At 62.8% G+C, this 46,953-nt stretch carries 47 protein-coding genes and 3 pseudogenes; 26 read left to right on the forward strand and 24 right to left on the reverse strand.

The window, feature by feature from the left end:
- Positions 1 to 196: 196 nt before the first annotated feature.
- The 5 genes and pseudogenes from GJ668_RS13350 to GJ668_RS13370 all read right to left on the reverse strand — a co-directional run bounded on the left by GJ668_RS13350 (position 197) and on the right by GJ668_RS13370 (position 3,090).
- Positions 197 to 424: a DUF2283 domain-containing protein gene (locus GJ668_RS13350; RefSeq protein ID WP_155450647.1), complete on the reverse strand. Its 228-nt coding sequence runs from the start codon at positions 422 to 424 to the stop codon at positions 197 to 199.
- Positions 408 to 647 (reverse strand): hypothetical protein, encoded by a 240-nt coding sequence (locus GJ668_RS13355; protein WP_155450648.1) that lies wholly within the window; start codon positions 645 to 647, stop codon positions 408 to 410. Before GJ668_RS13355 ends, GJ668_RS13350 begins: the two co-directional genes overlap by 17 nt.
- A 97-nt stretch (positions 648 to 744) precedes the next feature.
- Positions 745 to 1,026, reverse strand: a pseudogene (locus GJ668_RS13360) (type I restriction enzyme endonuclease domain-containing protein); the annotation flags it as partial.
- Between the two features lie 133 nt (positions 1,027 to 1,159).
- Positions 1,160 to 2,434, reverse strand: coding sequence for a serine--tRNA ligase (serS, locus tag GJ668_RS13365; protein ID WP_155450649.1), 1,275 nt, complete (start codon positions 2,432 to 2,434; stop codon positions 1,160 to 1,162).
- Positions 2,435 to 2,481: 47 nt separating this feature from the next.
- Positions 2,482 to 3,090 carry a class I SAM-dependent methyltransferase gene (locus tag GJ668_RS13370; protein ID WP_155450650.1) on the reverse strand — a complete coding sequence of 203 codons (609 nt, stop codon included), beginning with the start codon at positions 3,088 to 3,090 and terminating at the stop codon, positions 2,482 to 2,484.
- Between the two features lie 218 nt (positions 3,091 to 3,308).
- On the opposite strand from GJ668_RS13370, the gene GJ668_RS13375 reads away from it, so the two are divergent.
- Both GJ668_RS13375 and GJ668_RS13380 read left to right on the forward strand, forming a co-directional pair.
- Positions 3,309 to 4,733, forward strand: a complete 1,425-nt coding sequence (locus tag GJ668_RS13375) for a vWA domain-containing protein (RefSeq protein WP_281350238.1) — start codon at positions 3,309 to 3,311, stop codon at positions 4,731 to 4,733.
- Between the two features lie 12 nt (positions 4,734 to 4,745).
- Positions 4,746 to 5,651 carry a hypothetical protein gene (locus tag GJ668_RS13380; protein WP_155450652.1) on the forward strand — a complete coding sequence of 302 codons (906 nt, stop codon included), beginning with the start codon at positions 4,746 to 4,748 and terminating at the stop codon, positions 5,649 to 5,651.
- A 21-nt stretch (positions 5,652 to 5,672) separates the two neighbouring features.
- On the opposite strand, the gene GJ668_RS13385 is transcribed toward GJ668_RS13380, so the two are convergent.
- The 4 genes from GJ668_RS13385 to GJ668_RS13400 form a co-directional block, all read right to left on the reverse strand.
- Positions 5,673 to 6,902: a glucose-1-phosphate adenylyltransferase family protein gene (locus tag GJ668_RS13385; protein WP_155450653.1), complete on the reverse strand. Its 1,230-nt coding sequence runs from the start codon at positions 6,900 to 6,902 to the stop codon at positions 5,673 to 5,675.
- 90 nt (positions 6,903 to 6,992) lie between these two features.
- Positions 6,993 to 8,366, reverse strand: coding sequence for a bifunctional D-glycero-beta-D-manno-heptose-7-phosphate kinase/D-glycero-beta-D-manno-heptose 1-phosphate adenylyltransferase HldE (hldE, locus tag GJ668_RS13390; protein ID WP_246194863.1), 1,374 nt, complete (start codon positions 8,364 to 8,366; stop codon positions 6,993 to 6,995).
- Positions 8,367 to 8,476: 110 nt separating this feature from the next.
- Entirely contained in the window at positions 8,477 to 9,259 is a 783-nt protein-coding gene (locus GJ668_RS13395; RefSeq protein ID WP_155450654.1) for a polysaccharide deacetylase family protein, read from the reverse strand.
- A 17-nt stretch (positions 9,260 to 9,276) separates the two neighbouring features.
- On the reverse strand, positions 9,277 to 9,744 hold the full coding sequence (locus GJ668_RS13400; RefSeq protein WP_186343101.1) for a hypothetical protein: 468 nt from the start codon (positions 9,742 to 9,744) through the stop codon (positions 9,277 to 9,279).
- A gap of 199 nt (positions 9,745 to 9,943) precedes the next feature.
- Between GJ668_RS13400 and mnmA the strand changes: the two genes are divergently transcribed.
- From mnmA to GJ668_RS13415, 3 genes are all read left to right on the forward strand, one after another.
- Positions 9,944 to 11,068 carry a tRNA 2-thiouridine(34) synthase MnmA gene (mnmA, locus tag GJ668_RS13405; protein WP_155450655.1) on the forward strand — a complete coding sequence of 375 codons (1,125 nt, stop codon included), beginning with the start codon at positions 9,944 to 9,946 and terminating at the stop codon, positions 11,066 to 11,068.
- A gap of 120 nt (positions 11,069 to 11,188) precedes the next feature.
- Positions 11,189 to 12,175: a GTP 3',8-cyclase MoaA gene (gene moaA, locus GJ668_RS13410; RefSeq protein WP_155450656.1), complete on the forward strand. Its 987-nt coding sequence runs from the start codon at positions 11,189 to 11,191 to the stop codon at positions 12,173 to 12,175.
- Between the two features lie 69 nt (positions 12,176 to 12,244).
- Positions 12,245 to 12,760, forward strand: coding sequence for a disulfide bond formation protein B (locus GJ668_RS13415; protein ID WP_155450657.1), 516 nt, complete (start codon positions 12,245 to 12,247; stop codon positions 12,758 to 12,760).
- Positions 12,761 to 12,807: 47 nt separating this feature from the next.
- Here GJ668_RS13415 and GJ668_RS13420 read toward each other — a convergent pair whose 3' ends face one another.
- The 4 genes from GJ668_RS13420 to GJ668_RS13435 form a co-directional block, all read right to left on the reverse strand.
- Positions 12,808 to 13,365 (reverse strand): Uma2 family endonuclease, encoded by a 558-nt coding sequence (locus GJ668_RS13420; RefSeq protein WP_155450658.1) that lies wholly within the window; start codon positions 13,363 to 13,365, stop codon positions 12,808 to 12,810.
- Positions 13,366 to 13,435: 70 nt separating this feature from the next.
- Positions 13,436 to 13,870: a DUF29 domain-containing protein gene (locus GJ668_RS13425; protein ID WP_155450659.1), complete on the reverse strand. Its 435-nt coding sequence runs from the start codon at positions 13,868 to 13,870 to the stop codon at positions 13,436 to 13,438.
- A 175-nt stretch (positions 13,871 to 14,045) separates the two neighbouring features.
- Entirely contained in the window at positions 14,046 to 14,291 is a 246-nt protein-coding gene (locus GJ668_RS13430; RefSeq protein ID WP_155450660.1) for a toxin-antitoxin system HicB family antitoxin, read from the reverse strand.
- Entirely contained in the window at positions 14,288 to 14,713 is a 426-nt protein-coding gene (locus GJ668_RS13435) for a putative toxin-antitoxin system toxin component, PIN family (RefSeq protein ID WP_155450661.1), read from the reverse strand. The genes GJ668_RS13430 and GJ668_RS13435 overlap by 4 nt, the downstream gene beginning before the upstream one ends.
- 146 nt (positions 14,714 to 14,859) lie before the next feature.
- On the opposite strand from GJ668_RS13435, the pseudogene GJ668_RS13440 reads away from it, so the two are divergent.
- Positions 14,860 to 15,003 (forward strand): annotated as a pseudogene (locus GJ668_RS13440) (type II toxin-antitoxin system RelE/ParE family toxin); the annotation flags it as partial.
- A 12-nt stretch (positions 15,004 to 15,015) separates the two neighbouring features.
- Positions 15,016 to 15,309, forward strand: coding sequence for a HigA family addiction module antitoxin (locus GJ668_RS13445; protein ID WP_155450662.1), 294 nt, complete (start codon positions 15,016 to 15,018; stop codon positions 15,307 to 15,309).
- A gap of 585 nt (positions 15,310 to 15,894) precedes the next feature.
- Here the strand turns inward: GJ668_RS13445 and GJ668_RS20960 are convergent.
- The gene (locus GJ668_RS20960; RefSeq protein ID WP_281350239.1) at positions 15,895 to 16,350 is read right to left on the reverse strand and encodes a pilin; all 456 of its coding nucleotides are present in this window, start codon (positions 16,348 to 16,350) and stop codon (positions 15,895 to 15,897) included.
- A gap of 42 nt (positions 16,351 to 16,392) precedes the next feature.
- Positions 16,393 to 16,824: a pilin gene (locus GJ668_RS13455; protein WP_155450663.1), complete on the reverse strand. Its 432-nt coding sequence runs from the start codon at positions 16,822 to 16,824 to the stop codon at positions 16,393 to 16,395.
- A gap of 346 nt (positions 16,825 to 17,170) precedes the next feature.
- Between GJ668_RS13455 and GJ668_RS13460 the strand changes: the two genes are divergently transcribed.
- The 6 genes from GJ668_RS13460 to GJ668_RS13485 all read left to right on the forward strand — a co-directional run bounded on the left by GJ668_RS13460 (position 17,171) and on the right by GJ668_RS13485 (position 20,070).
- Positions 17,171 to 17,743 (forward strand): SEL1-like repeat protein, encoded by a 573-nt coding sequence (locus GJ668_RS13460; protein ID WP_155450664.1) that lies wholly within the window; start codon positions 17,171 to 17,173, stop codon positions 17,741 to 17,743.
- A 180-nt stretch (positions 17,744 to 17,923) separates the two neighbouring features.
- Positions 17,924 to 18,169 (forward strand): DUF4160 domain-containing protein, encoded by a 246-nt coding sequence (locus tag GJ668_RS13465; RefSeq protein WP_155450665.1) that lies wholly within the window; start codon positions 17,924 to 17,926, stop codon positions 18,167 to 18,169.
- A 378-nt stretch (positions 18,170 to 18,547) separates the two neighbouring features.
- Positions 18,548 to 19,048: a DUF2442 domain-containing protein gene (locus GJ668_RS13470; RefSeq protein ID WP_155450666.1), complete on the forward strand. Its 501-nt coding sequence runs from the start codon at positions 18,548 to 18,550 to the stop codon at positions 19,046 to 19,048.
- Between the two features lie 132 nt (positions 19,049 to 19,180).
- Positions 19,181 to 19,525, forward strand: a complete 345-nt coding sequence (locus GJ668_RS13475; RefSeq protein ID WP_155450667.1) for an HVO_A0114 family putative DNA-binding protein — start codon at positions 19,181 to 19,183, stop codon at positions 19,523 to 19,525.
- Positions 19,526 to 19,542: 17 nt separating this feature from the next.
- Positions 19,543 to 19,698, forward strand: coding sequence for a hypothetical protein (locus GJ668_RS13480; RefSeq protein WP_155450668.1), 156 nt, complete (start codon positions 19,543 to 19,545; stop codon positions 19,696 to 19,698).
- 51 nt (positions 19,699 to 19,749) lie between these two features.
- Positions 19,750 to 20,070, forward strand: coding sequence for a helix-turn-helix domain-containing protein (locus tag GJ668_RS13485; RefSeq protein WP_155450669.1), 321 nt, complete (start codon positions 19,750 to 19,752; stop codon positions 20,068 to 20,070).
- Between the two features lie 170 nt (positions 20,071 to 20,240).
- Here the strand turns inward: GJ668_RS13485 and GJ668_RS13490 are convergent, their stop codons facing one another.
- The 5 genes from GJ668_RS13490 to hrcA form a co-directional block, all read right to left on the reverse strand.
- Positions 20,241 to 21,200 carry a PDC sensor domain-containing protein gene (locus tag GJ668_RS13490; RefSeq protein WP_155450670.1) on the reverse strand — a complete coding sequence of 320 codons (960 nt, stop codon included), beginning with the start codon at positions 21,198 to 21,200 and terminating at the stop codon, positions 20,241 to 20,243.
- A gap of 29 nt (positions 21,201 to 21,229) precedes the next feature.
- Positions 21,230 to 22,378: a molecular chaperone DnaJ gene (gene dnaJ, locus GJ668_RS13495; protein ID WP_155450671.1), complete on the reverse strand. Its 1,149-nt coding sequence runs from the start codon at positions 22,376 to 22,378 to the stop codon at positions 21,230 to 21,232.
- A gap of 63 nt (positions 22,379 to 22,441) precedes the next feature.
- A complete protein-coding gene (gene dnaK, locus GJ668_RS13500) occupies positions 22,442 to 24,376 on the reverse strand; it encodes a molecular chaperone DnaK (RefSeq protein ID WP_155450672.1) in 1,935 nt (644 codons plus the stop codon).
- A gap of 103 nt (positions 24,377 to 24,479) precedes the next feature.
- Positions 24,480 to 25,133, reverse strand: a complete 654-nt coding sequence (gene grpE / locus GJ668_RS13505) for a nucleotide exchange factor GrpE (RefSeq protein ID WP_155450673.1) — start codon at positions 25,131 to 25,133, stop codon at positions 24,480 to 24,482.
- Between the two features lie 87 nt (positions 25,134 to 25,220).
- Positions 25,221 to 26,297: a heat-inducible transcriptional repressor HrcA gene (hrcA, locus tag GJ668_RS13510; RefSeq protein ID WP_186343102.1), complete on the reverse strand. Its 1,077-nt coding sequence runs from the start codon at positions 26,295 to 26,297 to the stop codon at positions 25,221 to 25,223.
- Between the two features lie 226 nt (positions 26,298 to 26,523).
- Here hrcA and GJ668_RS13515 point away from each other — a divergent pair, with 226 nt between their 5' ends.
- From GJ668_RS13515 to GJ668_RS13525, 3 genes are all read left to right on the forward strand, one after another.
- The gene (locus GJ668_RS13515; RefSeq protein ID WP_155450674.1) at positions 26,524 to 27,423 is read left to right on the forward strand and encodes an NAD(+) kinase; all 900 of its coding nucleotides are present in this window, start codon (positions 26,524 to 26,526) and stop codon (positions 27,421 to 27,423) included.
- A complete protein-coding gene (gene recN / locus GJ668_RS13520; protein WP_155450675.1) occupies positions 27,417 to 29,084 on the forward strand; it encodes a DNA repair protein RecN in 1,668 nt (555 codons plus the stop codon). The genes GJ668_RS13515 and recN overlap by 7 nt, the downstream gene beginning before the upstream one ends.
- A 304-nt stretch (positions 29,085 to 29,388) precedes the next feature.
- A complete protein-coding gene (locus GJ668_RS13525; protein ID WP_155450676.1) occupies positions 29,389 to 29,724 on the forward strand; it encodes a hypothetical protein in 336 nt (111 codons plus the stop codon).
- A 57-nt stretch (positions 29,725 to 29,781) separates the two neighbouring features.
- Here the strand turns inward: GJ668_RS13525 and GJ668_RS13530 are convergent, their stop codons facing one another.
- Together GJ668_RS13530 and leuA are read right to left on the reverse strand one after the other, a co-directional pair.
- Entirely contained in the window at positions 29,782 to 31,005 is a 1,224-nt protein-coding gene (locus GJ668_RS13530; protein WP_155450677.1) for an HD-GYP domain-containing protein, read from the reverse strand.
- A gap of 155 nt (positions 31,006 to 31,160) precedes the next feature.
- Positions 31,161 to 32,804 carry a 2-isopropylmalate synthase gene (leuA, locus tag GJ668_RS13535; protein WP_155450678.1) on the reverse strand — a complete coding sequence of 548 codons (1,644 nt, stop codon included), beginning with the start codon at positions 32,802 to 32,804 and terminating at the stop codon, positions 31,161 to 31,163.
- A gap of 195 nt (positions 32,805 to 32,999) precedes the next feature.
- Here leuA and GJ668_RS13540 point away from each other — a divergent pair, with 195 nt between their 5' ends.
- From GJ668_RS13540 to GJ668_RS13565, 6 genes are all read left to right on the forward strand, one after another.
- Positions 33,000 to 33,464, forward strand: a complete 465-nt coding sequence (locus GJ668_RS13540) for an Lrp/AsnC family transcriptional regulator (protein ID WP_155450679.1) — start codon at positions 33,000 to 33,002, stop codon at positions 33,462 to 33,464.
- Positions 33,465 to 33,596: 132 nt separating this feature from the next.
- Positions 33,597 to 34,052, forward strand: a complete 456-nt coding sequence (locus GJ668_RS13545) for a hypothetical protein (protein WP_246194861.1) — start codon at positions 33,597 to 33,599, stop codon at positions 34,050 to 34,052.
- 174 nt (positions 34,053 to 34,226) lie between these two features.
- Positions 34,227 to 34,877 (forward strand): paraquat-inducible protein A, encoded by a 651-nt coding sequence (locus GJ668_RS13550; RefSeq protein ID WP_155450680.1) that lies wholly within the window; start codon positions 34,227 to 34,229, stop codon positions 34,875 to 34,877.
- Positions 34,877 to 35,506, forward strand: a complete 630-nt coding sequence (locus GJ668_RS13555; protein WP_155450681.1) for a paraquat-inducible protein A — start codon at positions 34,877 to 34,879, stop codon at positions 35,504 to 35,506. Before GJ668_RS13550 ends, GJ668_RS13555 begins: the two co-directional genes overlap by 1 nt.
- Before the next feature lies 1 nt (position 35,507).
- Positions 35,508 to 37,181 (forward strand): PqiB family protein, encoded by a 1,674-nt coding sequence (locus GJ668_RS13560; protein ID WP_155450682.1) that lies wholly within the window; start codon positions 35,508 to 35,510, stop codon positions 37,179 to 37,181.
- Positions 37,181 to 37,780, forward strand: a complete 600-nt coding sequence (locus GJ668_RS13565) for a PqiC family protein (protein WP_155450683.1) — start codon at positions 37,181 to 37,183, stop codon at positions 37,778 to 37,780. Before GJ668_RS13560 ends, GJ668_RS13565 begins: the two co-directional genes overlap by 1 nt.
- A 193-nt stretch (positions 37,781 to 37,973) precedes the next feature.
- On the opposite strand, the gene GJ668_RS13570 is transcribed toward GJ668_RS13565, so the two are convergent.
- Both GJ668_RS13570 and gltS read right to left on the reverse strand, forming a co-directional pair.
- Positions 37,974 to 39,479, reverse strand: a complete 1,506-nt coding sequence (locus GJ668_RS13570) for a TAXI family TRAP transporter solute-binding subunit (protein WP_155450684.1) — start codon at positions 39,477 to 39,479, stop codon at positions 37,974 to 37,976.
- 2 nt (positions 39,480 to 39,481) lie between these two features.
- Positions 39,482 to 40,690, reverse strand: a complete 1,209-nt coding sequence (gltS, locus tag GJ668_RS13575; protein WP_155450685.1) for a sodium/glutamate symporter — start codon at positions 40,688 to 40,690, stop codon at positions 39,482 to 39,484.
- A gap of 117 nt (positions 40,691 to 40,807) precedes the next feature.
- Here gltS and GJ668_RS20615 point away from each other — a divergent pair.
- The 4 genes and pseudogenes from GJ668_RS20615 to GJ668_RS13590 all read left to right on the forward strand — a co-directional run.
- Positions 40,808 to 40,951 (forward strand): annotated as a pseudogene (locus tag GJ668_RS20615) (IS1380 family transposase); the annotation flags it as partial.
- Between the two features lie 159 nt (positions 40,952 to 41,110).
- Positions 41,111 to 42,445 carry a carbohydrate porin gene (locus GJ668_RS13580; RefSeq protein ID WP_155450686.1) on the forward strand — a complete coding sequence of 445 codons (1,335 nt, stop codon included), beginning with the start codon at positions 41,111 to 41,113 and terminating at the stop codon, positions 42,443 to 42,445.
- A gap of 155 nt (positions 42,446 to 42,600) precedes the next feature.
- Positions 42,601 to 45,144, forward strand: coding sequence for a phosphoenolpyruvate--protein phosphotransferase (gene ptsP / locus GJ668_RS13585; protein WP_155450687.1), 2,544 nt, complete (start codon positions 42,601 to 42,603; stop codon positions 45,142 to 45,144).
- A 16-nt stretch (positions 45,145 to 45,160) separates the two neighbouring features.
- A partial coding sequence (locus GJ668_RS13590; protein ID WP_155450688.1) for a PTS transporter subunit EIIC occupies positions 45,161 to 46,953 on the forward strand: 1,793 nt, incomplete at its 3' end.

The raw sequence follows: 46,953 nt of genomic DNA on the forward strand, positions 1-46,953 counted from the left end.
TTCGCTGTGCCATCGACAGAAAATCAATGACTTAAGGCGCCAATGCCCAGCCAATCTCTCATCATGTGTGTATAGGCGAAATGCAGATTAAGTCGTTGTTTTTATATGAATTTTCGATTTACTTTAAATCCGGGAGAGCCAATTTACGCCGTGAATCTCGGGCGAATTCAACCTATTATGCCCTGTTTTTACTCAGTTAGGCGACTTTCTTCGTCAATAAGTCGCGATCTAATTCAAGCGTGTAAGACAAGATGGTGTTTATGTTGATTTTTTGCGATGCTTTTAATATTTCAATACCTGCAAGCTTCCCTCCGGCAGTTGTATCGATATTTACGCCCTCTGCAATTTCAATCACTCCATCCGGCTCATCGTCGCCAAGCTTTAAGTACAGAGCATCAACGGATTCGTCATAGTGAATCTTCATTTGATTTGCCTTTCTTTAGCGGATAATTCGTAATCACGGTGATCGTGCCGTCCTCAACAGCCACGAGAATTTTTATCGGATATCTGAATCCGGGCACGCTCTTGACGATTTCATGTTCACCGTCAGAAAAATCAGAATCCGATAAGATCTCACGCACACTGTCTTCGGGAATTTTATAGAGATTTGCTCTTCTCCTGGCATGTCGTGAGAACTTGATGTTCATATGCTTTTCAGGTTGAGTCATTTTGTGCTTAATGACAAAAATCGCCGGCGACTATGGAGTACAGCGGAATCACCGTTCCATGCAGGGGCTTGTCTTGTCAGCCCATGCTTTCATTTCGGTATTTTTTGAAGTTCTGCGCCTGATCAAAAATCTCTTTATATACGTTGTCATGCGTAATCGGGGGATATCCGTTCTCCGCCAGCAGTAGGATCAAATGCACTTTCAGCTCCGCCTTGATGTCTTCGCGATTATCCCAATCCGTATACTTTGTTTTGTCATCCACAACCTCCTTCACGGCTTTCGATAGAGGGATCAACTTCTCGTCGGGATACTCGAATTCGTACTTCTTCGCGATCGCTTTCAGGATGTCATAGAAAGCTTTTTCCTCCGCAGCACATAATCACACGGGACGCAACAGTTTTCTTTGCCATAACATCCTTTGCAGGCCGCTCGCGTTTTAAGGAGCGGCACGGTTCGCGTATTTCAGCGGCGGTTCTGTTCAACAATCCAGGCTAAGACAGCCGCTCAATACCACCCATGTAAGGCCGCAACACCTCGGGAATGACCACACTCCCATCAGCCTGCTGATAGTTCTCCAGCACCGCGACCAGGGTCCGTCCGACAGCCAGCCCCGAGCCGTTGAGCGTATGCACCAGCTCTGGCTTGCCGGTCTCGGGATTACGCCAGCGGGCCTGGAGCCGACGCGCCTGGAAATCCCCGAAATGGCTGCACGAAGAAATCTCTCGATAAGCGCCCTGCCCCGGCAGCCAGACTTCCAGATCATAGGTCTTGCGCGCCGAGAACCCGAGATCGCCCGTGCACAGGGTCACGACCCGATAGGCCAGCCCCAACCGTTGCAGGATCGACTCCGCATGCCCGGTCAGCGCCTCCAGCGCCGACGCCCCATCCTCGGGCCGCACGATCTGCACCAGCTCGACCTTCTCGAACTGATGCTGACGGATCATGCCGCGTGTGTCCTTGCCGTAGGAACCGGCCTCACTGCGGAAGCACGGCGTATGCGCGACCCATTTGCGCGGCAGACTGTCGGCCTCCAGGATCCGGTCGCGCGCCAGATTGGTCACGGGGACTTCGGCGGTCGGGATCAGATACAGATCACGCTCGCCCGGCACCCTGAACAGATCGGCCTCGAACTTGGGCAACTGACCCGTGCCACGCAGACTGTCGGCATTGACCAGATAGGGCACATAGGTCTCGGTATAGCCGTGCTCGCCGGTGTGCACGTCGAGCATGAACTGGATCAGCGCCCGATGCAGCCGCGCCATAGGGCCGGAGAGCGTGACGAACCGCGACCCCGTCACCTTGGCCGCCAGATCGAAGTCCATCCAGCCGTGGCGCGCCCCGAGGTCGACATGATCCTTGGGTTCGAAGTCGAACGTCGGCGGCGTCCCCCAGCGGCGTTCCTCGCGGTTGTCGGACTCGTCGCGCCCGTCCGGAACCTCGGCGGCCGGCAGATTGGGCAGACTCAGACTGATCTCGGTCAGCTCGTCCTGGATCGCGCTCAACCGCGACTCGGCCGCCTTGAGCCGGTCGCCCAGATCGGCGACCTCGGCCAGCAGCGGCGCGATGTCCTCGCCGGCGGCCTTGGCGCGCCCGATCGACTTGGAACGGGTGTTGCGCGTGTTCTGGAATTCCTGGACCTGGATCTGGAGGGCTTTGCGCTCGGACTCCAGGGATTCGATCCGCGCGGTGTCGAGCACCAGACCGCGCCGGGCCAGTTGCTCGGCGACCTGGTCGAGTTCGGTGCGCAACAAACGTGGGTCTAGCATCGATGATTCCTTCGGCGTAATGAAATTAAAGACGGATGTAGAGGCTATCAGGGCGCGCGCACGCCGAACGGAACCTTCCAGAACGCGGCGCTGAAATCGCCGGACAGATAGCCTTCCTGGATGGAATGGTCGACCTCCAGCTCCTGCGCCAGACGCTTGATCTCGCGCGGCTGATAGAGGTTATAGATCGGCGAGGTGTCCCAGCCCTTGAGCAGGTTGAAGACGAAGCCGTGACGGCTCGCCTCCAGACAGCGCTCGATGAAGCGTCGCGTCTCCTCGCGGGTGAAGGTGTTCATGGCTCCGCTACAGAGATAGACATCGGCCTCGGGCAGTACGCTGTCTTCGTCGAGGATGTCGAGGACATGGATCTCGCAGCCGGTGCGCCGGCGCGCGGTCTCGACCATGGGTTCCATGACATCGAGCCCGATATAACGTCTTGGGCCGTCGCCGGTGCGCTCCAGATAAGCATAGAGATCGCCGAAGCCGCAGCCGGCATCGGCCAGGGTCAGCCGGGACAGATCCTCCGGCAGAAAGGAGCGCAAGACGCGAAAGCGCACTTCCTGGTTCTCGGTCGAATTCCACTGGACACCCTCGGCCGTCTCGCCGTGGGTCTCGAAGGCGCTGCGATAGAAGATCTCGGTGTCGACTCGGGGCATAGCGGTCAAGCGTATCCTGGGCTGGCGTTGGGTAAATAAAACGATGCGCATGGTACTCCTTGTCGCGCGGCGCGTCAGGCACCTGGAGGCGCTTCGGCTGGATCTCGCCGGGTTGAGGTGCGATCAGTTATACTTCATACGTCACAGCTCATCGGATCTGAACCCGCTCGACACCGCCTATGCCAAGCGTATCCGGCACAGTACAAGGGGAGCTATTCATGCGATCTAAACGGGCCTCGATCGGGTCAATACTCAGCTTATTCGCGGTTATCGTCATCACCTGCGGATCCTCACCCGCGACGGCGGCCGTCGATGTCGCGCTGGCGCTGGATCGTTCGCTGAGTATGAACAGCAATGACCCCGGCCGCGATAGCCTCAAGGGCGCCGAACTCTTCACTGAGCTGCTCCAGTCCGGCGATCGGCTGTCGCTGCTGACGTTCGGGCAGGATGCCCAGATCCTGATGCCGTTGAAAGCACTCAATGCTCAGTCCACGCGCGAGCAGGTGCTCGAACTTGTACGTCGGGTCACGATGGATGGCACGCGCACCGATTTCAGCGCCGCGCTGCGCGGGGCCTACAAATTTCTTGCCTCAAGCGGACGCGACCCGGATGCCAAGCGCATCCTGGTGCTCTTCACCGATGGCCAGCTCAACCTGGGTTCGGAAGCAGCCACCGAGCAGGCACGGGCCGAGATCATCAACCAGTTGATTCCGCGCTTTCAGGCCGCCGGGATCCAGATTCATGGCGTGGCCTTCTCGCCCGAGGGCGATATCGACTTTCTGCGTCTGCTCACCGACTCAACCGGCGGACAGGCGTTTCGCGCCGAACGTCCCGAAGACATCTATCCAGCCTTCGTCAAACTCTTCGAACAGGCCGATCAGCCGCTGACCGCGCCCGTAGTCGAGGGGCGCGTCGAGGTCGACGCCAATGTGCGCGAACTCAAGCTCCTGGTGCAGCGCGACGCCAACGGTGCACCCACGCGCCTGACCGATCCGAGCCAGCGCGAGCTGACCGCCGACGATCAGATGGAGGGCGTGACCTGGCGCCGCACCGAGCATTTCGACCACATCACCATCCAGCAGCCCGAGGCCGGTTCCTGGCAGATCAGCGGCGAGAGCCTGGACGAGCGCGCCTATCTGGAGAGTGATCTCGATCTGGAGGCCAAGCTGCCGGTGCTGGCCACGGTCGATGAGGCCGTGACCGTCGCCGCCCGGCTCGTCTATCGCGGCCAGGGCGTCGATGAGCGGCTGGCAAGCAATACGGCATTCAGCGCCACGGTGCTCGACACGGCAGGCACGCCCAAACAGCGCCTCGATCTCAAACCCGACATGACCGCACCCCAGACGACACGCCGTCATCAGGGCCAACTGAACTTCACCGACCCCGGCCCCTATCAGGTCCGGGTCACGGCTGAAAGCGAGAGTTTCCAGCGCACCAAGCTCCTCTCGATGAGCCTCCTGCCCGCCGATCAGCCGCCCGCGACAGATGATGATGTTCGCTTCGACGACGATCAGCATCTTGCACTCGCCATCGTGATCGGGGGCAATCTGATCCTATTGGTGGTCGGCGGGAGTCTTGGCGGTCTGTGGTGGTGGCGTCGTCGTCAAAAGACGGGCACCCGACGCAATATCGACGACCTTTGAGGAGCCTGAGCCATGACGCTGAGCCATTATGTCTGGATCTATGGTCTGGCCGAAGCACTGGTTGTGGTCGTGATCCTGGCCATCGTGCTGGGGATCAAATGGTGGCGGCTGCGCCGGGAGCGCCAGTCCTGGCTCGGATTCAGCGCGCGTATTGACAGCCTGATCGCCGACGAACTGGCGCGTGCGCGCAACAAACAGCCCGACCGCCCTGAGCTGCGCGACGCCCGCATCGCCACGCTGCACGCGCTCTCCGGGCCATTTCAGGACGAGCGCCTGATCGAGGATCAAGCCTGGGAAGAGGTCGTCGGCTTCATCGACCGCTGTTTCGACGGTCTCGCTCAGACCCACAGTCAGGCGCCTGCCCGGCCCGCCGTCGCTGCCACGGCGCCGGCGCATGAGGCGGAGACATCCGCACCTTCAGAAGACACGGATTCGGACATCGATGCGCTGCTGGCGCACTATCAAGCGGGCCGCTCGACGCTGTCCTCGAGTCAGTCCTCAGGGAACGAACTCAATCAGAAATACCAGGAGCTGCTCGGCCTCCAGGATGGCCTGATGGCGAGCATCAAGGTGGCCAGCAAGGGCGGCGTGATCAACATGAACGCCTTGCAGCAGGAACTCGAAACCTTCGTACAGAGCAATCAGGCCTTTATGCAGGCCGCGCACAATGCCGAGCGCAACATCAACCTGCTTGAACAGCAGTTCGACGAGTCCGAGGAGCGGATTCACAACCTCCAGGTCACCATCAACAACTACCGCAAGTCGGCCCACAAGCTGGTCACCGAGCGCGATATGCTGCAGGAGGAAAAGCAGCAGTTCATCAGCCAGCTCGAACTCAAGGAAAAGGTCATCGCCCGCATCAATCGCAACTACGAGACACTGCGCCGCGAATACACCAAGATCTACGACTTGCAGTAACGCCTGCGTCGGGCGCGCGATTCAGGCCAGTCCGCGTGTCTGACCGTCCTCGCCGGACACCACCACGATGCCTTCGGGCGAGACCGCGAAGCGCTCGCGATCGCGCCGGGCGTCGAAGCCAATCTGATCGCCGGGCGCGACCACCACGTCTTTTTCGACGATGCACTGGCGCAGATGGGCGCCCGCGCCAACCTTGACGCCTTGGAACAGAATCGACGCCTCGACGATGGCGCCATCCTCGACGCGTACCTGCGGAAACAGGATCGAATGATTGACCCCGCCACCGCTGATGACAGTCCCGGCGGCGAGCATAGAGTTGACGAAAACGCCCTCGGTGCCGCTGTGGGGTCCAGGCACCGTCCGCGCGGGCGGATGCTGCCCCTGATAGGTGAGGATCGTCCAGTCGGGCTGATAGAGATCGAGCGGCGGCTCGGCGCGCAGCAGCGCCATGTTGGCCTGATAGTAGGCGTCGATCGAGGTCAGGTCGCACCAGTAGCGGTCCGGCGTCACCCGCCCGCGCGTCTGACCGAAGCGATAGGCATGCACCGGCTGGCTGGCGGTCAGGGGCGCGATGACATCGAGCGCCAGATCCGTATCAGGTGAGATACCGCGTTCATAGCGGGCCAGAGCATCGAGCAACAGGGCTTTGTCGAACAGATAGACGCCCATGGTCTCCTGCTGCTCGCTCCCCTCGCCGTCCACGTCGGCCGGCTCGGGCGCGTGCAGTTCCAGAATACGCTCACCGGCATCGAGCACGGCCCGCGCCTGACGCCCGCTGCCCGGTTCCGGCACGGCGCGCGTGGCGACTGTGATCGCGGCGCCGGTCTCGCGATGGGCGCGCGCCAGCTCGGCATAGTCCATGCGATAGATGGCGCCTCCCTGGAGCACCAGCACCTGACTGGCACGATTGCGCTCGATCAGATAGCGATTCTGACGGATGGCATCGAAGGGGCCGAGGTACCAGTCCTGACATTCGCGCATCTGCGGCGGAACCGGGGTGATGAACTCACCGAGTTCGGGATTGAAGATCGACCAGCCATCGCGCAGATGCTTTTGCAGCGAATGGCTCTTGTACTGGGTCAGGACCAGGACTTGACGCAGTCCGGAATGCAGACAGTTGGCGAGCGTGAAGTCGATGACGCGGTATTTGCCGCCGAAGGGCACGGCAGCCTTGGTGCGCTGGCGGGTCAGGGCATCGAGGCCCGGACCGCGATCCTGGGCCAGAATGAGAATCAGGGTGTCAGAAGGCATGATGACAGGCGAACCGTTGATGATGGGAGTGCGCAGCCAGGAATGGCGTCCAGACCGCGCCTGGGAGACCAGCCCGGACATCGAGGCCATTCAAGCCCCGTCGCCGCGCTGGCCGATCGCGCCGATGATACGACTGGTCGAGCGTCCGGGCACGAAGTCGAGCACCCGCACCTCGCCGCCCCGGGCCAGAACAGCATCGGCACCGGCGATCTGCTCGGGTCGATAGTCGCCGCCCTTGACCAGCACGTCCGGCCCGACAGCGCGGATCAGTGACTCGGGCGTGTCCTCGCTGAAGGGGCAGACCCAATCGACCGAGGCCAGACCGGCCAGCACCGCCATGCGCTGTTCGACGCTGTTGATCGGACGGCCTGCGCCCTTGAGCCGGCGTACTGAGTCGTCGTCGTTGACAGCGACGATGAGCCGATCGCCCAGGCGCTTGGCCTGCTGGAGATAGGCGACATGCCCGTCGTGCAGAATGTCGAAGCAGCCATTAGTCATGACCAGCCGCTCGCCGGCGGCGCGCGCGGTCTCCACCGCCGTGCGCAGTGATTCACGATCGAGGATCGGACGCCACTCGCTGCCCCGATAGGCGCGCTCCAGTTCGAGTGCACCGACGCTGGCCGTGCCCAGCTTGCCGACCGCCAGACCGGCCGCACAGTTGGCCAGGGCGCAGGCGTCGGCCAGCGCGACCCCGGCCGCCAGTGCCGCCGCCAGGGTGGCGATGACGGTATCGCCCGCGCCCGTGACGTCGAAGACCTCACGCGCGCGCGTCGGCAGATGCAGCGCCTCGGCGTCCGCGCGCACGAGCAGCATCCCACGCTCGCCGAGCGTGACCAGCAGCGCTTCCAGATCCAGCTCGATGCGCAGATGCTCGGCGCGTTCGATCAGGGTCGCGTCATCGGCGCAGTGACCGACGATCTCTTCCAGCTCGGCGCGGTTCGGTGTCAGGAGCGTGGCGCCCCGGTAGCGACTGAAATCGCGGCCTTTGGGGTCGACCAGAACCGGCTTGCCCTGGGCGCGCGCCAGGGCGATCAGTCCCTGCGGATCAGCGAGCGTGCCCTTGGCATAGTCCGAGAGCAGCAGCAGATCACAGTCAGCGAGTGCGGGCGCAATCAGTGCCGGCAGCGGATCAGGCCCGCTCGGCGTCAGCGAGCGCTCGAAGTCCAGCCGGATGAGCTGCTGATGATGACTGAGCACGCGCAGCTTGGTGATGGTCGGCACATCGGCGCGGCGTTCGAAGCGGGTGGCGATCCCCTGCCCGCTCAGACGCGCTTCGAGGATCTCGGCGGCCTCGTCGTCGCCGGTCACGCCGGCCAGGGTCACGCGCGCGCCGAGCGTGGCCAGATTGAGCGCGACATTGGCCGCCCCGCCGGGACGCTCCTCGATGCCCTCGACCTGCACCACGGGCACCGGCGCTTCGGGCGAGATGCGGCGCGTGGCGCCGGTCCAATAGCGGTCGAGCATCAGATCGCCGGCCACCAGAACGCGGGCGCGGGTAAAATCGGCAAAGGTCGAGTGAGCGGTCACGGGCGAGGCGGATTCCTGGGTCCAGTCAAGACGGTCGATCGTGCAGTCTAGCCCGAAGCCGCCGCGCCAGCCAGACGCCGACGCCAGTCGACCAGCGCCGGCTTGGGCGCGTGCTTGATGGCCAGTTTCCACCAGTAGCCGAGCCGATCGTCACCGAAGGAAATCGCCTTGCGCGGCAGCACCAGCGGATGATCGCCCGGCTCGGCGCTGCCGCGCAGACAGGTGGTGGCGCTCTGATAGCCCGCGTCCTCGGCCAACTGCACCGTCGTGCGCTCGAAGCTGCCGAAGGGATAGCAGAGATGGCGCACCGGTGCGCCGAGTACGTCCTCCAGCGCCGCGCGGCTGTCGATGAGCTGACGGCGCTGGGCCTCGGGGTCGAGCGTGGCAAGCTTGAGATGATCGACGGTATGCGAACCGATCGCGAGTCCGGCCGCATGCAGGGCGCGCAGTCGCTCAGCGCTCATCAGGGTCGGAATCGGGCGCCCCGGATCCTTGGCGAACCACTCGGCGCGCCGCCCGAGCCAGCCGCTGATGGCATAGACGGTCGCTGGAAAACCATGACGCTCCAGCACCGGCCAGGCATAGTCAGCAAAATTATCGTAGGCGTCGTCGAAGGTCAGGACCACCGCGCGCGCCGGAAGCGGCAGCGCCCCACGCAGACCGGCGAGTGCCGCGTCGAGACTCAACACCCGATAGCCCAGACGCGCGAGCAGATCCATTTGAGCGGCAAAGCGCCGATGGTCACAATAATTGGCACGATGCGCCCGCATCGGCGCAAAGGCGCCGACCTGGTGGTACATCAGAATCGAGACGCGTGGCTTCGTCGACATGGAACCGATCTCCGGTCTCAGGTGACCAAGAAGGCCGATTCGCGAGCGCGCCCATGTTCAGGCGCCACCGGCGGCGGCTCCACCCGGTCCGCATGACCGCCGAATAGCCGCGAGGCGACCTGTTGGGCGTGAGGTGCGGGCAGATAGGTCTCGACGAGCGCATAGAGTTCGAGTGCGGCGTGCTTGGCGCGGTCGAGTTCAAGCCGGTCGAAGCAGATCTGCGTCGGCTTGATCCGCAGATAGGAGTCCGGATTGGCGCACCGCTCGAAGATGGCGCGCGCCTCGCGTTCGAAGCGCTGGAAATCGGCCCGAATCCGGGCATCGGCATCCAGCGAAAGCGTGACATAGTCCCAGAGCACATCGGCCGAGGTTTCCGCGCTGCGAATCACGATATAGGGTGTGCGCGTCTGTCGGCAGTGATGAAACCAATCCGTATCCATGAATGAATCTCTGGCATCCACTAAATCGAAAGTCGCCTTTGACATGGCCGTCTCTCTCGTGCTGTATCCTAAAACATCCTCATGCACCGACCGGCGGGCCGGCACGCGGATTTTGGGTTGGTTCGCGCCAGTGAGTCGGCTCCCGACGCGGTTTGCATAGACTGTGGCGCCAAGGATGAACGCTCGCGAGCGCCCTGTCGATTCTGGATGTCCCCAAGTTCAACACGCGCTTTTCCATTTCGTCATGCATTTAAAACTCCCGATTCATTCCTCCCAGCGCGTCATCGTTGGGCTTTCCGGCGGCGTCGATTCGGCCATCGCCGCCCATCGACTGCTTGAACAGGGGTACGCGGTCGAGGCACTGTTCATGAAGAACTGGGAGGAGGACGACGCCGAGGGCTATTGCGCCGCAGCCGAGGATCTGGCCGACGCGCGCGCGGTGGCCGAACGTCTCGGTATCCGGCTGCATACGGTCAATTTTTCGGCTGAATACTGGGATCGGGTCTTCGAGTATTTTCTGCACGAATATCGAGCCCTGCGCACGCCCAACCCGGATGTGCTCTGCAACAAGGAGATCAAGTTCGCCGCGTTTCTCGACCATGCACTGGGGTTGGGCGCCGAGACCATCGCCACCGGACACTATGCCCGCGTCGTCGCTGACGAACGCGGCTATCACCTGCATCGCGGTATCGACGAGGACAAGGATCAGACCTATTTCCTGCATCTGCTCGATCAGGAGCAGTTGTCACGCGCTCGGTTTCCGCTCGCTGATCTCAGCAAGAGCGAGGTCCGCACGCTCGCCCACCGGCTCGGGCTGGCCAATGCCGACAAGAAGGACAGCACCGGCATCTGCTTCATCGGCGAGCGGCGTTTCAGCGATTTTCTCGCCCGCTATCTGCCGCGTGAGCCAGGGCCGATCGAGACGCCCGAGGGCGTGCCACTCGGCGAGCATCGGGGTCTGGCCTATTACACCATCGGCCAGCGTCAGGGACTCGGGATCGGCGGGGTCAGTCAGGGGCGCGAGGCGCCCTGGTACGTTGCCGTCAAGGATAGCGTGAACAACCGGCTGATCGTGGTTCAGGACAGCCGGCATCCGCTTCTGATGTCAAGCGGTTTGGAGGCGCTCCAGCCCCATTGGATCAGCGGTCAGACGCCCAAGCCGCCCTTCCGCTGTCTAGCTCGACTGCGCCACCGCCAACCGCTGCAACCCTGCACGCTGATCGCGGTCGGCGCGGATGGATGCCGGGTGCGCTTCGACGAACCCCAGCGCGCGGTCACGCCCGGTCAGTCCATCGTTTTCTACCAGGGCACCGAATGTCTGGGCGGCGCGGTCATCGAGCGGGCCTTCACAACGCCGTCCGGCGGCTGAGGTCTATCAGCACACGCGCGCGAAAGACCCTGAGTAAAAACCGGGTTGGCGTTGTCGAGCCTGCCTGGATTATAAAGACGCCAATCGCGCGCCGATTCACCGCTACACGGAAACACACCTATGAACCCGCCCTCACTGACCGATCCCTTTGGCCGGCGCATCGACTATCTGCGTCTGTCGGTCACCGACCGTTGCGATCTGCGCTGCGGCTATTGTCTGCCCAAGGGTTTCAAGGGTTTCGAGGAGCCGGCGCACTGGCTGAGCTTCGACGAGATCGAGCGCGTGGTCGCGGCCTTCACGGCGCTGGGTGTGCGCCGGGTGCGGCTGACCGGCGGCGAGCCGTTGATGCGGCGTGGTCTGACTGAGCTGGCCGAGCGGCTGTCGGCCCTGCCCGGTCTCGACGATCTTTCATTGTCGAGCAATGCCACCCAGTTAGAATCGCTCGCCGCCCCACTCGCACGCGCGGGCGTGCGGCGGCTCAATGTCAGTCTCGACAGTCTGAACCCCGAGGTTTTCCGCCAGATCACCGGCGGTGATCTGGCGCAGGTGTTGCGCGGCATCGCGGCGGCTCAGGACGCCGGCATGAACCCGATCCGGGTCAACACGGTCGCGATGCGCGGGATCAACGATACCGAGATCGAGGATATCCTCGATTACTGTGCGGCCCGCGGCTTCACGCTGCGTCTGATCGAGACGATGCCGATGGGGGCCACCGGACAGGCCGCCGCAAGCGCGTTCGGTGATCTGGAGCCGATCAGGCAACGTCTGCAGGCGCGTTTCGAGCTGATCCCGGACATCCTTCCAGGCGGCGGTCCAGCCCGTTACTATCGGGTCGCCGGCACTGACACCCGTCTCGGCTTTATCACGCCGCTGTCGCAACACTTTTGCGCGACCTGCAACCGGGTGCGTCTGACCGTCGAGGGCGCGCTCTATCTCTGTCTGGGTCAGGACCACAGCTATCCGCTGCGGGATCTGTTGCGCGCCGGGATCGATGCCGCAGAACTGCAAATGCATTTGCGTCAGGCGATGGCTTTGAAGCCCGAGCGCCATGAATTCAACGAACGACCGGGACAGGTGGTGCGCTTCATGTCGATGACCGGGGGCTGACCGTACCTGTCCAGTCCCCGAAGATCGACCACCATCTGAATCGCTATTGCTCAAGAGGATATTCAAGCTATGCCACCCGTTGTTGCGCCACGCCCGATCTGGGTGCTTCTGGCTCTGATGACAGCCACCGTTGCGCTCGCCAGTTTCGTGCTGACACCCTGGCTGGATCTGGAGCCCTGTCATCTGTGTATTTTTCAGCGCACGCTGTTCATGCTGATGGCGCTGCTGGCCGCCTTGACGGCGGCGCTGTTACAACCGGACTGGCGTCGTTTTGGGGCGCGGCTGACGGGGCTGCTTTTTCTGGGTTTTGCGGCCCTTGGCAGTGGCGTGGCAGCCTATCAGAGCTGGCTGCAATGGCAGCCGGTGGGTGAGGTTTCCTGCATCGGCGGCCAGCTTGGCCCGATCGAGCGCCTTGTGGAGTGGCTGGGGCAGCAGGCGCCGTCGCTGTTTATGGCCAGCGGTTTCTGTGAGGACGAACAATTGACGATCCTGGGTCTGTCGCTCGCCAACTGGGCGTTTTTGATTTTCGGCGCGGCGCTCGTGGCGGGAGCCTGGGCGCTGTGGCGCAGCGCGCGCCGCATGTAAAGTCCAGCCATGTCCAGCCTCGTTCGGTGTGGCGATGCGCGCGGCCATCACGCCAGCACATCCTCATAGATCACATCCAGCGCCAACTCGACCTCCAGACAATCGAGCCGGACGCTGCCCTCGGTGATGATCTCCTGCGCCCAGCCATCCGCACGGCGGTAGACTTCGATCTCGCGGGCGGTCTGCGAGATCAGCAGGTATTCGCGCAGGCTGGGAATGGTCTGATAGGCCCAGAATTTCTCGCGCCGGTCGATGCGCGCGGTGGAGTCGGACAGCACCTCGACGAGCAGACAGGGGTGCGTGCGATAGTAAGTCGCGCGATCATTCGGATCGCAGCTCAGGAGCAGGTCGGGATAGTAGAAGATGTCCTGATTCTGGATATGCAGCCGCACCTTCATGTCGTTGGCGAAGAGTTGGCAGGAGGTGCCACGCAGGAGTGGGCGAAGATCGCTGGCTATATTGAGTGTGATGAGGCCGTGGCGATCACTCGCGCCGGTCATGGCATACAGCTCGCCATCGATATATTCGTGTCGGATGTCGGCGCCGTCCTCGCTGGCCAGATAGTCATCGACGGAGAGCGATTGGACGCGGGCAGGCTGGTTCATCAGTTCCTCCGCGAGAAACCCCGTCCTTCAGGGCGGGGTAGTTGACGGTCCTTTGACTCCGTGCAATCGTTTATTGAGCGGATGGCAGCCAATCGGTTTCCAGCACCTGTTCTGCCCGCCAGGGGCAGGTGTCCGGAAACACGGCTAATCCGGTTTCCTGCGCGGCTTGCGCGCTGGCGTCTTCCCAGACACCATCCCACCAGTCGGCGTCGCTGAGATCCGTCTTCAGACTCGGCGTTTTCTTCAGTCGCCGGAAGATGCCCTTGCGCTGGTTGCGGATGGTCATTTCCCAGGAAGCTCCACGCCGCTCGGGCTGATAGTGCCATTTGAGCAAATGCGCCAGCAGCAGCACCATGCGATTCGTGAGTTCACGTTGTTCGCTCTTGCCCACGTCTTCGATCTCCTCGGACAGATGCGCGATATCCAGTTGATCGAAACGACCCGCGCGCAGTAGTTGAGCCTGCTCATTGGCCCAGGCAACGATGTCTTGTTCGTAGCGTGTCATCAAACCCTCCTTCAGCAGGATCCCGCCGGAACGCGGGGGACAAAACCACCGGAAACGGACCGCCAATCAACGCGCTGGCCTCTGCCAATCAGTTGAAACCGACTTAAACAAAGTTTAAACATGGCGGCGCGGTTGGCAACAAAATATGCGGGCATGATCACACGGGACGCAACAGCTACGCACTTGGCCACTCATCATCGGGACGTGGCGGAGCGTCGGGGACGAGATCCAGCAGGCGCTGGAAGTCTTCACGCCGGCCCTTGGCGGCTTCGGTACGCAGATAATCGAGTGTGAGTACGGCGGCCATTTTTTCGGCGGCGGCGCTGGCGATGAATTGGTTGACTGAAATCTGGTCGCGTGCGGCGAGTTCTTTGATCGTTTGATGCACGGAATTGGGCAGACGGATGGTGAGTGCGCTCATGGGGAGGTCTCCTCAAGCGAGTGAAGGAAGTGCGCCGGCGTCACGGCTTGCACGCCGAATGACTCGGTACGCCGGAAGTCGTTCAGGTTGTGGGTGACGATGAAGCGACTGCCTGAGGCGACGGCGCATTCGAGCACCATGTCGTCGTTGGGATCGCGCAGGACGGGGCGCCAGAGGTAGTAGATGTCCTGTAGATGTGCGATCGAGGCCAGATAGCGCACGAAGGCGAGTGCTTGGGCGGGTGTGGCCTCGGGAGGTAAGTGTTCGGGGCGTGTCAGGACGGCTTGCCACTCCGTGTAGAGTGCGACTGAGAGGGCTATGCGGAAGCGTGGATGCGGCAGGCGGCGCAGCAGGGCGTGGCTGGCGCCGGTTCGGGATCGCAAGGCCGCGACGAGGACGCAGGTGTCAAGGACGATGTTCATGGTTATATGAGCATAACCATAGAATGGATGTAAGACAAGACTGTGGCACAGATCAGCCCATGCAAAACGCCCCCGGTTGTCCGAGGGCGTTTGGGGGTGACATCCAGGTCAGGGTTTAGGATCAGCAGAAAAGCGAGCCTGACCCCTTAATCCCCCCGGGCTGGAAGCTGCACCCGTTATCCGGTGATCTTGCCGGTCATTGGTCGGTTGCGGTCAGCGGAAATTGGCGCATGACTTTTGTATTTGAAGGTGAAGACGCCATTTTAGTCGATTATCAGGATTATCACTGAAGGGGGTTGGGTATGACTCGAATGCATTATCCGCCGCATCCTGGCGAGACGTTGCGCGAGGATGTTTTGCCGGCGCTTGGGTTGACGGTGACTCAGGCGGCTCAGGAGTTGGGTATCAATCGTGTGACGCTTTCAAGAGTTCTGAATGGGAAAGCGGCGATCAGCGTCGATCTGGCATTACGGCTGGAAGCCTGGTTGGATGGTCCGAGCGCGGAAAGCTGGCTCAAGGGTCAGTTGGCGTATGATCTATGGCAGGCTGAGCAGCGTCAGCGCCCTAATGTGTTGATTCGGCATGTAGCGGCGTGACTCCAGTCCAATCAGTCGCCGCTTTGGCCGATGCGCCCATGCAAAAACGCCCCCGGTGGTCCGAGGGCGTTTGGGTGTGACATCCAGGTCAGGGCTTAGGATCAGCAGAAAACCGAACCTGACCCCTTATTCCAGACCCAGCGTCCAGACGCCCGGTGGCACGGTCGAGGGCCTTTCGCATCGCTATTGCCGTGTGCTGCAACACGCCGACGGCTATGGCTACGCCTTTCAACCTAAACCAGACACGGAGGACGCGAGACGGGCGGCCTAACCGCGCTACGCGCGGTGCGCTATCCCTCCCCGCCCTGAAGGACGGGGTTTCTCGCGCAAGACTGATGAAACCAGCCATCACGAGCGCGTGAACTGAGTGGGTTGGCCCATATAAAAACGCCCCCGGTGGTCCGAGGGCGTTTGGGTGTGACATCCAGGTTAGGTTTTAGGATCAGCAGAAAAGCGAACCTGACCCATTAATCCCCCAAAAATCAATCATAAGCCGTTGATTATAATAAAAATTTACTTTACCTTAAACCCGGAAGAGCCAAAATTGAACCCGACCCCTTATTCGCTCTTATTCGCTTATTCGATTCAATCACAATGTGAAGGCCGCCAACGCGCCTCAATGTTTTCCGTCACACAATTCCATTCGCCACTATTAAGTCGATTGAGCGTTAGGGTGCTATTATTGCTGACTAAGCGCGGGTGCCCTTTCAGCACACAGCGGATAAAACCCGTGCCTGATGAATCCATGCTAATGACTGAGCAATGCTGAGTGCTTTGCGGCAAACCTAAGATGCTAACATCATTAGTGTTTAAGCTCTCTAAGAGCACTAATGACTCAAAAGTGGCTTTGCCAGGGGCAATCTCAGCCAGCGCGGCTGAGGTACGGGAGCGGATCACATAGTCTTGGTAGGCAGGGAGCGCAATAGCACTGAGTATAGCGATGATGGCAACAACAATCATCAGCTCGATCAGAGTGAAACCGTGATCGCGGCGCATAGCGATCCCCGCAATAAAAGTTGAATATGGAATATTAATTTCCATCGAACAAGGGAAGGCCAAGCCCTCCCTCAAAATTATTAGCTTTTAAGTGCCAGCAGTACAACCCACTGGCAGGTATTTCGCATCAATGCCGCCAGTCACGGTGCATGCCCAAACACCGTCTGCTGAACGAGTCAGATTTACAACTTTGCCAATTACTTTAGGGTTGCCTGCTAAGGTACAGGCAATTTTTTGACCAGATGCATCTGTATAGTTACCCGTCGCCGCAATTGCTGAGCACCGAGTAGTGGTTGCCTGTAAACCAATGTCAGCTAGCGCTACTGCGCCAGTTTTTCCAATTTGAATAGATTCCTCAAAAGCCGTGACCCCACCGCGAATATCTGCAAGGCCAGTAGTTGCTTGCGAGCGAGCGATATAGTCCTGATACGCCGGTAAAGCGATCGCCGCCAAAATACCAATGATCGCCACCACGATCATGAGTTCGATCAGGGTAAAGCCTTGTTGATGCTTTTTCATGTGACATGCTCCGTAATGAATGAGGAAACCGTCTGAGCGAGGAGACGAGGACAGCGATCAGATCGAACCGCCGTATGACTCAAGTCTCCACGATCCAGCTAGAGCAGAGGTCGTGCCAACCGCGACTCAATTTGCTCAACGTCTCCCAATCCCTTGCGTCTACAGCCATCTCCCACCGTCACCCTCAGACTGGCACAACCATCTCCGGACAACGCAGGCATTTTTCTGTCGCCCCCCACTGTGACAAATGCCGGTTGATGTCGCACCCCCCTGTGACAGCTTCCAGCCAATGTCACACCCTCAGATGGCTGTAAACTACACGCACACCCACCACCACACCGCACCCATGCACCTCATCAGCCTCAGCACCGCCGTCGCCCTCACCGGCCTGACCAAACGCACGCTCTGGCGCTACATCGAAAGCGGACGCCTCACCGTCGCCACCCCCACCGCACCCGGCGAAAAAGCCCACGTCCACCTCCAAGACATCCTGACCCTCTCAGGACTGACCGTCGCCCCCGAAGACCACCCCACCCTCGTCGACGCCGACCGCGGCGACCCCATCGCCCAATGCGACCTCGCCATCCTCCTCATGAACCAACGCCCCGCCGACGCCATCCCCTGGTTCCAACGCTCCGCCAACGCCTTCTACCCCGACGCCATGTGCTGGCTCGCACGCGCCTACCTCTCCGGCCAAGGCATCGAGTGCAACCTGGAAACCGGCGTCCAGTGGATCGACAAAGCCGCCCACAAAGGTCACCCACTCGGACAAGCCCTGCACGACTTCCTGCAAAGCCCTAGCGGCCAGGGACTCCTGCACGCTCAGAACCACAGCGCCCTCAAAACCGCCCTCGACGACATCGAACGCCAAACGCTCCTGAATGCCCTGAACGCCACAGCCGACGCCGTTCACTCCTGAGCGATCGTTGCGCCACGCCACCGCCATGGATCGACCACGACCAACCCGTCGATTCGGCTGCCATGAGGCCCAGATCCTCGCCATGACTCGGCGTCGCTCTAAAGGACTGGAGTTCGACGCGGTCGCGATACCCGACTGCTATCATTGCCAACATGCAATCATTGCACTATCCTGGGCCACATGCCGGTCATCCAACGCTTCGCCAACGCCCGGGTGCGGATCAATGCCAGGGATCACCCGCCACCCCACTTCCATGTCCAGCTCAACGATGGACGGGAGGCCTGGGTGCGCATCGAGCCACTGGAGATCATCCATGGGCACGTGGCCGCACGTGAGATTGCCGAGGTGCTGGCTTGGGCCAGCGAGCGCCAAGCCTGGCTCACCCAAACCTTCGAGGACTTGCAACGGTCAACTACCCCGGCCTGAAGGGCGGAGCTTGTGAGAGCAAGCTGGGTTGACCAGCCTCAGCCCGCCTGACCAGGAGGGTCGAAAGGGGCTACGTATGCAACAGGTCGCTAAGACTCACCGGCGGATGCTTCCTCAGTCCGCCGCTCTGAAAGGTCGAGATCATGCAGGCGAAAGGTAAAGCGTCGAAGGTTTTGATCGCCGCGCCAGCGGGAGCCGGTTGCACACATTGGCGAGGGGAGCGTGTCGCGTCGTGAGACGCCGCACCGTCACCAGGCCCTTACGGGCAGAGTCTCACGGCCCGGCAGGTGGAAAGCCTGCACCTGTTTCCGGTGGCTGCACGGTCGTAGCCGCTATCCCTCCCCGCCCTGAAGGACGGGGTTTCTCGCGGAGGAACTGATGAGCAAAGATCACTTCCGTCTGACGGCGGTCGCGGCCTTGTCCGAGTACCGATTGCAACTCACCTACGCCGATGGCCAGCACTTCGAGGTGGATGTCAGCAAATGGATCGAGACCACCCAGGCGCTGGCACCGCTCAAGGACAAGACGCTCTTTGCCCAAGCCAAAGTCGGCTTTGGTGGCCACAGCGTCGACTGGACCGAGGATACACTCGACCTGGGTGCATCAAATCTGCGCAATCTCGCCATCGAACAAGCCGGCGGCATTGGCCACGAGCGGATCTGGATCTGGCTGCATGAGACCGGGCTAACGCTCGAACAAGCCGCCGAGGCCTTGGGCATTTCACGGCGCATGCTGATCTACTACCGCGATGGCGAAAAATCCATCCCGCGTTCCATTTGGCTGGCCTGTCTCGGCTGGGAGGCCGTGCGCCCGCAGGGACGCGAGCTGCCTATGCGCGTTCCATCCGCGCGCGAGTACGCGGCGACCCACGCCCGATGAGACCGCACGGTCAACTACCCCGGCCTGAAGGCCGGAGCTTGAAAGCGCTGGGTTGACCAGGGAAAGCGATGACTTTATGACCCCGGAACGACTGATTGCTGATTTCCGGGCCGATGTGGCGAGGTGGAAGCAATGAAAGCGATTATCGATATTGCGCCTGCGGGCCAAGTGTTCGATGCGGCTTTGGCTGATCTGGCCGCTGGCGGCAATGCCGACTATGTTCTGAGTTTCGAGTCCGCACACACGCTATTTTCCGACATCACCCCTGCACGCCTAGACCTGCTCGACGCCTTGGCCCGCCTCGGACCATGCGACCTTGACACGCTGGCCAAGACAACAGGGCGCCATGAAGCCGATGTGCTGACGGATAGCCGGCGCTTGATCGAACTCGGCCTGATCGAGCGCGGAGATGACGACAGGATTCAGGTTCCGTTCGAGACACTGGAAATTCGCATGACATTGGCGAAAGCCGCTTGACGTCGTCGATGCAGTCGATGCACCTGATCAGCCTCAACACCGCCGCCGCCCTCACCGGCCTGACCAAACGCACCCTCTGGCGCTACATCGAAAGCGGACGCCTCACCGTCGCCAATCCCACTGCTTCCAGAAGAAATCGACTCAAGGAATCGCCACCCCCAAGCCGGATGTAGAGTTGATCAAATCACGCTTGAAAGCCGTTGAGGCCAGCTTAGGAGTAAGACATGATCGAGATCGAAGACAGTAGCGGCAACGTCTATGCCGACTTGCAGGTAGCCGATGCCGAGGTGATGTATGTCAAGGCGCAACTGGCCGGCAAGATCAGTGACATCATTCGCCATCGTCACCTGACACAGCAACAGGCCGCCGAGATTCTGGGCATCTCGCAACCCAAACTGTCCGGGCTGTTGAGAGGCCAGTTTCGCGGCATCAGCGAAACAAAGATGATCGAATGCTTGAACCGCTTGGGTCGGGATGTGGACATCGTGGTGCGCAAGGCGCCGCGCCGTCATCCGCAGGGGCACACGCAGGTCGTGTTCGCCTGACATGCACCGCTCATAAAAACCTACCCAAACTTGCACGAAGCTGAATAAGTCTGTTCACGTCGTCAACACCCGTGCGGGCGAACCCGTCTGCCCCGACTCTTACGTGCGTTTAAGGTCTCGCCTGAGCGCGTCGCGACCATACTGATCAAGGTTTTTGGCGGCGTTAACGATCAGCCGCAAATCTCGCCCGTACCGAGCCAAAACCCCAGACTCTTGCGCAGAAACTCATCCCAAGGCATGTAATGCGAGCCATCGCAGGAGAAGTTCAGACCCACCATGCCGTTGAAGATATTGAGCGAGCCGGAGCGCAGATAGATGGTCTCGTCCATGAAGCGCAGTTCGCGGAAGGTGTGAAACACCTCCGCCACGCGCGACTCAGGAATGGCCGCCTCGCTCGGATAGGCACGGTACGAATAGGCCAGACAGATGCCCGGATCAGCCAGATCTTCATAATCCAGCAACCGATAACGATAGGGATCATCGAGCGTCCAGAGCGTAGCGCGTGAGCTGGAGAAATGCAGCTTGCCATGGAAGACACCGTGCGCCGTCATCAGTTCGACCAGCAGCGCCATCACTTCGTCGATGCGCGCGTCCATCAGACTCTCAACCCGCTGCTGACTGAAAAGCCCGCCGCGAATGGCCGGATCACCCTTGAGCTGCACCCAGTCGCCCGAAGGCTGATACAGCTCGCGCGTCAGCGGCAACTCGCGCAGATCGAAGTCGGCACCGAGAAACCCGAGCCAGCCGCCCGCCTCGTCCTCAATGCGCTGGATCGCCGTCAGCGAGGGCCGACGTGCATTGCGACTGATATAGACCGGCGAGAGCGAGAAGCGCTCACCGGCCAGCGCCTCAGCCAGATAGGGCCGATCGCGCCGATCACGACCCAGATGCTCGGGCAACAGCCCCTGTGGCGAGGCATTGGCCGTGATCTGGTGCGCGTCCCGGTCGAGCACATAGAGATATTTGCAGGACGGCAGACTCGGCAGCGCCGCGACCAACAGCCGCTCCAGCGCCGCGCGATCAGGCCAGTCAGCACGGGCCTGGAGCGCCAGCCGTTCGAGCAGACCGGACAGCCGTCCACGCAACAGCAGGCGTTGACGGGCGACAGCCGTTTGCAGTGCTTCACTCATGACGTCACCCGTCTGATCTTGAAAGGCGTTTAGAGTCCCATCTTCTCGAAGAAGCTCTTGACCCCGTCGAGCCAGGAATGTGACTGCGGATTGTGCCGCGATCCGCCGGCCTGGACACTGGCCTCGAACTCGCGCAGCAGCTCTTTCTGACGGTCAGTGAGCTCGACCGGTGTCTCGATCAGCACCCGGCAGATCAGATCCCCGACCACGCCGCCGCGCACCGGCTTCACGCCCTTGTTGCGGACCCGGAACATCTTGCCGGTCTGGGTGCCTGCCGGGATCTTGAGCATCACCTTGCCGTCGAGCGTCGGCACTTCCAGCTCGCCGCCCAGCGCCGCCGTCACAAAACTGATCGGCACCTGACAATAGAGGTTGGCGTCCTCGCGGGTGAAGATCGGATGCTCCATGACCTGGATCTGGACATAGAGATCCCCCGGCGGCCCACCCTGCTCGCCGCGCTCGCCCTCGCCCGCCAGCCGGATGCGGTCGCCCGTATCCACGCCCGCTGGCACCTTGACCGACAGCGTCTTCTCTTCCTGGATGCGCCCGCGTCCGTGACAGTGCGAACACGGCTCATCGATCACCGCCCCCGTGCCCCGGCACTCGGGACAGGTCTGCTGGATCGAGAAGAAGCCCTGCTGCATCCGCACCTGACCATGCCCGCCACAGGTCGGACAGGTCTTGGGCTGGGTGCCCGGCTTGGCGCCGCTGCCGTTGCAGAATTGACAGTCGACCCAGCTCGGAAGCCGGATCTTGACCTCCTTGCCAGTGACCGCCTCTTCCAACGACAACGACAGGTCATAGCGCAGATCGACCCCGCGCTGCGAGCGTCGACCGCCGGCGCGTCCGCCGCCGAAGATGTCGCCGAAGACATCACCAAAGATATCGGAGAAGGAGCCGGCGTCACCGGCTGGTCCGCCGCCACCGAAACCGCCAAAGCCAGGTCCGGCCCCATCGACGCCGGCATGACCGAACTGATCGTAGGCCGAACGCTTCTTGGGATCGGTCAGCACGTCATAGGCCAGCTTGGCTTCCTTGAACTTGGCCTCGGCCTCGCTGTCGCCCGGATTGCGGTCGGGGTGGTACTTCATCGCCAGACGCCGGAAGGCCTTCTTGATGTCGGCCTCACTGGCGTTGCGCTGAACCCCCAGCACTTCGTAATAGTCGCGTTTTGCCATGTATCTGTTTCCGGCTAACGCGCCCGCCGACCCGAAGGCTGACGGGCGCGTTCGCCTGGCACCTTATCGCTTGTCGTCCTTGACTTCTTCAAACTCGGCATCGACTACATCGTCGCGGGCCGCCCCACTCGCGCCGGCACCCGGCTGCGCATGCTCGGCCTCTGCCGCGCCGGCCTCACCGGACTTGGCATAGAGACGCTCGGCCATCTTGCCGGAGACATCGCCGAGCGCCTTGGTCAGCGACTCGATGCGCTCCTTGTCCTCGCCCTGCATCGCCTCTTCCAGATCCTTGATCGCCGACTCGATCGACTCCTTCTCGCCGCTTTCCATCTGCTCGCCGAGCTGCTCCATCGACTTGCGCGTGGCATGGATCATGGTGTCGGCCTGGTTGCGCGCCGCAACCAGTTGGTGGAACTGACGGTCATCCTCGGCATGAGCCTCGGCATCCTTGACCATCTTCGCGATCTCAGCCTCGGACAGACCGGAGGACGCCTTGATGACGATCGACTGCTGCTTGCCGGTCGCCTTGTCCTTGGCCGAGACGTTGAGGATGCCGTTGGCGTCGATGTCGAACTTGACCTCGATCTGCGGCACGCCGCGCGGCGCCGGCGGGATGTCGGAGAGATCGAAGCGCCCGAGTGACTTGTTGCTCGCCGCGCGCTCGCGCTCGCCCTGGAGGACGTGCACGGTGACAGCGGTCTGGTTGTCATCCGCCGTCGAGAAGGTCTGACCGGCCGAGGTCGGGATGGTGGTGTTCTTCTCGATCAGCTTGGTCATCACGCCGCCCAGGGTCTCGATGCCGAGCGACAGCGGCGTGACGTCGAGCAGCAGCACGTCCTTGACCTCGCCGCCAAGCACGCCGCCCTGAATCGCGGCGCCGATGGCGACCGCCTCATCCGGGTTGACGTCCTTGCGCGGAGTCTTGCCGAAGAACTGCTCGACCTTCTCCTGCACCTTGGGCATGCGGGTCTGACCGCCGACCAGGATGACCTCGTTGATCTCACCGGCGGTGAGTCCGGCGTCCTTGAGCGCGATGCGGCACGGCTCGATGGTGCGATCCACCAGCTCCTCGACCAGGGATTCGAGCTTGGAGCGCGTCAGCTTGACGTTGAGATGCTTGGGGCCGTTCTGATCGGCGGTGATATAGGGCAGATTGATGTCGGTCTGCTGGCTCGTCGAGAGTTCGATCTTGGCCTTTTCAGCCGCTTCCTTCAGGCGTTGCAGAGCCAGCGGGTCGTTGCGCAGATCAAAGCCCTGTGACTTTTTGAAATCCTCGACCAGGAAGTCGATGATGCGCATGTCGAAGTCTTCGCCACCGAGGAAGGTGTCGCCGTTGGTCGAGAGCACTTCGAACTGATGCTCGCCCTCGATCTCGGCGATCTCGATGATCGAGACGTCGAAGGTGCCGCCACCGAGGTCATAGACGGCGATCTTCTGATCGCCGCGCTTCTTGTCCATGCCATAGGCGAGCGCGGCGGCGGTCGGCTCGTTGATGATGCGCTTGACTTCGAGACCGGCGATGCGCCCGGCGTCCTTGGTCGCCTGACGCTGCGAGTCGTTGAAGTAGGCCGGAACCGTGATGACGGCTTCGGTCACGGTGGTGCCGAGATAGTCCTCGGCGGTCTTCTTCATTTTCTGCAAGACTTTGGCTGAGATCTCGGGCGGAGCCATCTTCTTGCCGTTGACCTCGACCCAGGCGTCGCCATTGTCGGCGCGCACGATCTTGTAGGGGACCATGTCCTTGTCCTTGCCGACCACCGAATCCTCGAAGCGTCGACCGATCAGACGCTTGATGGCAAAGAGCGTATTGGCTGGATTGGTGACCGATTGACGCTTGGCCGACTGACCGACCAGCACCTCGCCATCACCGCTGTAGGCGATGATCGAGGGCGTGGTGCGATCGCCTTCAGCGTTCTCGATGACCTTGACGTTGTCGCCTTCCATCACGGCCACGCACGAGTTCGTGGTACCGAGATCGATGCCGATGATTTTTCCCATGATACGTAGTCTCCGAAAGCGTTTTGGATGGCGCGGTGGCGCCAAATGATTCGTTCAGTTGGGGGAAGTCCCCATAACCTTCAAGCCGATTGGGTGTCCGGGCCTATGACGCGGCGGCCTGCTGCGAGACCATTACCAGCGCCGGTCGCACCAGCCGGCCGTTGAGCGTGTAGCCCTTCTGGATGACCAGTACCACCGTGTTCGGTGGCACGTCCGTGCGCGGCTGCATCGACATGGCCTGATGGAATTCAGGGTCGAATGGCTGATCGAGCGGATCGACCACGCCCACGCCGAACTTCTCCATCACGTCGCTGAGCAACTTGACTGTGAGTTCGGTGCCTTCGCGCAGCTTGTCGAGATCGGCGCTGGCCTCCAGTGCGGCGTTGTAGCCAAGCTCCAGACTGTCGCGCACCTGGAGCAGTTCGCGCACGAAGCCATCGAGCGCGAACTTGTGCGCCTTCTCCAGTTCCTGGCTGTGACGGCGTCTGAGATTTTCGAGCTCGGCACGCGCACGCAGCACCTGATCGCGGCTGTCCTCGATCTCGGCGCGTGCCGCGTCCAGGGCGGCGCTCAGCTCCTCGATCGAGTGCTCCTCCATTTGAGCGTCAGCCGCCTCAGACTCAGCGGTCGCCATCTCGGGCGTGTCGTCGACCGCGTTGGCTTCCTTGTAGGCCTCCACGGCCGCGCGCAGGGCCGCCTCATCGAGTTGAGGCGCGTCCTGTTGCGCCGACTCCGGGCGCTGTGGGTCCATGCTCATGAATGACCTCCGAAAGTCAGACGACCCGCCTCGGAGTCCTTGAACAGAGCGTCCGGCGGCCAGGTCAGGTCTCGATCTGGTTGTGGTTTACTGCCGCAGCGCGGCCGCCAGCAGCCGCGCCGTGACATTGACGATTGGGATCACGCGCTGGTAGTCCATGCGCGTCGGGCCGATGACGCCCAGCACCCCGACGACCCGATCCTCGACCCGATAGGGCGTAGTGACCAGGCTACAGTCGTCGAGGAGCGAATAACCGGACTCTTCGCCGATGAAGATCTGCACCCCATCGGCGGCGATGCAGCGATCCAGGATGTGCAGGATCTCGCGTTTCTGGGTGAAGGCGTCGAACAACTGCTTGAGCCGGTCCATGCTGGCCAGCTCGCCGAATTCCATCAGATTGGTCTGACCGGCGATGTAGCAGTCGTCGCGGCCCTCGGCCGAGGCCATCACGTCCTGCGCCAACGCCAGGGCGCGCATCATCATCTGATCCATGTGCGCGTGGGTGCGCCTGAGATCCTCCAGCAACCGCTTGCGCACATCCTTGATGTCCTGCCCGGTGAACATCTGGTTGAGATAGTTCGCCGCCTGTTCGAGCTGCGAGGGCGAGAAGCGCCGGTCGGTATTGAGAATCCGGTTGTGGACCGCGCCCTCGCTGGTGATCAGGATCGCCAGCACGCGCGTGTCCGACAGCGGCAGCAGCTCGATCTGGCGGAAGGCATGGCGCTCATGACGCGGCAGCATGACCACGCCGGCCAGATGCGTGACGCCCGAGAGCAGATTCGAGGCCGTCTCGACCAGCGATTTCGGATCCAGACGCGCATCGAACTGCATGCGCAGTGAGGCGATATCGTCGTCTGACGGCTGGCGCACGGTCAGGAGCGTATCGACGAACAGCCGATAGCCGGCCACCGTCGGCACCCGCCCCGCCGAGGTGTGCGGCGAGACGATCAGCCCCAGATCCTCCAGATCGGCCATGACATTGCGCACCGTGGCCGGACTGAGGTCGAGTCCGGTATCCTTGGCCAGGGTGCGCGAACCGACCGGCTGACCGTCGCGGATATAGCGTTCGACGAGCGCCTTGAGGAAATGCTGCGCGCGCTCGCTGACCTGACCCTCGGCGGTCTGGAGCCTGTCGCTGGAGGATGTGCGTTTCCCGGTGCCCACGATCGTGTTGTTGGATGATGTCCGAGTCGCGTGTGTAAAAATAGGTTTAGCACTCACTGAGCTAGAGTGCTAACACACAATTTAGGGATTCCGACTCACGCTGTCAAGGTTGAAGCCGACTTGGGCGCGTGGCGATCCGGTCATCGAAAACGGTTGAAGCCATTGGTAGAATCCGCGACCTTATCCGACACCACCCCCCAATCCACCCACAGACGCGGTTGAACCTATGCCCGCCTTCCAGACGCTCGGCCTCATCGCCAAGCAGGGCGACCCTGAGCGGGTGCGCGGAACCCTCGTGCGCCTGCGCGACCATTTGCGTGCATGCGCCATCGAGGTGCGGCTGGAGGCCGAGAGCGCGCATCTGCTCGACGCGCCCATCGGTGAGGCGCTGACGCTCGATCAGCTCGGCGCGAGCTGCGACCTGATCGTCGTGGTCGGCGGCGACGGCACGCTGCTGCATGCCGCGCGCGTCATGGCGCGGCACGATGTGCCCTTGCTCGGCATCAATCTCGGGCGCCTGGGCTTTCTGGTCGACGTTTCCCCGGAGCACATCGAATCGGCGCTCGAACGCATCCTGGCCGGCGAGTTCGAGTCGGACCGCCGCTCCATGCTCGATGCCCAGGTCGTGACCGAGCAGGGCGCCGGCGATCCCGAGGCCGCGCTCAACGACGTGACCATCCATAAATGGGGCACGGCGCGCATGATTGAACTGGAGATCTGGATCGATGGCGTCTTCGTCAGTGCGCAGCGCTCCGACGGACTCATCGTCTCGACCCCGACCGGCTCGACCGCCTATGCGCTCTCGGGCGGCGGCCCGCTGGTCGATCCGGCGCTGGAGGCGATTCTCCTGGTGCCGATCTGTCCGCATGATCTCAGCAACCGCCCGCTGGTGGTACCTGGCGGGCGCTCGATCGAGGTGCGCGTGCGCGGCCCCGAGCAGGGCCATGTCCAGGTCACCTGCGACGGTCAGACGGATCTGCGACTGCCGCCCGACGCCTGGGTGCGCATCGTGCGCCATCCGCATACAGCGCATCTGATCCATCCCAAGGGTCACGACCATTATCAGATTCTGCGCGCCAAGCTCCACTGGGGCGGCCATAACGTGAGACGGACTCCACCATGCTGACCCATCTCCAGGTCCGGGATCTGGCCATCGTCAGTCATCTCGAACTCGAATGCCAGTCGGGCATGACCGCCCTGACCGGCGAAACGGGCGCGGGCAAGTCGATCCTGATCGAAGCGCTCGGTCTGGTGCTCGGCGACAAGGCCGATGCCGGTCTGATCCGCGCTGGACGCGAGCGTGCCGAGGTGCTGGCCGAGATCGATCTCCACCACGCGCCGGACGCGCGCGACTGGCTCGTCGAGCAGGGACTCGACGATGAGGACGCCTGCGTGGTGCGGCGGCTGATCGTGCGCGAGGGTCGCTCGCGCGCTTTCATCAATGGCCGCACGGCCACGGGTGCCCAGTTGCGCGAGCTCGGCGAGCGGCTGGTCGACATCCATGGTCAGCACGCCCATCAATCCCTGCTGCGCGCCAATGCCCAGCGCGACCTGCTCGACGCCTACGGCGGGCATGGCGAACAGGTCACCGAGGTTGCAACGGCCTTTCGCACCTTTCGCGACCTCGATCAGCAGCTCACCGCACTTGAATCGGCCAGTGTGGATCGCGCCGCACGGCTGGATCTGCTGCGCTTCCAGGTCGATGAGCTCTCGGCGCTGGGTCTGAGCGTCGCGGCCATCGAGAGCCTGGACCATGAACAGCGCCGCCTGAGCCAGATCGGACGCTTGCAGGAGACGGTCGGCGGGGTGTTGCGAGTACTCGCCGAGGGCGAACCGGCGATCGATGATCAGTTGCGCAGTGCCACCCGCGACATCGAGGAGCTGGCCGCCATCGATCCGGCACTCGTCGAGAGCCGCGACCTGCTGGAGACGGCCGCCATCCATGCCGGCGAGGCGGCGGCTGGATTGCGCCGCTATCTCGATGGCCTGGATCTGGATCCGGCGGCACTCCAGGAGGTCGAGATCCGTCTCGGCCAGATTCATGATCTGGCGCGCAAGTATCGAGTCAAGCCGACTGAGCTGCCCGACATCCTCGATCAGCGCCAGAGCGAACTTGAGGCGCTCGAACAGTCCGATGTCAGGCTCGGTGATCTGCGTGAGCGGCGCGAACGGGCCTGGCGTGATTTTCTCAAGGCGGCCGCAGAACTCACGCGCGTGCGCCATGCTGCCGCCGAACGCCTCTCGACCACGGTCACGCGCTCGATGCAACAGCTCGGCATGAACGGCGGTCAGTTCAGTCTCCAGCTCGATGCCTTGCCGGAAGAACGCGCCAGCGCCAACGGTCTGGAGCGGGTCGAGATGCGGGTCAGCGCCAATCCCGGCCAGCCGCTACAGCCACTGGCCAAGGTCGCCTCAGGTGGCGAACTCTCGCGCATCAGTCTCGCCATCCAGGTCGCCACCGCCGAATGCGGCCGGGTGCCGACCCTGGTCTTCGACGAGGTGGATGTGGGCATCGGCGGCGGCGTGGCCGAGATCGTCGGACGGCTGCTGCGAAGGCTCGGCGAGTCGCGTCAGGTGCTCTGTGTCACCCATCTGCCCCAGGTCGCCGCCCAGGCACACAACCAGTTGCGCGTGCGCAAAGAGACCATCGACGGCCAGACCTTCACCCGACTCGAACCGCTCGATGATCGGGCGCGTGTCGACGAGATCGCACGCATGCTCGGCGGCACCGAGATCACCGCGCGCACCCGCGATCACGCGAGCGAAATGCTCGATTGGACACGCTGAACAGGGCGCCCGATGTGTGACCTAACTCACAGATGCTTGCTACAGGGCGCCTGAATTGAGTAGTCATACGGATTTCTCAAAACCCCAAAACCCATGTTAATGCTGGGCTTGTATGCAAAGACCCTCCTGCTCAGCCCTCAAGGGCCACGGGATTGAACTGATGGGACACTGGCCAAACACTGATCAATGGGTCCATAATCCGCGCCGGCCGGTCGTCAGGGCGTCCCGAGTGCTCATAAAAGAGACCCAAATCGTTGCCGTAAACCCCGACCGGCTTGCGGCACATCACTGGAGGATGGTTCCTATGCCGTTGATAACCTCATTCATCCCAAGCGAGGACAGGCTCGACCTCTCCTTCCATGGCAACCTGGATCTGACGATCACCGACGAGGTGTGCCAGGTGTTCGCTGCGATCCCTACCAACCTGCAAACCTGCATCATGGATCTGACCTGTCTCGATCGGGTCTTCGATTCCGGCCTGGCGCTGCTCTGGATGCTCAATGAACGGCTCCAGCACATCGGCGCCCGGGTCGTGGTTCTGAGCGATCGTCCCGAGATCATCAGCCGCATCCCACGCATCATGAGTAACGTTCTGAGCGTCGTGCCTCAGGATTCGGCCGTGCACCCGGGATCCGCTTGACGAGCAACACCTGTATCGCAGAGACACCGAGGCCCGCCGAGCGCGGGCCTCAGCAGTTCAGCAGGGCAGCCGCAGCACCTCTTCGCAATCGATCCGCCATTGCTCGGGCGCCTCGGCGCCGACGATCCGATCCTTCCGCCCCCGGACCTTGCGCGAGAGATCCACATCCTCGACCGGCAGAAAGCGCCGCCAGCGCGCATCCATCACCACGCGCACGATCGGCTCCATAAGACCCTCGCGCCCATTCTCCAACACCACGCCGAGCCGATGGCTCTCCAGCCGCACCAGGCTGCCGACCGGATAGATGCCGACACAGCGGATGAATTGACGCACCAGATGCGGGTCGAAGTGAAAGCGACTCCATTCGAGCAGTTTGCGCAGCGCCTGATGTGGCTCCATGCCCTTGTGATAGACGCGATCCGAGGTGATGGCGTCATAAACATCGACGATGGCCGCCATCCGGCCATAGATCGAGATCGCCTCGCCGCCCTTGTGATCGGGATAACCGGTGGCATCGTAGCGTTCGTGATGCTCGGCGGCGACCGCGAGCGCCGTCGGCGAGAAGCCTGGAATGGCGGCGAGGATCTCGCGACTGCGGACGACATGGTTGCGCATGATCGCGAATTCGTCATCGGAGAGCCGGTCCGGCTTGTTCAGGATCGCGTCCGGAACCAGGGTCTTGCCGATGTCGTGCAGCAGCGCGCCAACGCCGATCTCCTCGATCACGGACGACTCCAGGCCCAGTTCGCGCGCGAACGAGACCATGAGCACCGACACATTGACCGAATGCTCGAAGGTATAGCGGTCGGTATGACGAATGCGCGCCAGGGCCATGAGCGCGTTCTGATTGCGGAAGATCGAGCCGACCATGGTGCCGATGGCATTGCGCGCCCGCTCCAGCGTCACCGGACGCCCCAAACGGGCGTCGCGCATGAGTTCGTCGATGACCTCGAGCGCTTCGTTGTGGATGCGCCGGGCTTCGATGCGCTCCTCGGCGAGCGCGACGGGCTGGATCTGTTCGTGCTCCAGTCCGGCGACCTCGACCATCTCCTGTTCGAGCCGTTCGACGACCTCGCCCTCGGTCGGGGCGGAGGACAGATCGGCGCCCTTGTCGGTATCGATATAGAGATCGTGAACACCCAGACTCCGGATGCGCTCGATATTGGAGTCGGACTTGATCTGAAACCGGCGGCGCAGAAAGCTGTGATCCAGCCAGCCGCAGTTGAGATCATGGATGTACATACCGACCCGCAGGTCTTCGACGTTGATCTTCTTGATCATTCGGGCTGGGTCCACAACGCGATAAATGGATTTTCAAGACAGTGCATCGAGCCAAAACCTGGAAAGCCTACGAACTCGGCGAATAGTACAGGATATTCGCCGAGTTCCATCGGTTCTGCCCGCGCGTTGCCCCTACCCGTGGCTGATATTCGGCTTCAAGCGCGATTCAGCGCCGAGAGCAAGGCCCGTAGCGAGGCGGCCACGGTATCGCGGTCGATCGCTGCGCCGCTGATCGCTTGTCCAGTGATCTCCAGCCGGACATAGGCCGCCGCCTCGGCATCCGTGCCCTCGCCGATGGCGTGCTCCTGATAGTCCAGTACCGAAACCGGCTGTTCGCTCCAGCCTGTCCAGGCGGCGACAAAGGCCGCGATCGCGCCCTGCCCTTCGCCCTGCAAGACCCGCTCACCATCCGGGGTACCGATCCGCGCCTCGATGACATCATGGCCGTTGCGGTCCAACCGATAACCGAGCAACCGGTGCGGAGCCTGATCGACGATGAAATGCTGTTCGAAAATGGCGCGAATCTGCGCCGCGTCCAGCACCCCGCCGCGCGTCTCGCTCGCACGCTGGACCAGCGCGGCCAGCTCGACCTGCAACCAGCGCGGCAGGCTCAAGCCGAATTCCTGCTCCAGCACGAAGGCCACGCCGCCCTTGCCCGACTGGCTGTTGACGCGGATCACCGCCTGATAGTTGCGCCCCAGATCGGCCGGATCGATCGGCAGATAGGCCACGTTCCAGGGTGCGTCCGGTGTCTGGCGCGCGAGACACTTGCGGATGGCGTCCTGATGGCTGCCTGAATAGGCCATGTAGACCAGCTCGCCGACCCAGGGATGACGCGGATGGACCGGCAACCCGGTGCATTCGGTGCAGACGGCGACGAGCTCATCCGGGCGGCTGAGATCCAGCCTCGGATCAATGCCCTGACTGTAGAGGTTCATCGCTAACGTCAGGAGATCCGCATTGCCGGTGCGCTCGCCATTGCCGAGCAAGGTGCCCTCGACCCGATCGGCGCCGGCCAGGAGCGCCAGCTCGGCGGCCGCGACCGCTCCACCCCGGTCGTTGTGGGTGTGCACCGACAGGATGATCGCCTCGCGCCGGCTGATGTGGGTGGCGAAGTACTCGACCTGATCGGCGAAAACGTTGGGACTGGCGACTTCGACCGTGGCCGGCAGATTGATGATGCAGGGCTGCTCGGGCGTCGGCTGCCAGACATCGAGCACCGCCTCGCACACCTCGACCGCATAGTCCGGCTCGGTCGCCGTGTAGCTCTCGGGCGAGTACTGAAAGGTCCAGCGTGTCTCGGGATAGTCGCGCGCACCCTGCGCCACCCACTCAGCGCCCTGGCGCGCGATGGCTTTCACGCCTTCGCGGCCCTGGCCGAACACCCACTCGCGCTGTGCCGGCGAGGTGGAGTTGTAGACGTGGACGATCGCCTGACGCACGCCGGCAAGCGCCTCATAGGTGCGGCGGATCAGATCCTCGCGCGCCTGGACCAGAACCTGGATGGTCACATCTTTCGGAATCTGGTTCTCTTCGATCAACCAGCGCACGAAGTCATAGTCGGGCTGACTGGCCGCCGGAAAGCCGACCTCGATCTCCTTGAAGCCGAGCCGTACCAGCAGATCCCAGAGACGCCGCTTCTGCTCGACACTCATCGGCTCGTGCAGCGCCTGATTGCCATCGCGCAGATCGACGCTGGCCCAGATCGGGGCTTGCTGGATGGTGCGACTGGGCCACTGGCGGTCGGGCAGGTTCACCACCGGGCCAGGGCGGTAACGACGGTGGTCGAAGCGGCTCATGGGATCGTCTCCTGAAATGTCGGACACTGGATGGATGGGTGCTTAGAATATCCCAGTGAGCGCGACATCCGATTGCGAAGATGGCAGCAGAATAGCTTTTTTAAGCAATATTCTGCCAAAATGCTTCAAACAGACAAATCCTGACACCCGCCTGTTAAACCCTGACAGCCTGAACGCTGTTATCGAGACTCGTGTATGAAACTCGACCGCTACGACCGCCAGATTCTTGTCGAACTGCAAGGCGATGGACGTCTCAGCAACCAGGAACTGGCCGAACGCATCGGACTCTCGCCCTCCCCTTGTCTGCGTCGCGTCCGCGCACTGGAGGAGGCCGGATTCATCACTGGCTATCGCGCCGAACTCGACGCCCGGAAGCTCGACTTGAGTCTCATGGTGATCCTCAGCATCTCCATGGACCGCCACACGCCCGAGCGCTTCGAGCGTTTCGACGCCGCCGTCAAGGAGATGCCGGAAGTGCTCGAATGTCTGCTCATCACGGGACGGGAAGCTGACTATCAGCTCAAGGTCGTGGTGCGCGACATGGAGGCCTATCAGGATTTTTTGTTGAACAGGATCACACGTCTGGACGGTGTGGCGGGGGTGCATTCCAGTTTTGTCCTCAGACGGGTGTTGGAACGCCATGATTTGCCGATAACCTGATACGAGATCGCGTGTTGGAGCCACCACTTTCGGCTCCGTGCATGGAGGCCACCGCTGAACACAACCGCCAGTCTGGCACGCGCGATGCTTGCTGATTTGCACAGAGACAGTCCTCGCTAAACGAGGTGAGCCATGAACGACCACGACGAACGCCTCCAACAACAGATCTCCAGCCAGGAAGAGCGTCGAGAACACGAGCGGCGGATGCGCGGCGTCCTGACGGACATGGCGCTGCGTGGCGAAAACCGGCTCTATGCCAATACGTCCGGCGTCAGCCGGAACAATGCCCGTCTCGGATTCCGCCCCGGCTATCTGAATCGGCGCAGTGGCGAGTGCGTGCTGTCACGCTTCAGTGATGGAACCCCGGCGCCGATCCATGTACTCGACGGCCTGCCCGCGTCCTGGGTGCGGGCACGCGACGACACCGGCCATGTGGTCGCGGTCGATGCCGAGGTTGTCTCCGGCTTCGTGCGCGAGGATCGGTTCTACACTCGCGAAGAGGCCGTCCGGGACGACTTGAGTCATCGGAGCGGTTCGGAAGCGACCAGCGCAGACGCTCCAGAACGCTCGCGCCATGGCCGACGGTGAGATCCCCGACCAGCGTGCCTGAAGGCGGTAGCGTCCGCGTAGCTGAGCGCGGTCGCGATCTGGCCGAGCGGCAGGCGGGTGTCGGCCAGAAGCAACGCACCACCCTCTACATGTATAATCCCGGCACGCATCATTCCTACATGCATTATCCCAACATGCATAACCCCGACACACATGCAAACCCATGCCTGTCCCGATTGTGATCTGTTGCAGACCATCCCGAATCTCCCGGCTGGGGGCAAGGCGAGCTGCGTGCGCTGCGGCCATACGCTGGCAACAGGTACCGTAGAACCGATCGGTCGCCCCCTCGCGCTCAGCATCGCCGCGCTCCTGTTGTTGATCATTGCCAATATCGACCCGCTGATGGACCTGTCCGCCGTGGGTCGCCACGCCAGCACCACCATCATCGGCGGTGCCTATCAAATGTGGGTTGATGGCGAGCAGGCGACGGCGGTGGTCGTCGGCTTCTGCGCGGTGATCGCCCCGGCGGGTTATATCCTGTTCATGCTGACGGTGCTGGTTGGCGCCGGGCGGACGCCGGTGCCGGCCTGGGTCGGCGAGCTGCTGCGCTGGGCCGACAGCATGCGGCCCTGGTCCATGGTCGAGGTCATGATGCTCGGCATCCTGGTAGCCTTGATCAAGATCGCCGAACTGGCCAAGGTGGAACCCGGCATCGGGATGTATGCGGTGGGTGTCCTGATGCTGCTGATCCCCGCCATCGAGGTCAGCTTCGATCCGGATGCGATCTGGCAGCGGGTGGTGTGGGTCGAGCCGAAGGCGTCGCCGGAGGCCGCAGAAGATCCGCACCTTGGGCCATCTTCCTGATGGCGACTGCCCTGACTGCTGCACAAGCCGGTCTGATCGGCTGCGAGCACTGCGGCCTGCTGGTACAGCCGGCAAGCACGGCCGAGCCTGGCCATTGCCCACGTTGTGGCAGCGAACTGGAATCGCGTCGGCGGCGGTCCATCGAGCGCACCTGGGCGCTGGTGATTGCCGCGACGATCTGCTATATCCCCGCCAACCTGTTGCCGGTGCTCGGGACCACCACGCTCGGTTCCACCGAGTACGACACCATCATGGGCGGCGTGATCTTTCTATACACTTCCGGCTCCTGGCCGCTGGCGCTGATCGTGCTGATCGCGAGTGTGATGGTGCCGCTCGGCAAGCTGGTCGCGCTCAGCTATTTGTTGATCTCCGTGCAACGGCGATCGCCCGGCGGCAATCGAGAGCGGACCCGACTCTACCGAATGGTCGAATTCATCGGACGCTGGTCGATGCTGGATGTCTTCGTCGACACCTTCACCGTCGCCCTGGTGCAGCTCGATCCCCTGATGTCGGTTCGCCCTGGTGCCGGGGTGATGTTTTTCGCCGCGGTGGTCGTGCTGACCATGATCGCGGCAGCTACCTTTGACCCTCGCCTGATCTGGGACGCGGGCGCCGAGCAGGAGCTCTGAATTGGCTGAACCTATCGATAGCAACAGTTTGCCCCGAGCAACCCTGACGCCGCCCCGGCGCTCGCGGATCTCCGCTGTCTGGCTCATTCCGATGCTGGCCGCGGCCATCGCCATCGGCATCGCGGTCAACCGCCTCCTGAATGAAGGCCCGACTATCTCCATCCTGTTCAAGTCTGCCGAGGGTGTCGAGGCCGGCAAAACCGTGATCAAATATAAGGATGTCAAGATCGGCCAGGTGACGGCGGTGGAGCTGTACCAGAACTACTCCATGGTTATGGTCACCGCGAAGATCGACAAGCACGCAGAGGGACTGATGGTTGACGACGCAAAATTTTGGGTGGTGCAGCCGCAGGTCACGCTGAGCGGGATCTCGGGGCTGGGTACGCTGCTTTCAGGTAACTATATCGGCTTCGAGATGGGTCAATCGTCGAAGCGACAGCTCCGTTTCACCGGTCTGGAGGTGGCGCCCGTCATCGCCATCGACCAGCCCGGCCGAGAGTTCGTGCTGACCGCCGCGGACATGGGCTCAGTCGGCGTCGGTTCGCCGCTCTATTTTCGTCGTCTTAAGGTCGGCCAGGTCATGGCCTACCAGCTCGCCGCCGACGGCAACTCCGTCTCCATCCGCGTCTTCGTCAATGCCCCCTACGACCACTTCGTCAGCCCGCAGACACGCTTCTGGAACGCCAGCGGGTTCGACGTCTCATTGGGCGCGAACGGTTTGGACGTGCGTACCCAATCGCTGGTATCGCTGCTGATCGGCGGTATCGCCTTCGAAACACCCACTTTCGCCACCGAGTCCGCGCCCGCCGCCGCCGAGACCACCTTCGTGCTCTACGGGGATCGCGCCACCGCGATGAAGCAGCCGGAGACCATTGCGCGTCATTATGTGCTGTACTTCAACGACTCATTGCGCGGGCTGACGGTGGGTGCCCCGGTAACCCTGTTCGGACTGCCGGCGGGCGAGGTCACCGACGTGGGCATCGATATCGATCCGGCGACAACGGAACTGCGGGGTCGGGTGGAGATTGTCGCCTATCCGGAGCGCCTTGTGTCCAATATACATACAGTGCAATCGGCGAGTGCGCAGGCTATCGTGCAGAGTCCCGAAAAAAGCCATGCGTTCTTTCAGCGCCTGGTCATGGAGCGGGGGCTGCGTGCCCAACTGCGCAGTGGCAGCCTGCTGACCGGCCAGTTGTTCGTAGCCTTCAACTTCTTTCCGGACGCGCCCAAGGCGGAAGTCGACTGGGGTCCAACGATGCCTGTCATCCCGACCGTTCCGAGCACGCTGCCGAACCTGGAGGACAAGCTCTCGGACATCCTCGCAAAGGTGGACAAGATCCCCTTTGACGCGATCGGCAACGAGTTGAAGCAGACCTTGCTTACGTTGAACGAGGCGATCAAGGATATCGACAAGGCCGTGGACCACATCGACGCGGGCGTCACCCCGGAACTGAAGTCCGCCATGGTCGAGTTCCGCCGTGCGATGGAGACCGCGGACCGCGTGCTCACCGACGCCGACGCGACCTTGCTCGGTCAGGATGCCCCCGGACAACTGGAACTGCGCGACGCCTTGCAGGAGGTCAGTCGTGCCGCGCGCTCTTTCCGCGTGCTCACGGACTATCTCGAACGCAATCCGTCGTCCTTGATTCGCGGCAAAGAGGGAGCGAAACGCTGATGGCTCGACAGATCACCCCGGTCATTTGCATTCTGGTCATCTGCGTCGTTGCGGCCGTACTGGCCGGCTGCGCCTCGCCGGCGACGCGCTTCTATACACTGAGCACCTCGACGAGCACCGTCGCGCCCGCATCCAGCCTGTCGATCTCCGTTGGTCCGGTGATCGTACCGGCGGCGGTGGACCGCCCGGAGATCGTCGTCATCCTAAGTCCGAATCAGGTGCGCCTGGAGGAATTCGATCGCTGGGCCTCGCCGCTGAGGGACGAGATTTCCCGCGTCGTCGCGGGGAACCTGGTGGCCAGCTTGGGGACGCAGCGTGTCACCCAATCTGCCGGGTCGTCGAGTGCTGACGCCGACTATCGCGTCTCGATCGAGGTACAGCGGTTCGATTCCACGCCCGGCGAGGCCGCTACGCTCGATGCGGTCTGGACCCTGCGACGACCCAGCGACAGCCAGTCGACGACTGGGCGGACCAGCACGCGGGAGCCTGTTCGCGAGCCGGGCTACGACGGACTCGCCGCCGCTCACAGCCGCGCTCTGGCGCGGCTGAGCCAGGACATCGCGGACGCGGTGCGCGCGCTGGCCGCCACCTCGGGGTAAGGGCGTAAAATTTCAATCCAGAGCCCCGGCTGTATGTCAGAACCGGGGCAGTTCTTGCCACTCGCCGGGCGCTCCCCTCATGCAAAAGGCGCCGATCCTGCCCGTCCCCGGCTTGCCGCGCCCGGCGACACCTCGCTGGCCCATATCGCGCGCCTTCAAGCGCTGGTCCGGCGTCTCGCCGAACACCTGGCGCTTATCTCTCTGATGGCGACGGCAACGATCGCCCGTAATACTCGATGGCCGCCGGATGCAGCGGGATGGTCAATCCAGTCTCAGCAGTGTCCCGTGTAATCAGCGACCCCGCAGCGCTGCCGGCGCGGACGAAGTCGATGCGATCAAACAGGGCCGTGAGCACGCGCTCGACATCTGCCTTGGGCAGCGCCCCGCCGGTCGCAAGCAGGGCGGTCACGGCAACCGTGGCGACGGGTTCGGCCTGGCCCGGATAGGTGGACGCGGGCAGCACGATGGGGACATAGCCTGCGCCTTCTCGGGTCAGCAGGTCGCGCAGATCCGCGTTCAACGACAGCAGCCGAATGCGCCCGTTGGCGGCGGCTCGCTGCAGGGCGCGGGCCGGGGCGCCGATGGTGGCGATGACGGCATCGGCCTTGCCGTTGTTGAGCAGTTGCAAACCACCGGCCAGACCGGTCTCGTGGACAGCACCGAGGTCGGTCAGTTCGATGCCGGCAGCGGCGAGCAGCGCGACGGCATTGAGGTAGGAGCCGGAGCCGGGATGGCCGATATCGACCCGTTTTCCGGCCAGCTCCCGCACGCTGGCGATCCCTGAGTCGGCGGCGACGATGAGGTGCAGCGGCTCCGGGAACAGGCTGGCCAGGGCTTGCAGATCGTAGTGCGGACCAAGGACGGCGAAGGGTTCGATACCAAGCAGGGCTTGGGCCGCGACGTTGTTCTGCACCAAGGCGATGTCGACCTTACCGGTACGCAGCAGCTCCAGGTTCTCCAGGCTGCCACCACTCGGCACGGCGTTCGACGGCGTTCCCTCAGCGATCAGTTCGTCTGCCAGCAGCCGCGCCACGCGGGCATATTCGCCGTCCGGCGCGCCGCCGGCGATGATCAGCGCCCGCTCCAGCCGGTCGAGCCGCAGCGTGATGTCTTCGTAGGCGCTGTCCAAGACCTCGGTAATGATCTGCTCGCGCTCCCGCGATTGGTCACCGGCCTTAGCCAGCAGCGCGTTGATTTGCTCAATGATGCGACGTGATTCCTCGGCACCAGCCGGCCCCGCCGTCGCTGTACCGACCCCCGGATGAAAGACATCCACGGGCATCCAGCCATCGGCGCCGCGCTCGAAGCTGACACTGCCACGGACATAGACCCGGTCGCCGGCACTGTTGCCATTCTGTTCGAGGCCGTCGATGCCGCGCTCGGTGGCGCCGAGCAGGTTGCTGAAGGCGGCGACGTTGAGGGTGTCCCAGGACGAGAAATCCAGGTCGCGGGCAAAGGTGAGCACGGCGTTGTAATAGACGATGCGACGTTTGAGTCCGTCCGCGCCAGGATTCAGCGGGCCGCTACCGAGACGCCGCAGGCTGGTGAGATTCAAGGTGTCGGCCCCCAGAGCCTGGGTCAGGCGCGCCTGGACCACCTGGGTGACGCTGGACTCGTCCGGGCCGTCGACGCAACCGGCCATGAGCAGCGCCAGCAGAACAGCGGAGAGTGTCGCGATGATGCGCTTGGATGTCAGCATGATCAGAACCCGAACCAGGGCAGCGCCATGAAGCCCTGAATGACCAGGGCGTTGCAGATGTCGATGAGGAAGGCGCCGATGATGGGCACCAGCAGGAAGGCCATCGGCGATAAGCCATGACGACTGGTCACGGCCTGCATGTTGGCGATCGCCGTGGGCGTGGCGCCAAGCTGAAAACCGCACTGGCCGGCGGCAATCACGGCGGCGTCATAGTTGCGGCCCATGACGTTAAAGGTCAGGAACACCACCAGCAGCACCGTCAGCAAGGCCTGAGCGAGCAGGATGATCAGGATCGGCAGGGCCAGATTGACCAGTTCCCACAGGCGCAGCGACATCAGCGCCATGGCTAGAAACAGCGACAGGCTGACGGTGCCCATGAGCTCGATGGTCGGGCCGTCGATGCGATACAGACCGCTCAGACTCAGGGCATTGCGCAGGATGATCCCCACCAGCAGGCACCAGACGAAGGTGGGCAAGGTGATGCCGGGAATGACCAGATGCTCGGCCAGCAGCGTGCCGACACCCATGCAAAACATCAGGATCAGAATGGTCTCGATCAGCGATTCCGGACTCAAGGCACGGCGTTCGTTGCGCGGCACCTCGCCGGGGCCGAGCTGGCCCGGCGTCTGCACCTGCGGTTGCAGCCGGTGCCGGCGGATCAGCCATTGCGCCACGGGTCCGCCGAGGACGCCACCCAAGATCAGCCCGAAGGTGGCGCAGGCCATCGCCACCTCGACGGCGCCCTGCAAACCGTTCACCTCGCCGAACACCTGCCCATAGGCGGCGCCGGTGCCGTGCCCGCCGGCCAGTGTCGCCGAACCGCCGAGGATGCCCATCAAGGGGTTCAGATCGAGTCCAATCGCGATGGCCACGCCGACGACGTTCTGCAGCACCAGCGCCACCACCACCACGCCTAGCAGCAACAGCAGCTTGCGCCCGCCCTGCCCCAGCGTCCGCACATCGGCACCGAGTCCGACGGTGGAGAAGAAGATCAGCAGCAGCGGCGATTGCAGCCCCATGTCAAAGGACAATTCGGTCCCGGTGCCGACCCGCACGGCCGTCAGCGCCAGGGCGACGATCAGTCCGCCGACCACCGGATCGGGGATGCTGTAACGCGCCAGGAAGTCGATGCGCCGGATCAGCCAACGACCGACCAGGAGCACCAGGATGGCGAACACCACGGTCAGCGGCAGCGGGATTTCGATGGCCATGATATCTGACACCTTTCTAACCCGAATTATTCATGAAAAAGGGCAAAACTCGTTTAACCAATGGATAAGATTGCTGTTCGGCCAAGAACGCTTCGGAGAAGCTAAACGAGGTCGCCGATGTCCCAGTTTACCCAAGAGTCGCTACGATTTCCTCCTGTCGATGGCCTGAGTGTGTGCGCCGAGTTTGATGGTAGGGCGATGACTTCAGACTTTGGGCCCTTGATTTTGCGTGGTGTCGATCAGCAGATCGCTCTGACCGATGGCCAATGGATCCCCAGCTAAAATGAACGCATAAACTGTGCTTGCAGAATCCGGAGTCGTACCGAACACGATCAAACTTATCGCGGAACGATCAGAGCAGGGTCCGACAGGGTTTGTCGACCCGCGCGTCTTCGACCGCACCACCAGCGAGCGAACCCAATGAACCACCGAATCACGAGCCGCCTGATTCAGCATGAATTCAACCGGATCAGGCCGCGCCTCCCCGCGACAGCCCTCATTCTAACGTTGACGGCGCCCGCAGTCCTGGCGTCGGATTATCCGTCGAGTGACTATTTTCTCGCCGACTGGGAGGCGCGGGATGCCTGGAAGGGGCATGGGGTCAGTGTCGGGCTCAGTTACACCTCCGAGCCCATGTTCAACGTCGCCGGCGGGGAGAAGCTCGGCGGAACCTACACCGACAACATCGGCCTGGAATTCGGCTTCGACCTCCAGCGCCTCCTCGGCATCCCGGCGACCAACCTGGTGATCAAGGGGTCGAAACGTGACGGAACCTCCGTCTCGGAGCGCTTCATCGCGCCATCGGAGGGCGGCAACCTCTTCACCGTGCAGGAGATCTACGGCGGGCAGAACGTCAAGCTCGCCAACGTCCAGTTCAACACGATCCTGTTGGACGAGCGCCTGAATATTGCCTACGGGCGACTCATCGCCAACGACGACTTCCTGCGCTCGCCGCTCTACTGTCAGTTCATCAACAATTCCTTCTGCGGCAGCCCGAAGCCGGTCTTCCTGCAAAACCCGTTTACCTTCACCGCCTACCCGCTGGCGACCTGGGGCACACGGATTCGCTACGACACCCCATCGCGCGTCTGGACCCTACAGGCGGCGGTCTATGACGGCGACCCCGAGGGCAAGGAAGGCGACCCGGCCAGCAGCAGCCACAACACCCACGGCACCAGTTGGGGTTGGGGAAACAACGGGGTGACGATGGCTGGCGAGATCCATTACCACGTCAACCGCGACTCCGACTCTGCCCTGCCGGGTACCTACAAGGTCGGAGGCTATTACATGACCGGCACGTTCCAGAACCTCGAGAGCACCGACAATGCCACCGCGACCGGAAGCGCCATGGGTTGGGTCCTGGGCGATCAGATGCTCTACCGTGAACGACCGGGATCGGAACGCGGACTCTGGGGCTTCGGTGCACTGGTGTTCAGCTTCACGAACGACACCAATCCCATGCCCTGGTACTTCAACACCGGCCTCGTTTACCAGGGGCTATTCGAGAGCCGGCCCCGGGACACCACCGGGCTGGCCATCACCAGCGGCTGGTTCGGCAACGAGGTCAACGTCGCGCGCCGTGCTCAAGGCCTAGCGGAGAAGGATTACGAGGCGGTCATCGAGCTCAATCACCAGTTCGTCCTCGGCAGAGGCATCAGCGTCCAGCCGGATATCCAGTACATCATCCGTCCGGCAGGGACGGGCGATATCGACAACGCCCTCGCCATCGGCGCGCGGGTGGTTGTCAATTTTTGATCACCGATGGCGCGTTGTGCGTCGTATGATCGACGGGCGCGCTCATAGGCGCCGGCGAGGTCGTCTCCGGCCAAGGACTCGACAACCACAAGCATCACCGACCAACCGCGTGCGCGATACGCCCAATCAGCACGGGCATTTAGGAGGACACCGCATTGGCTTCACTGATCCTGAAGGCGCCGCTCGACGGCGTCGTCGTGCCCCTGGAACAGGTTCCGGACCCGGTCTTCGCGCAGAAGATGGTCGGCGATGGCGCTTCCATCGACCCGACCAATCAGCTGCTCACCGCGCCCTGCGAGGGTCGCGTGACGCAGTTGCACCGGGCACATCATGCGGTGACCCTGACCACTGCCGACGGCATCGAGGTGATGATGCACATCGGCCTCGACACCGTGAACCTCAAGGGCGAAGGCTTCACCGCCAAGGTCACGGAGGGTGACCAGGTGGCGACCGGCGACCCACTGATCGAGTTCGACGCCGATTATCTGGCAACCCACGCCAAGAGCCTGCTGACCCAGATCCTGGTGGCCAACATGGAGCGGGTGTCGTCGCTGGCGGCAGTCAGTGGGTCGGTCTCGGCCGGCAGCGACGACTTCCTGACCATCCAGACCATCGCCGCCGATGGCGCCGAGGCCGAGGCCGCAGGAAAGACCGTCAGCTCCGAGGCCATCCTCATCCCCAACGCCACCGGCCTGCACGCGCGCCCGGCGGCGGTGCTGGCGAATCTGGCCAAGCGCTTCAAGTCGCGCGTGCTGCTGACCCGAGGCGACGATCAGGCCAACGCCAAGAGCGTGGTCTCGATCATGGGCCTGGAAATCGCGCAGAACGACAAGGTAATCATCGTCGCCATCGGGCCGGATGCGGACGCGGCCATCGCCAGCATCGCCCCGCAGCTCGCCGCCGGACTCGGTGACGAGGGCACGGCGCCCGCTCCGGCGCCGGCGACCACCGAGCCGGACCCGGCCAATGCCCCGGCGCCGCGACCACGCTCGGATGATCCCAAGGTGCTGCTCGGCGTTGCCGCATCACCTGGGCTCGGCGTCGGTCGGGTGTTCCAGTTGCGCCGCGACGAGATCGATGTTCCCGAAGCGGCGGACGGCGAGCCGCGTGCCGAGCGCCGCCGCCTGGAGGACGCCGTCGAGCGGGCCAAGAACGAGCTGGAGTCGCTGCAGACGGAGCTGCGCGCCAAGGCGGACCCAGCCAAGGCTGCGATCTTCGCGGCCCATCAGGAATTACTCGAAGACCCGGACCTGATGGAGATCGCCGAGAGCGCCATCGCTAAGGGCAAGTCAGCGGCCTTCGCCTGGCAGCGCGCCTACAGCACCCACGCCGATCGGCTGGCACAACTCAAGAGCGAGATCATGGCCGGGCGTGCCATCGATCTGCGCGATGTCGGCCGCCGCGTGCTCGGTATCCTGACCAATCATCCCACCGAGGAGCCCGAAATCCCGGCCGATTGCATCCTCATCGCCGAGGAGATGTCGCCCTCCGACACCGCCAAGCTCGATCCAAAGCGAGTGCTCGGCTTCGCCACCATCGGCGGCGGCGCGACCTCCCATGTCGCCATTCTGGCCCGCTCGCTGGACATCCCAGCGGTGGCCGGCATCGAGCCGCGGGCGCTGGACCTGGCCAACGGCACCCAGGTGATCCTGGACGGCGGCACGGGCCGGATGCGCATCGACCCCGACCCGGCCGAGGTCGATATCATCCTGACCCTGAAGCACAAACTGGCCGAGAAGAAAGAGGCGGACCTGGCCAGGGCCCATGAGCCGGCCACCACCACCGACGGCCATCGGGTGGAGGTGGTCGCCAACATCGGCGGCCTCGACGACGCCAAGCACTCGATCCCCCTCGGCGGCGAGGGCGTGGGCCTGCTGCGCTCCGAGTTCCTCTACCTGGAGCGCCAGACCGCGCCCACCGAAGACGAGCAGGTGCAGATCTACTCAGACATCGCCACGGCGCTGGACGGTCGGCCGATGATCATCCGCACGCTCGACGTCGGTGGCGACAAGCCGCTGCCCTACCTGCCGATGCCGCGCGAGGAGAACCCCTTCCTCGGCATTCGCGGCGTGCGCATCGGGCTCGAAAAGCCTGAGATTCTGCGCACCCAGGTGCGTGCCATCCTGCGCGCCGGCATCGGCCGAAAACTGCGCATGATGTTCCCGATGATCGCGACCATCGACGAGATCCGCTCGGTGAAGGGGCTGGTGATGGAAGAACGTGCCAAGGTCCCCGGCGCTGAACTGGCTGAGAACGCGGTCGAACTGGGCATCATGGTGGAGGTGCCCTCAGCGGCGGTCATGGCCCGGCAGTTCGCCCGTGAGGTCGACTTCTTCTCCATCGGCACCAACGACCTGACCCAGTACACCCTGGCCATGGACCGCGGGCATCCGAAGCTCGGCGCCAAGGCCGACGCCATGAACCCGGCCGTGCTGCGGCTGATCAAGCAGACCGTCGACGGCGCCCATGCCGAGGGCAAGTGGGTCGGTGTCTGCGGCGGCATCGCCAGCGACCCGCAGGCGGTTGCCATCCTGGTTGGCATCGGCGTCGATGAGCTGTCGGTCAGCGTCCCGGCCATCCCGGCGGTCAAGGCCGAGGTGCGAACGCGCTCGCTCGCCGATTGTCAGGGCCTGGCCGAACAGGCCCTGGCCTGCGACACCGCGGCGCAGGTCCGCGCGCTGATACCCACCGAGTATTGACCGGGAGCATGCCGTAATGAATCTAAAAGCAACCTGGGACGGCGCCTTCGCCAACCTGCAAAAGATCGGCAAGGCGTTGATGCTGCCGGTGTCGGTGCTGCCGGTGGCCGGCATCCTGCTCGGCGTCGGCAGTTCCATCGCGGGCGCCGAGGATCTCGCGCCCTGGCTGATCAAGATCGGCGAGATCATGGCTGCCTCCGGCGGCGCGGTCTTCACCATCCTGCCGCTGATCTTCGCCATCGGCGTCGTGCTCGGCTTCACCAAGAACGACGGTGTCGCGGCCATGGCCGCCACCGTCGGCTATTTCGTCCTGGTCGCCGCGCTAGGTGTCATCGGGCTCATGTTCATCGACTGGATGGCGCCCGTCGAACCCCTGGCGCTTCAGGATGGCAAGAGCGCCTATGTCGAATACGACGCCGCCCGCGAGCGCTTCATCTGTCTGGATGCCCAGGGGCGCACCCTGAGCAAGGTCCGACTCGAGGAGGCTGCTTCCGACGGCAGCGGCACCCGCAGCATCAGCTGCGGCGATGGCAATGCCGCCGTGCCCTTCTCGATCCAAGAGGTGGAGGACGGCGGTGGCGCGCTGGCCCTGTATCAAGACAGCAGCGGCAACGCGGTCCCTTTCCCGGTGGCCAAGAGTCGCGCCGAGATCAAGGAGATCTTCGGCATCGAGTCCATCGACACCGGCGTGTTCGGCGGCATCCTCATCGGCCTCATCGCCGCCTGGCTGTTCAACAAGTACTACCGCATCCAGTTACCGGCCTATCTGGGTTTCTTCGCCGGCAAGCGCTTCGTGCCCATCGTGGTGTCGTTCGCGGCCATCGGGCTGGCCGCAATCCTGGCGGTGATCTGGCCGCCCATCGGCGGCGCCATCCGCAGCTTTGGCGACTGGGCCGCCTACGGCAACCCGGCGGCGGCGGTGACCATCTACGGCGTCGTCGAGCGCATGCTGTTGCCCTTTGGTCTGCACCACATCTGGAACGTGCCGTTTTTCTTCGAGGTCGGCACCTACATCGACCCCAAGACCGGCGAGGCGGTGCATGGCGTGCTGAGCCGCTTCTTCGCTGGCGACTATGAGGCGGCCATCCTCGGCGGCGGTTTCGTGTTCAAGATGTTCGGTCTACCCGCTGCGGCGCTGGCGATCTATCACTGCGCCAAACCCGAGAACAAGGCGCGGGTGGCCGGCATCATGGGCTCGGCAGCGCTGACCAGCTTCCTGACCGGCATCACCGAGCCGCTGGAGTTCGCCTTCCTGTTCGTCGCGCCCTTACTGTACGTTGTCCATGCGGGACTGGTTGGCATCGCCTACCTGGTGACCTATCTGCTCGACGCCCGGCTCGGCTACAGCTTCAGCCACGGCTTCATCGACTATGCCCTCTACTGGGTCAACAACATCAAGCCCTGGATCATCCTGATCCTGGGGCCGATCTTCGCGGTGGTCTATTACCTGGTCTTCCGCACCCTGATCCAGTGGCTCAACCTGAAGACGCCGGGCCGCGAGGAGGCCGTCGCGGATGCCGAGAACTTCAAGGACATCATCGCCGACGACTTCGCCAAGGAACTGGTGCTGGCCTTCGGTGGCAAGAGCAACATCGCCGGACTCGACGCCTGCATCACCCGCCTGCGCGTCGAGGTGGTGGACATCCACAAGGCCAACCCGGACAAGCTCAAGGCCATGGGCGCCGCCGGCGTGGTGGTGGTCGGCAACAACATGCAGGCCATCTTCGGGCCTAAGTCCGACAACCTGAAGACCGACATGGAAGAGTACCTGGCCCATGCCGGCCCCGAGGCCGAACTGCCCGAGGGCGC

The organism is Allochromatium palmeri (genome assembly GCF_009720725.1).
Lineage (GTDB): Bacteria > Pseudomonadota > Gammaproteobacteria > Chromatiales > Chromatiaceae > Thermochromatium > Thermochromatium palmeri.

Coding starts and splice junctions, on each gene's coding strand:
- GJ668_RS13350 (WP_155450647.1), bottom strand. CDS start 424: ATGAAGATTCACTATGACGAATCCGTTGATGCTCTGTACTTAAAGCTT.
- GJ668_RS13355 (WP_155450648.1), bottom strand. CDS start 647: ATGAACATCAAGTTCTCACGACATGCCAGGAGAAGAGCAAATCTCTAT.
- serS (WP_155450649.1), bottom strand. CDS start 2,434: ATGCTAGACCCACGTTTGTTGCGCACCGAACTCGACCAGGTCGCCGAG.
- GJ668_RS13370 (WP_155450650.1), bottom strand. CDS start 3,090: ATGCCCCGAGTCGACACCGAGATCTTCTATCGCAGCGCCTTCGAGACC.
- GJ668_RS13375 (WP_281350238.1), top strand. CDS start 3,309: ATGCGATCTAAACGGGCCTCGATCGGGTCAATACTCAGCTTATTCGCG.
- GJ668_RS13380 (WP_155450652.1), top strand. CDS start 4,746: ATGACGCTGAGCCATTATGTCTGGATCTATGGTCTGGCCGAAGCACTG.
- GJ668_RS13385 (WP_155450653.1), bottom strand. CDS start 6,902: ATGCCTTCTGACACCCTGATTCTCATTCTGGCCCAGGATCGCGGTCCG.
- hldE (WP_246194863.1), bottom strand. CDS start 8,366: ATGCTCGACCGCTATTGGACCGGCGCCACGCGCCGCATCTCGCCCGAA.
- GJ668_RS13395 (WP_155450654.1), bottom strand. CDS start 9,259: ATGTCGACGAAGCCACGCGTCTCGATTCTGATGTACCACCAGGTCGGC.
- GJ668_RS13400 (WP_186343101.1), bottom strand. CDS start 9,744: ATGTCAAAGGCGACTTTCGATTTAGTGGATGCCAGAGATTCATTCATG.
- mnmA (WP_155450655.1), top strand. CDS start 9,944: ATGCATTTAAAACTCCCGATTCATTCCTCCCAGCGCGTCATCGTTGGG.
- moaA (WP_155450656.1), top strand. CDS start 11,189: ATGAACCCGCCCTCACTGACCGATCCCTTTGGCCGGCGCATCGACTAT.
- GJ668_RS13415 (WP_155450657.1), top strand. CDS start 12,245: ATGCCACCCGTTGTTGCGCCACGCCCGATCTGGGTGCTTCTGGCTCTG.
- GJ668_RS13420 (WP_155450658.1), bottom strand. CDS start 13,365: ATGAACCAGCCTGCCCGCGTCCAATCGCTCTCCGTCGATGACTATCTG.
- GJ668_RS13425 (WP_155450659.1), bottom strand. CDS start 13,870: ATGACACGCTACGAACAAGACATCGTTGCCTGGGCCAATGAGCAGGCT.
- GJ668_RS13430 (WP_155450660.1), bottom strand. CDS start 14,291: ATGAGCGCACTCACCATCCGTCTGCCCAATTCCGTGCATCAAACGATC.
- GJ668_RS13435 (WP_155450661.1), bottom strand. CDS start 14,713: ATGAACATCGTCCTTGACACCTGCGTCCTCGTCGCGGCCTTGCGATCC.
- GJ668_RS13445 (WP_155450662.1), top strand. CDS start 15,016: ATGACTCGAATGCATTATCCGCCGCATCCTGGCGAGACGTTGCGCGAG.
- GJ668_RS20960 (WP_281350239.1), bottom strand. CDS start 16,350: ATGGAAATTAATATTCCATATTCAACTTTTATTGCGGGGATCGCTATG.
- GJ668_RS13455 (WP_155450663.1), bottom strand. CDS start 16,824: ATGAAAAAGCATCAACAAGGCTTTACCCTGATCGAACTCATGATCGTG.
- GJ668_RS13460 (WP_155450664.1), top strand. CDS start 17,171: ATGCACCTCATCAGCCTCAGCACCGCCGTCGCCCTCACCGGCCTGACC.
- GJ668_RS13465 (WP_155450665.1), top strand. CDS start 17,924: ATGCCGGTCATCCAACGCTTCGCCAACGCCCGGGTGCGGATCAATGCC.
- GJ668_RS13470 (WP_155450666.1), top strand. CDS start 18,548: ATGAGCAAAGATCACTTCCGTCTGACGGCGGTCGCGGCCTTGTCCGAG.
- GJ668_RS13475 (WP_155450667.1), top strand. CDS start 19,181: ATGAAAGCGATTATCGATATTGCGCCTGCGGGCCAAGTGTTCGATGCG.
- GJ668_RS13480 (WP_155450668.1), top strand. CDS start 19,543: ATGCACCTGATCAGCCTCAACACCGCCGCCGCCCTCACCGGCCTGACC.
- GJ668_RS13485 (WP_155450669.1), top strand. CDS start 19,750: ATGATCGAGATCGAAGACAGTAGCGGCAACGTCTATGCCGACTTGCAG.
- GJ668_RS13490 (WP_155450670.1), bottom strand. CDS start 21,200: ATGAGTGAAGCACTGCAAACGGCTGTCGCCCGTCAACGCCTGCTGTTG.
- dnaJ (WP_155450671.1), bottom strand. CDS start 22,378: ATGGCAAAACGCGACTATTACGAAGTGCTGGGGGTTCAGCGCAACGCC.
- dnaK (WP_155450672.1), bottom strand. CDS start 24,376: ATGGGAAAAATCATCGGCATCGATCTCGGTACCACGAACTCGTGCGTG.
- grpE (WP_155450673.1), bottom strand. CDS start 25,133: ATGAGCATGGACCCACAGCGCCCGGAGTCGGCGCAACAGGACGCGCCT.
- GJ668_RS13515 (WP_155450674.1), top strand. CDS start 26,524: ATGCCCGCCTTCCAGACGCTCGGCCTCATCGCCAAGCAGGGCGACCCT.
- recN (WP_155450675.1), top strand. CDS start 27,417: ATGCTGACCCATCTCCAGGTCCGGGATCTGGCCATCGTCAGTCATCTC.
- GJ668_RS13525 (WP_155450676.1), top strand. CDS start 29,389: ATGCCGTTGATAACCTCATTCATCCCAAGCGAGGACAGGCTCGACCTC.
- GJ668_RS13530 (WP_155450677.1), bottom strand. CDS start 31,005: ATGATCAAGAAGATCAACGTCGAAGACCTGCGGGTCGGTATGTACATC.
- leuA (WP_155450678.1), bottom strand. CDS start 32,804: ATGAGCCGCTTCGACCACCGTCGTTACCGCCCTGGCCCGGTGGTGAAC.
- GJ668_RS13540 (WP_155450679.1), top strand. CDS start 33,000: ATGAAACTCGACCGCTACGACCGCCAGATTCTTGTCGAACTGCAAGGC.
- GJ668_RS13545 (WP_246194861.1), top strand. CDS start 33,597: ATGAACGACCACGACGAACGCCTCCAACAACAGATCTCCAGCCAGGAA.
- GJ668_RS13550 (WP_155450680.1), top strand. CDS start 34,227: ATGCAAACCCATGCCTGTCCCGATTGTGATCTGTTGCAGACCATCCCG.
- GJ668_RS13555 (WP_155450681.1), top strand. CDS start 34,877: ATGGCGACTGCCCTGACTGCTGCACAAGCCGGTCTGATCGGCTGCGAG.
- GJ668_RS13565 (WP_155450683.1), top strand. CDS start 37,181: ATGGCTCGACAGATCACCCCGGTCATTTGCATTCTGGTCATCTGCGTC.
- GJ668_RS13570 (WP_155450684.1), bottom strand. CDS start 39,479: ATGCTGACATCCAAGCGCATCATCGCGACACTCTCCGCTGTTCTGCTG.
- gltS (WP_155450685.1), bottom strand. CDS start 40,690: ATGGCCATCGAAATCCCGCTGCCGCTGACCGTGGTGTTCGCCATCCTG.
- GJ668_RS13580 (WP_155450686.1), top strand. CDS start 41,111: ATGAACCACCGAATCACGAGCCGCCTGATTCAGCATGAATTCAACCGG.